At 33.3% G+C, this 53,229-nt stretch carries 53 protein-coding genes, 1 tRNA gene and 1 pseudogene; 24 read left to right on the forward strand and 31 right to left on the reverse strand.

Translation table 11 applies throughout. The features are described 5' to 3' along the window. The 4 genes from ACOYLT_RS00480 to ACOYLT_RS00495 form a co-directional block, all read right to left on the reverse strand. The coding region (locus ACOYLT_RS00480) for a DUF4301 family protein (protein WP_422851871.1) at positions 1-200 on the reverse strand (200 nt) is incomplete at its 3' end. Then, positions 179-784, reverse strand: a complete 606-nt coding sequence (pnuC, locus tag ACOYLT_RS00485) for a nicotinamide riboside transporter PnuC (RefSeq protein ID WP_422851872.1) — start codon at positions 782-784, stop codon at positions 179-181. The genes ACOYLT_RS00480 and pnuC, both read right to left, overlap by 22 nt. After that, entirely contained in the window at positions 784-1,497 is a 714-nt protein-coding gene (locus ACOYLT_RS00490) for a geranylgeranylglyceryl/heptaprenylglyceryl phosphate synthase (protein WP_422851873.1), read from the reverse strand. The genes pnuC and ACOYLT_RS00490 overlap by 1 nt, the downstream gene beginning before the upstream one ends. Further along, positions 1,497-2,252, reverse strand: a complete 756-nt coding sequence (locus tag ACOYLT_RS00495; protein ID WP_422851874.1) for a 4'-phosphopantetheinyl transferase family protein — start codon at positions 2,250-2,252, stop codon at positions 1,497-1,499. Before ACOYLT_RS00495 ends, ACOYLT_RS00490 begins: the two co-directional genes overlap by 1 nt. 138 nt (positions 2,253-2,390) lie before the next feature. Between ACOYLT_RS00495 and ahcY the strand changes: the two genes are divergently transcribed. Next, entirely contained in the window at positions 2,391-3,707 is a 1,317-nt protein-coding gene (ahcY, locus tag ACOYLT_RS00500; RefSeq protein WP_422851875.1) for an adenosylhomocysteinase, read from the forward strand. Positions 3,708-4,007: 300 nt separating this feature from the next. Here ahcY and rpmA read toward each other — a convergent pair whose 3' ends face one another. Together rpmA and rplU are read right to left on the reverse strand one after the other, a co-directional pair. Further along, positions 4,008-4,268 (reverse strand): 50S ribosomal protein L27, encoded by a 261-nt coding sequence (gene rpmA / locus ACOYLT_RS00505; protein ID WP_133532615.1) that lies wholly within the window; start codon positions 4,266-4,268, stop codon positions 4,008-4,010. Positions 4,269-4,286: 18 nt separating this feature from the next. Then, positions 4,287-4,748, reverse strand: coding sequence for a 50S ribosomal protein L21 (rplU, locus tag ACOYLT_RS00510; protein ID WP_422851876.1), 462 nt, complete (start codon positions 4,746-4,748; stop codon positions 4,287-4,289). A 227-nt stretch (positions 4,749-4,975) separates the two neighbouring features. On the opposite strand from rplU, the gene ACOYLT_RS00515 reads away from it, so the two are divergent. Further along, positions 4,976-6,331: a M16 family metallopeptidase gene (locus ACOYLT_RS00515; protein WP_422851877.1), complete on the forward strand. Its 1,356-nt coding sequence runs from the start codon at positions 4,976-4,978 to the stop codon at positions 6,329-6,331. 10 nt (positions 6,332-6,341) lie between these two features. Beyond that, positions 6,342-8,396, forward strand: a complete 2,055-nt coding sequence (locus ACOYLT_RS00520) for a M16 family metallopeptidase (protein WP_422851878.1) — start codon at positions 6,342-6,344, stop codon at positions 8,394-8,396. A gap of 48 nt (positions 8,397-8,444) precedes the next feature. Here ACOYLT_RS00520 and ACOYLT_RS00525 read toward each other — a convergent pair whose 3' ends face one another. After that, positions 8,445-9,311 carry a DMT family transporter gene (locus ACOYLT_RS00525; RefSeq protein ID WP_422851879.1) on the reverse strand — a complete coding sequence of 289 codons (867 nt, stop codon included), beginning with the start codon at positions 9,309-9,311 and terminating at the stop codon, positions 8,445-8,447. A 106-nt stretch (positions 9,312-9,417) separates the two neighbouring features. Between ACOYLT_RS00525 and ACOYLT_RS00530 the strand changes: the two genes are divergently transcribed. Then, entirely contained in the window at positions 9,418-9,783 is a 366-nt protein-coding gene (locus tag ACOYLT_RS00530; RefSeq protein ID WP_422851880.1) for a heavy-metal-associated domain-containing protein, read from the forward strand. Positions 9,784-9,830: 47 nt separating this feature from the next. Here the strand turns inward: ACOYLT_RS00530 and gldD are convergent, their stop codons facing one another. Genes gldD through mutY form a run of 4 tightly spaced genes read right to left on the reverse strand, consistent with a single transcriptional unit; the run spans position 9,831 to position 13,246 of the window. Continuing rightward, on the reverse strand, positions 9,831-10,394 hold the full coding sequence (gldD, locus tag ACOYLT_RS00535; protein WP_422851881.1) for a gliding motility lipoprotein GldD: 564 nt from the start codon (positions 10,392-10,394) through the stop codon (positions 9,831-9,833). Positions 10,395-10,401: 7 nt separating this feature from the next. Beyond that, positions 10,402-11,697 (reverse strand): gliding motility-associated protein GldE, encoded by a 1,296-nt coding sequence (locus ACOYLT_RS00540; protein ID WP_422851921.1) that lies wholly within the window; start codon positions 11,695-11,697, stop codon positions 10,402-10,404. 25 nt (positions 11,698-11,722) lie between these two features. Further along, positions 11,723-12,160 (reverse strand): single-stranded DNA-binding protein, encoded by a 438-nt coding sequence (locus ACOYLT_RS00545; protein ID WP_422851882.1) that lies wholly within the window; start codon positions 12,158-12,160, stop codon positions 11,723-11,725. A gap of 45 nt (positions 12,161-12,205) precedes the next feature. Next, positions 12,206-13,246: an A/G-specific adenine glycosylase gene (mutY, locus tag ACOYLT_RS00550; protein ID WP_422851883.1), complete on the reverse strand. Its 1,041-nt coding sequence runs from the start codon at positions 13,244-13,246 to the stop codon at positions 12,206-12,208. A gap of 133 nt (positions 13,247-13,379) precedes the next feature. On the opposite strand from mutY, the gene ACOYLT_RS00555 reads away from it, so the two are divergent. Together ACOYLT_RS00555 and ACOYLT_RS00560 are read left to right on the forward strand one after the other, a co-directional pair. Then, positions 13,380-13,673 carry an HU family DNA-binding protein gene (locus tag ACOYLT_RS00555; RefSeq protein WP_422851884.1) on the forward strand — a complete coding sequence of 98 codons (294 nt, stop codon included), beginning with the start codon at positions 13,380-13,382 and terminating at the stop codon, positions 13,671-13,673. Between the two features lie 372 nt (positions 13,674-14,045). Then, positions 14,046-15,590, forward strand: a complete 1,545-nt coding sequence (locus tag ACOYLT_RS00560) for an Rne/Rng family ribonuclease (protein WP_422851885.1) — start codon at positions 14,046-14,048, stop codon at positions 15,588-15,590. 80 nt (positions 15,591-15,670) lie between these two features. Here ACOYLT_RS00560 and ACOYLT_RS00565 read toward each other — a convergent pair whose 3' ends face one another. Continuing rightward, positions 15,671-16,114, reverse strand: a complete 444-nt coding sequence (locus ACOYLT_RS00565) for a nucleoside deaminase (RefSeq protein ID WP_422851886.1) — start codon at positions 16,112-16,114, stop codon at positions 15,671-15,673. Between the two features lie 37 nt (positions 16,115-16,151). Here ACOYLT_RS00565 and ACOYLT_RS00570 point away from each other — a divergent pair, with 37 nt between their 5' ends. Beyond that, the gene (locus ACOYLT_RS00570; protein WP_422851887.1) at positions 16,152-17,948 is read left to right on the forward strand and encodes a 1-deoxy-D-xylulose-5-phosphate synthase; all 1,797 of its coding nucleotides are present in this window, start codon (positions 16,152-16,154) and stop codon (positions 17,946-17,948) included. Here ACOYLT_RS00570 and ACOYLT_RS00575 read toward each other — a convergent pair. The 8 genes from ACOYLT_RS00575 to ACOYLT_RS00610 form a co-directional block, all read right to left on the reverse strand. Further along, complete coding sequence (locus ACOYLT_RS00575; protein WP_422851888.1) at positions 17,945-19,279, reverse strand: deoxyguanosinetriphosphate triphosphohydrolase; 1,335 nt, start codon at positions 19,277-19,279, stop codon at positions 17,945-17,947. The two genes, ACOYLT_RS00570 and ACOYLT_RS00575, sit on opposite strands and share 4 nt — an antisense overlap. A gap of 182 nt (positions 19,280-19,461) precedes the next feature. Beyond that, positions 19,462-19,977: an RDD family protein gene (locus ACOYLT_RS00580; RefSeq protein ID WP_422851889.1), complete on the reverse strand. Its 516-nt coding sequence runs from the start codon at positions 19,975-19,977 to the stop codon at positions 19,462-19,464. A gap of 8 nt (positions 19,978-19,985) precedes the next feature. Beyond that, positions 19,986-20,207 (reverse strand): hypothetical protein, encoded by a 222-nt coding sequence (locus tag ACOYLT_RS00585; protein ID WP_422851890.1) that lies wholly within the window; start codon positions 20,205-20,207, stop codon positions 19,986-19,988. Between the two features lie 98 nt (positions 20,208-20,305). Continuing rightward, positions 20,306-22,738 (reverse strand): ribonucleoside-diphosphate reductase subunit alpha, encoded by a 2,433-nt coding sequence (locus tag ACOYLT_RS00590; RefSeq protein WP_422851891.1) that lies wholly within the window; start codon positions 22,736-22,738, stop codon positions 20,306-20,308. Between the two features lie 123 nt (positions 22,739-22,861). After that, positions 22,862-23,839 (reverse strand): ribonucleotide-diphosphate reductase subunit beta, encoded by a 978-nt coding sequence (locus tag ACOYLT_RS00595; protein WP_422851892.1) that lies wholly within the window; start codon positions 23,837-23,839, stop codon positions 22,862-22,864. A gap of 319 nt (positions 23,840-24,158) precedes the next feature. Continuing rightward, positions 24,159-27,557, reverse strand: a complete 3,399-nt coding sequence (locus ACOYLT_RS00600; RefSeq protein ID WP_422851893.1) for a hypothetical protein — start codon at positions 27,555-27,557, stop codon at positions 24,159-24,161. 42 nt (positions 27,558-27,599) lie between these two features. Further along, positions 27,600-28,853, reverse strand: a complete 1,254-nt coding sequence (locus ACOYLT_RS00605; RefSeq protein ID WP_422851894.1) for an aspartate kinase — start codon at positions 28,851-28,853, stop codon at positions 27,600-27,602. Between the two features lie 76 nt (positions 28,854-28,929). Then, the gene (locus ACOYLT_RS00610; RefSeq protein WP_422851895.1) at positions 28,930-29,403 is read right to left on the reverse strand and encodes a GNAT family N-acetyltransferase; all 474 of its coding nucleotides are present in this window, start codon (positions 29,401-29,403) and stop codon (positions 28,930-28,932) included. A 107-nt stretch (positions 29,404-29,510) separates the two neighbouring features. On the opposite strand from ACOYLT_RS00610, the gene fbp reads away from it, so the two are divergent. After that, entirely contained in the window at positions 29,511-30,518 is a 1,008-nt protein-coding gene (gene fbp, locus ACOYLT_RS00615; protein WP_422851896.1) for a class 1 fructose-bisphosphatase, read from the forward strand. 23 nt (positions 30,519-30,541) lie between these two features. On the opposite strand, the gene ACOYLT_RS00620 is transcribed toward fbp, so the two are convergent. Then, complete coding sequence (locus ACOYLT_RS00620; RefSeq protein WP_422851897.1) at positions 30,542-30,973, reverse strand: TerB family tellurite resistance protein; 432 nt, start codon at positions 30,971-30,973, stop codon at positions 30,542-30,544. A 121-nt stretch (positions 30,974-31,094) separates the two neighbouring features. On the opposite strand from ACOYLT_RS00620, the gene ACOYLT_RS00625 reads away from it, so the two are divergent. Genes ACOYLT_RS00625 through ACOYLT_RS00640 form a run of 4 tightly spaced genes read left to right on the forward strand, consistent with a single transcriptional unit; the run spans position 31,095 to position 33,796 of the window. After that, the gene (locus ACOYLT_RS00625; protein WP_422851898.1) at positions 31,095-31,688 is read left to right on the forward strand and encodes a HupE/UreJ family protein; all 594 of its coding nucleotides are present in this window, start codon (positions 31,095-31,097) and stop codon (positions 31,686-31,688) included. After that, positions 31,669-31,821, forward strand: a complete 153-nt coding sequence (locus ACOYLT_RS00630; protein WP_422851899.1) for a hypothetical protein — start codon at positions 31,669-31,671, stop codon at positions 31,819-31,821. The genes ACOYLT_RS00625 and ACOYLT_RS00630 overlap by 20 nt, the downstream gene beginning before the upstream one ends. Beyond that, the gene (locus ACOYLT_RS00635; protein WP_422851900.1) at positions 31,799-32,227 is read left to right on the forward strand and encodes a deoxycytidylate deaminase; all 429 of its coding nucleotides are present in this window, start codon (positions 31,799-31,801) and stop codon (positions 32,225-32,227) included. The genes ACOYLT_RS00630 and ACOYLT_RS00635 overlap by 23 nt, the downstream gene beginning before the upstream one ends. Then, complete coding sequence (locus ACOYLT_RS00640; protein ID WP_422851901.1) at positions 32,228-33,796, forward strand: S41 family peptidase; 1,569 nt, start codon at positions 32,228-32,230, stop codon at positions 33,794-33,796. Positions 33,797-33,798: 2 nt separating this feature from the next. On the opposite strand, the gene ACOYLT_RS00645 is transcribed toward ACOYLT_RS00640, so the two are convergent. Then, positions 33,799-34,407, reverse strand: a complete 609-nt coding sequence (locus ACOYLT_RS00645) for an FAD-dependent oxidoreductase (protein WP_422851902.1) — start codon at positions 34,405-34,407, stop codon at positions 33,799-33,801. A gap of 3 nt (positions 34,408-34,410) precedes the next feature. Further along, positions 34,411-34,608 (reverse strand): hypothetical protein, encoded by a 198-nt coding sequence (locus tag ACOYLT_RS00650; protein WP_422851903.1) that lies wholly within the window; start codon positions 34,606-34,608, stop codon positions 34,411-34,413. Positions 34,609-34,742: 134 nt separating this feature from the next. Here ACOYLT_RS00650 and ACOYLT_RS00655 point away from each other — a divergent pair, with 134 nt between their 5' ends. After that, a complete protein-coding gene (locus ACOYLT_RS00655; protein ID WP_422851904.1) occupies positions 34,743-35,315 on the forward strand; it encodes a DUF3109 family protein in 573 nt (190 codons plus the stop codon). Positions 35,316-35,482: 167 nt separating this feature from the next. Here ACOYLT_RS00655 and ACOYLT_RS00660 read toward each other — a convergent pair. Next, positions 35,483-35,556 (reverse strand) — tRNA-Ala (locus ACOYLT_RS00660). 169 nt (positions 35,557-35,725) lie between these two features. On the opposite strand from ACOYLT_RS00660, the gene ACOYLT_RS00665 reads away from it, so the two are divergent. Both ACOYLT_RS00665 and ACOYLT_RS00670 read left to right on the forward strand, forming a co-directional pair. Beyond that, positions 35,726-37,447 (forward strand): Omp28-related outer membrane protein, encoded by a 1,722-nt coding sequence (locus ACOYLT_RS00665; protein ID WP_422851905.1) that lies wholly within the window; start codon positions 35,726-35,728, stop codon positions 37,445-37,447. Between the two features lie 56 nt (positions 37,448-37,503). Next, entirely contained in the window at positions 37,504-38,238 is a 735-nt protein-coding gene (locus ACOYLT_RS00670) for a T9SS type A sorting domain-containing protein (RefSeq protein ID WP_422851906.1), read from the forward strand. 48 nt (positions 38,239-38,286) lie between these two features. Here ACOYLT_RS00670 and ACOYLT_RS00675 read toward each other — a convergent pair whose 3' ends face one another. From ACOYLT_RS00675 to ACOYLT_RS00690, 4 genes are all read right to left on the reverse strand, one after another. Continuing rightward, positions 38,287-38,970, reverse strand: a complete 684-nt coding sequence (locus tag ACOYLT_RS00675; protein ID WP_422851907.1) for a hypothetical protein — start codon at positions 38,968-38,970, stop codon at positions 38,287-38,289. Between the two features lie 72 nt (positions 38,971-39,042). After that, on the reverse strand, positions 39,043-39,357 hold the full coding sequence (locus ACOYLT_RS00680; RefSeq protein ID WP_422851908.1) for a hypothetical protein: 315 nt from the start codon (positions 39,355-39,357) through the stop codon (positions 39,043-39,045). A gap of 11 nt (positions 39,358-39,368) precedes the next feature. Beyond that, on the reverse strand, positions 39,369-41,045 hold the full coding sequence (locus ACOYLT_RS00685) for a DUF6029 family protein (RefSeq protein WP_422851909.1): 1,677 nt from the start codon (positions 41,043-41,045) through the stop codon (positions 39,369-39,371). Continuing rightward, a complete protein-coding gene (locus ACOYLT_RS00690; protein WP_422851910.1) occupies positions 41,046-41,525 on the reverse strand; it encodes a peroxiredoxin family protein in 480 nt (159 codons plus the stop codon). Between the two features lie 100 nt (positions 41,526-41,625). Here ACOYLT_RS00690 and ACOYLT_RS00695 point away from each other — a divergent pair, with 100 nt between their 5' ends. The 4 genes from ACOYLT_RS00695 to ACOYLT_RS00710 all read left to right on the forward strand — a co-directional run bounded on the left by ACOYLT_RS00695 (position 41,626) and on the right by ACOYLT_RS00710 (position 44,542). Further along, complete coding sequence (locus tag ACOYLT_RS00695) at positions 41,626-42,456, forward strand: Omp28-related outer membrane protein (RefSeq protein ID WP_422851911.1); 831 nt, start codon at positions 41,626-41,628, stop codon at positions 42,454-42,456. An 84-nt stretch (positions 42,457-42,540) separates the two neighbouring features. Beyond that, positions 42,541-43,302 carry an enoyl-CoA hydratase/isomerase family protein gene (locus tag ACOYLT_RS00700; protein WP_422851912.1) on the forward strand — a complete coding sequence of 254 codons (762 nt, stop codon included), beginning with the start codon at positions 42,541-42,543 and terminating at the stop codon, positions 43,300-43,302. A gap of 25 nt (positions 43,303-43,327) precedes the next feature. Continuing rightward, a complete protein-coding gene (locus tag ACOYLT_RS00705) occupies positions 43,328-43,780 on the forward strand; it encodes a 6-pyruvoyl trahydropterin synthase family protein (protein ID WP_422851913.1) in 453 nt (150 codons plus the stop codon). A 9-nt stretch (positions 43,781-43,789) separates the two neighbouring features. Continuing rightward, positions 43,790-44,542, forward strand: coding sequence for a UDP-2,3-diacylglucosamine diphosphatase (locus ACOYLT_RS00710; RefSeq protein WP_422851914.1), 753 nt, complete (start codon positions 43,790-43,792; stop codon positions 44,540-44,542). Here the strand turns inward: ACOYLT_RS00710 and recJ are convergent, their stop codons facing one another. The 3 genes from recJ to ACOYLT_RS00725 form a co-directional block, all read right to left on the reverse strand. Continuing rightward, on the reverse strand, positions 44,543-46,231 hold the full coding sequence (recJ, locus tag ACOYLT_RS00715; protein WP_422851922.1) for a single-stranded-DNA-specific exonuclease RecJ: 1,689 nt from the start codon (positions 46,229-46,231) through the stop codon (positions 44,543-44,545). It abuts the gene before it with no gap. Positions 46,232-46,455: 224 nt separating this feature from the next. Continuing rightward, complete coding sequence (gene rsmI / locus ACOYLT_RS00720) at positions 46,456-47,166, reverse strand: 16S rRNA (cytidine(1402)-2'-O)-methyltransferase (RefSeq protein WP_422851915.1); 711 nt, start codon at positions 47,164-47,166, stop codon at positions 46,456-46,458. Between the two features lie 22 nt (positions 47,167-47,188). Beyond that, positions 47,189-48,052: a hypothetical protein gene (locus ACOYLT_RS00725; protein WP_422851916.1), complete on the reverse strand. Its 864-nt coding sequence runs from the start codon at positions 48,050-48,052 to the stop codon at positions 47,189-47,191. A gap of 196 nt (positions 48,053-48,248) precedes the next feature. Here ACOYLT_RS00725 and ACOYLT_RS00730 point away from each other — a divergent pair, with 196 nt between their 5' ends. From ACOYLT_RS00730 to ACOYLT_RS00750, 5 genes and pseudogenes are all read left to right on the forward strand, one after another. After that, entirely contained in the window at positions 48,249-48,869 is a 621-nt protein-coding gene (locus ACOYLT_RS00730) for a thymidine kinase (RefSeq protein ID WP_422851917.1), read from the forward strand. 12 nt (positions 48,870-48,881) lie between these two features. Then, positions 48,882-51,326, forward strand: coding sequence for a bifunctional UDP-N-acetylmuramoyl-tripeptide:D-alanyl-D-alanine ligase/alanine racemase (locus ACOYLT_RS00735; protein WP_422851918.1), 2,445 nt, complete (start codon positions 48,882-48,884; stop codon positions 51,324-51,326). A gap of 63 nt (positions 51,327-51,389) precedes the next feature. After that, positions 51,390-51,761, forward strand: a complete 372-nt coding sequence (gene mscL / locus ACOYLT_RS00740) for a large conductance mechanosensitive channel protein MscL (RefSeq protein ID WP_422851919.1) — start codon at positions 51,390-51,392, stop codon at positions 51,759-51,761. Between the two features lie 172 nt (positions 51,762-51,933). After that, positions 51,934-52,923: an aspartate-semialdehyde dehydrogenase gene (locus tag ACOYLT_RS00745; RefSeq protein ID WP_422851920.1), complete on the forward strand. Its 990-nt coding sequence runs from the start codon at positions 51,934-51,936 to the stop codon at positions 52,921-52,923. A gap of 106 nt (positions 52,924-53,029) precedes the next feature. Continuing rightward, positions 53,030-53,229 (forward strand): annotated as a pseudogene (locus tag ACOYLT_RS00750) (hypothetical protein); the annotation flags it as partial.

Here is a 53,229-nt window from a genome sequence, read left to right on the forward strand (position 1 = left end):
AATTCTGCCATAGATAATTTTACAATACCATCATTTAAAGTAGCTGGTTTTTCCAAATTGACTTTGGGAATTCCTTCCTCAAAAATGGAAAGTTCATTGGCGATTTTTGACAACGAAATGCCGTGAGCTTTAATTTGCTCAAAATCAGATTCTGTGAAACCTTTCTCTTTTAATATATCTATTGCAATTTTTTCTTCCATTCTAAGTAGCCATAAATGGCAATAATTGTAAAAATTAAATACTGAATACTCGTAAACGAATACCCTTTAAAAAAATACATTGGTATTGAAATGATATCACCTACTATCCATAAAATCCAATTCTCTATTTTTCGTCTTGCCATTAGCCACATTCCAACGAAAAAAATTCCTGTGACTACAGTATCAACATACGATGTCCAATGGGTAAATTTATCAAAAAATGTGTAAACCATCACTACAAATAGAATTGTTAACAGAAAAATGATGAATGACCATTTCTTTTCTGAGAATGTCATTCTTGAAATGGGATATTCTACTACATTATCTTTCTTACGTGTCCAGTGATACCAACCATAAATACTCATGACTACATAATAAAAGTTAATCAACATATCACCGAGTAATGTCCATTTCCAAAGCAAATAAACATAAATAGCTGTATTGATAATACCTGTTGGAAAAACCAAAATATTATCTTTTTTGGCAAACCAAACGCTCAATAACCCGAAAATAATCGCGGTAATTTCCAAGACAATTTCATAGGTAGGATAGCTTCTATATTGAGAAAACAGGAATTCAAGCATTAGTCAAAAAAGTTTATGTCATTTTCAAACGCAGTTCCAATGACTACTAGGTCTGCACCAGCACTAAAAGCTTCTTCTATTGCTTTTTTGGAACGAATTCCACCGCCAACAATCAAAGGAATTGAAATTCTTTTTGAAACAGAAGAAATCATTTCCAAAGGAATAGCTTTTTGTGCTCCGCTTCCCGCTTCGAGGTAAATTAGTTTATTGCCAATCATTTCTCCTGCTTTGGCCGTTTGGGAAACGTAATCGTCATTATTTCTATCTAAAGGTTTGGTTTTACTAACTCTTTCTACAGCTGTTTGGCCACCACTTTCAATCAGAATATAACCTGTGGAAATAATTTCTAAATTTGTTTTTTCTAAAATTGATACGGCTTCAATTTGATGTTCAATTAAATAATCAGGATTTCTTCCCGAGAGTAATTGTAGAAATAAAATACCATCGGCTTCAGCAGAGATTTGGGCAGAATGACCAGGAAAAAGTAAAATTGGCAAACTTGTTTTACTTTTTATTGCAATTATTAATTCATTTAAATTGTTGCCTTCAAAAGAACTTCCTCCTACCAAAATGTGAGTTGCAGGCGATTTATTTATTTTTGAAACTAGTTCAGGTATTTTATCCAAATCCAATTTATCTGGATCCAGTAGTATGGCTAAAAGCTTTATAAGCTGAAATTTTGCACTAAGAATATTGTTATAGATATCTTTCATTACTTCTTTTCACCCGAGGCTGAGCCGAACGGAACGGAGTTAAACGCACATACAAAAACATAATTTTCTATACAATCGAAAACTGCATCAAAGTATTCAACTTTTGCATTAAATCTTAACTCAACAGTGCATTTTTTATTATCTAAACTAAAATCTTGCTCAAAAATATGATCTTTAAAACTAATGCCTATTTCGTTTTTTATTTTAAATACAGCTTCCTTAATGCCCCAAATAACAGTTGCTTTAATAAGTTGATTTTCCTCAGAAAGATTTTCCAAATGAAAAATATCCATAAAGCGTGGCGCAATTTTTAAGGTTTTGGTTTTTAGCATTTCTATGTCAATTCCTATAATCTCATCACTAATAGTAATAACCGAAAAATTATGGGAATGTGAAATAGAGATGTGTTTTGGGCTAGATGATGGAAGTTGGAAGATGGGAGATGGAAGATGGATATCACTTCCTACTTCCTGCTTACCACTCCCTACTTCCCGCTTCCCGCTTCCCGCATCTCTCAAATGTGGTTTTCCAAAATTATCATAATACAAATCAAAGTCGCTATACCCAGCTTCTATCAATAGTCTTCTCACACTCAAAAAACCTTTTTTATGACTTTCTGATTTCATGCCTCCTAGTCTTGCAAGCGAAACATCTCTTAATACCACACTTCGAAATAATTCATCAAAAGTCTCCGTAATTTTCCAGAGAAAAACTTGAGTATAACTATTTAAAGAAATGGTTTTGAATAACGGCATGGGTAAATTAAAATTATCTGTTTGTATTTCAGAAAATTAAGTGACTAAACAATTCACAAAAAAACAAAAAACCTTTTTTTAATTCTTTTCTATTATGTAGCTTTGCATCGAAATTAAAAAAACAAATATACATAATAGATGAGTACACAAACATTACCATTTGTAGCTTATAAAGTTAAAGATATTAACTTGGCAGCTTGGGGAAGAAAAGAAATTGAATTAGCAGAAGCTGAAATGCCAGGATTAATGGCGCTTCGTGAAGAATTTGGCACTACCCAACCTTTAAAAGGAGCTCGTATTGCAGGATGTCTTCACATGACAATCCAAACGGCTGTTTTGATTGAAACATTAATTGCGCTTGGAGCGGAGGTTACTTGGTCATCTTGTAATATTTTTTCTACTCAAGATCAAGCTGCTGCTGCTATTGCCGCTGCTGGTATTCAAGTATATGCTTGGAAAGGTTTAGACGAAGAATCTTTTGATTGGTGTATAGAGCAAACTTTATTCTTTGGCGAAGATAGAAAACCATTGAACATGATATTAGATGATGGTGGCGATTTAACCAATATGGTTTTTGACCGTTACCCAGAATTAATTCCTGGCATAAAAGGTTTATCTGAAGAAACTACTACTGGTGTTCACCGTTTATACGAAAGAATGAAAAACGGCACTTTATTCATGCCAGCAATCAATGTGAACGACTCAGTTACTAAATCGAAATTTGATAACAAATATGGTTGTAAAGAATCAGCAGTTGATGCTGTTCGTAGAGCAACAGATATTATGTTAGCTGGAAAAAGAGTTATTGTTTGTGGATATGGTGATGTTGGTAAAGGAACTGCTGCTTCTTTCCGTGGCGCCGGTTCTATTGTAACCGTTACTGAAATTGATCCAATCTGTGCTTTACAAGCTGCTATGGACGGTTTTGAAGTTAAAAAATTAAATACCGTTATCGCTACAGCTGATATTATCATTACCACTACTGGAAATAAAGATATCGTTTTGGGTTCTCACTTTGAGCAAATGAAAGACAAAACTATCGTTTGTAACATTGGTCACTTTGACAACGAAATTGATATGGCTTGGTTAAACAAAAACCACGGAGCTTCTAAAGTAGAAATCAAACCACAAGTAGATAAATATACTATCGCAGGAAAAGACATCCTTATCTTAGCTGAAGGTCGTTTAGTAAACTTAGGTTGTGCTACAGGTCATCCAAGTTTTGTAATGAGTAACTCATTTACTAACCAAACATTGGCGCAATTAGAATTGTGGAATAACAGCGCGGCATACAAAAACGAAGTTTATATGTTACCTAAACATTTAGATGAAAAAGTAGCGATGTTACACTTAGCAAAATTAGGTGTTGAATTAGAAACCTTACGCACAGACCAGGCTGATTATATTGGTGTTGACGTTAAAGGGCCATTCAAGCCAGAGTATTACAGATACTAACAAAAGAACCAAGTGTACTAAACACAAAGTAGGAAGTTTATTATAAAATCCCTTGTCTTTAAACTGAATTTAGTTCACTTTAAATGCAAGGGGTTTTCATATAGAAATAATCCCATTCTCAATAGCGCTGAATATAATGAAAATCTTCGAAGAAGTATTGTTGGGAAACAGGGATGGACTCTAAAAAATAACAGGGTTACTAGCTAAATAAAATAATTAGAATCTGAAACAAGTTCAGATTAAAAGCAAAAAACCAGTTCATTACAATGAACTGGTTTTATATGATAATTAGAGTTGTTCTTATGCTTCGAATGGAAGGATAGAAACAAAAGATTTGTTTTCTCCTTTTTTCTGAAATTTCACAATTCCATCAACTTTTGCATGTAAGGTATGATCTTTACCCATGTAAACGTTTTCTCCTGGATTGTGTTTAGAACCTCTTTGTCTAACGATGATATTTCCAGCTATGGCTGCTTGACCACCATAAATCTTTACGCCTAAACGTTTGGATTCTGATTCTCTACCATTCTTAGAACTACCGACACCTTTCTTGTGAGCCATGACGTATAATTTTAAATATTAAATGTTATCTTCAGTTGCAGTAGCATCAGTTTTCTTTACTTTAGTAGTTTTTGGCGCTTTTGGCGCTGCTACTTTTACTGCTTTTTCTGCTTTTTCTACTTTAGGTTCTGCTGTTACTTTCTCTGCTTTAACCGCTTTTTTTGAACTGGTTGCGCTAATACCTTCAATCAGAATTTGAGTGAAAGATTGTCTGTGCCCATTTCTTTTCTTGTAACCTTTTCTTCTTTTCTTTTTGAAAACGATTACTTTGTCTCCTTTTAAGTGTTGTAACACTTTGGCTTCTACTGAAGCACCTTCTATAGCTGGGGCGCCTAAAGTAATGTTTCCATTATCGTCTAATAAAAGAACTTTGTCAAAAGAAACTTTTGAACCTTCTTCATTAGCCAAACGGTGAACATAAACCTTTAAGTCTTTGCTTACTTTAAATTGTTGCCCTGCTATCTCTACGATTGCGTACATAACAATGATGTTTAATTAATTTTTTAAGTGTGCAAATATACTACTATTTGTTTTACACGCAACACTTTCCTAAAAAAAGTTTGTAACTACTTTTTAAGAAATTTAAAAATGTGGAAGATATTTTTTTCAATTCTTACAAATTCAAAGAAAAAAAAGTACTTTTGATGTAACAAATCAAATGGTTGGACTACTAACCTACGTAATCAACGAAAAAAATTTAATTTTTTATGAAAAAATCACTAATCGCTTTAAGTTCAATGCTTATGCTTGGAGGAATGGCTCATGCCCAAAAGGTAGCTTTTGAGGAATATGATTTGCCAAACGGGTTGCACGTTATTTTACACAACGATCCGTCTGCGCCAGTTGTAATTACCTCAGTAATGTATCATGTAGGTTCAAAAGACGAAAACCCAGAAAGAACAGGTTTTGCTCACTTTTTTGAACATTTATTATTCGAAGGAACAGAAAACATCAAAAGAGGTGAATGGATGAAAACAGTAACTTCCAATGGAGGAACTAATAATGCCAATACCTCTGAAGATAGGACTTATTATTTCGAAGTTTTCCCATCAAACAATACCGAATTAGGTTTATGGATGGAGTCAGAACGTTTAATGCATCCTGTAATTAACCAAATTGGCGTAGATACCCAAAACGAAGTTGTAAAAGAAGAAAAAAGACTTCGTGTAGACAATCAGCCTTATGGTCAATTGATTGCTGAGGTAAAGAAAAACATGTTCAAAGTGCACCCATACCGTTGGGCAACTATTGGCTCTATGGCTCACTTAGACGCATCAAAACTTGAAGAATTTCAAGCTTTCAACAAAAAATTCTATTCGCCTAACAATGCTGTTTTGGTAGTAGCCGGGCAAATTGACGTAGCTCAAACCAAAGCTTGGATTGAAAAATATTTTGGTCCAATTCCAAGGGGAGTAGAATTGAAAAAAGAAACTTTTGTTGAAGCACCAATTACAGAAACTATTCATGCTTCTTTTGAAGATTCAAACATCCAAAAACCAATGGTGGTTGCTGCCTACAGAACCCCATCAATGAAAACTCGTGACGCTAGAATTTTAGATATGATTTCTACTTATTTAAGTGAAGGAAAAAGTTCAAAATTGTATAAAAAAATTGTTGACGATAAAAAAATGGCCCTACAAATTGGCGCATTCAACTATAGTCAAGAAGATTACGGTCAATATATTCTTTATGGAATGCCACAAGGCGAAAACACTTCAGTTGATTTAATAAGAGAAATTGATGAAGAAATTGTGAAATTACAAACAGATTTGATTTCTGAGAAAGATTTTCAAAAATTACAAAACATCAATGAAAACAACTATGTTGACAACAATGCAAGTGTTGAAGGTGTTGCAGAAAATTTGGCGACATACTATTTATTGTATGGCGATGTAAATCTAATCAATACTGAAATTGACATGTATCGTTCTATCACTCGTGAAGAAATTAGAGCTGTGGCAAAAAAATTCTTAAATCCTAATCAACGTTTAATCCTTGATTACGTTGCTGCAAAAGACAAAGCTGACTCGAACGAAGGTGAACAGGCGAAGCAAAACAAATAAACTTAAGAAAATGAAAAAATCAATTATAATAGTATCAAGCTTGTTTTTAACTTTTATTATGCAAGCACAAGACAGAACTCAGCCGAAACCTGGTCCAGCACCATCAATAAACATAAAAAAACCAGAAATTTTTTCGTTGCCAAACGGATTAAAAGTTTTAGTAGTTGAAAACCATAAACTTCCTAGGGTTTCATTTAATTTAAGTATAGACAATACTCCCTATGCTGAAGGAGATAAAAAAGGTGTTGATGATTTAACAAGTAGCTTAATCGGAAACGGTTCAACAAAAACATCTAAAGATGCTTTCAATGAAGAAATCGATTTTCTAGGAGCAAACATAAACTTCTTTTCGTCTGGCGCATATGCAAGCGGATTGTCAAAATATGCTTCAAGAATCCTGGAATTAATGGCAGAAGGTGCTTTGTCGCCAAACTTTACTCAAGAAGAATTTGATAAAGAAAAAGATAAATTAATCGAAGGCTTAAAAACGCAAGAAAAAAGTGTTACAGCGGTAGCAGGAAGAGTTGAAAACGTTTTAGCTTATGGTAAAAGTCATCCTTCTGGTGAATACCTTTCAGAAGAAACCATTAATAATGTTTCTTTAGCAGACGTAAAAAACAACTACAGAACTTATTTTGTTCCTGAGCATGCTTATTTAGTAGTAGTAGGAGATGTAAAAATCAAAGAAGTGAAAAAAACAGTTGAAAAACTATTTGGATCATGGGTAAAAGCAACAGCTCCAAGATTAACATATACTAATCCTAGCAATGTTCAATACACACAAATCAACTTTGTGGATATGCCTAATGCGGTTCAATCTGAAATTTCATTGATTAATACGGTAAACTTAAAAATGTCTGACCCAGATTTCTTCCCAGTTATCCTAGCAAATCAAGTATTTGGAGGAGATTTCAACAGTTACCTAAACATGAATCTAAGAGAAAAACACGGTTGGACCTATGGCGCACGTTCTAGTGTAGGGTTTAACAAAAATGTTTATAGTATGTTTAAAGCCAATTCTCAAGTAAGAAATGCCGTTACTGACAGTTCCGTTGTAGAAGCTCTAAAAGAACTGAAAAAAATAAGAACTGAAAAGGTTACGGATGAAATGCTAAACAGTGTAAAAGCGGGATACATTGGACGTTTTGTGATGCAAGTTGAAAAACCTGCCACTGTAGCTCGTTATGCTTTAAACATAGAGACAGAAGGTTTACCAGCAGATTTTTATGAAAACTATATCAAAAACATCAATGCTGTTACGGCGGATGATGTTATGAGGGTAGCTAATAAATATATGTTAGCTGATAATTTAAGAATTGTCATTACTGGCAAGGGATCAGAAGTAATTACTGCATTAGAAAATCTAAAAATCCCGATGTTCTATTTCGATAAATTTGGTAATCCTACTGAAAAACCGGCAATGAAAAAACCAGTTCCTGCGGGAGTTACTGTTAAAACTGTAATTGATGGTTATGTTAAAGCTATCGGAGGTGACAAAGCAATTAAAACAGTAAAATCAATCTCTTTTAATGGTACTACCAAAATTCCACAAGCACCAATGCCTTTGTCTTATTCTTTAAAAACAGACTCGAAAGGAAGAATGGCACTAGAATTATCAATGGCTGGAATGGGTTCTTTGATGAAACAAGTAGTGAATGGTAATACTGCTTATGTGTCACAACAAGGCCAAAAGAAAGTTCTTGAAGGAGAGGAATTAGCAAAAGCAAAAGAGAATGCTGTACTATTCAATGAAACGTTGTTAGCAACAAAACCTGGGGTAACAGTTACAGGAGTTGAACCAATGAATGGTGGCGATGCTTATACTGTTTTGGATGGTGATACTACCTATTTCTTTGACGTAAAAACTGGTTTTAAAACTGCAGAGTCAACAACAGATGAAAAAGGAGGTGAAAAAATGACAAGCGTTACTTATTTCAATGATTATAGAGATGTAAAAGGAGTGAAAGTTCCTTTCAACACTATTATGAATGTTGGAATTGAATTAGATATCAAAGTTGATGATGTGAAAATTAATGACGGCATTTCAGATGCTGATTTTGAATAGCCGATACATTTTTCAATAAATTAAAAGTCCCGAATACTCGGGACTTTTTTATTTTTTGTTTGCTAAATAAACGCCTATCAAAATTATAAATGCACCAAAAAACTGTAATGATGTAAGCATCTCATTATCCAAAATCCCCCACAGGAAAGCCACCACAGGAATCAAATAAGTTACCGAAGTAGCGAAAACAGGAGTAGAAATTTGTATCAGTTTATAAAAAAACACATTGGCAATACCAGTACCGATAATACCCAAAATGGCTACAAAAATCATCGCGTGTTGCACTTCTTCTACTTGAACCACCGAAAAGAAATCGGTAAAAGACAATACAATTAAAGCAGGAAACAACATCACTAAAAAGTTCCCAACGGTTATGGTCAATGGTTTTAAATCGGATAAATATTTTTTGATAAAGTTCACATTCATCGCATAACAGACAGAAGCAATCAAGACCAAAATGGTATACCAGTAATTCTGATTCGGGTTGTGAATGGCACCGTTGAAAATCAACAACATTGTACCGATAAGCCCTACGATTACGCCAAAAATTTGCGTCCGCTTAAAATCCAAACCAAAAACAATCGCGCCAAGAATTAGCGTATTCAGGGGGGTTAAAGAATTGAGAATTGAACTCACCGTACTGTTGATCTCTGTTTGAGCAATCGCAAAAAGGTAAGCCGGTATAAAAGTCCCGAATAAAGAAGTCAAGGCGATGTATTTCCATTTGTGCAGCGGAATGGTCAATATGTTTTTAAAACCAACTGTCAAAAGAAACAAGGCACAAAAAATAATTCGAAGTGAACCCAACTGAAATGGGTTTAAACCTATCAATCCTTTTTTTATTAAAATGAATGAACTTCCCCATATCAAGGCAAGAACAAAAAGAATTAACCATTTTAACTGATGTGATTTCATAGTTGTGTTTTTCGAGTTCAAATTTTGTAATTATTTTAAGAATAATATCTTAAATTTTTAATTATTTTTGTTTGAATAAAAACCATTGATTAATAAATATATCACAATGAATTTTTTAAAATCTTTATTGACCTTAACTCTCGTGTCTGGTCTATTTTTTAGTTGCAAAGAGAAAGCATCAAAACTTATAAAAGAAACAAAAACAGAACAAAAAGTAGGAACCGTTGCTGCAAAACCGCAAACAGCGAGTTTCAAAATTGAAGGAATGACATGCGCGATTGGGTGTGCTAAAACCATAGAAACCAAATTATCAAAAATGAATGGTATTCAAAAAGCTGCTGTTGATTTTGACAAAAAAGAAGCTATCGTTAATTTTGATGCTGCTGTTCTTTCCTCAAAAGATATAGTAGATGCAGTTCAAACTACTGGCGATGGTGAAACGTATAAAGTTTTAGAAGTTAAGGTTAATTAAAAATAAAATATACTAAACTAAAAAAGGAACTCAATGAGCTCCTTTTTTTATTTCCATTTAATCGTTTCCAACAAACGCTGCATATCATTTTTGACATAGTCCGCTGCGGGCATAATCGAATCATAATTTGGTTTTGCATAAAAATAAATAGAACCTGTTACAAAGTGTTTAATGCTGTCTGTAGCATAAAAAAGCGAATTCGTCGCAGCATTTCCATCAATGCGGTAAAACATTCCGTATACCTTTTTATCACTATTTATATAAGGCTGTTCCAAAATATCATCGGCTTTTATAACGTGTTTATAGGTTAGTGTTTGAGCATCTTTCAACAAATCATTCAGATTGTTATCTACCGTTTTATAGTTAAGGTAAATAGTTGCCTTCATTTTTGGATATTTAATTGAAAAATCACAATTTTTATCTTGTGTGATTATGGCATCTTCATTCATATCAAATTCAAACGGACAATCATTACTAAAGTGCGCATATGTGGCAACTGGATAATCTAAGCGCAACTGACTTGCTGGTTTTGGTAGCACATCATTTTTGCAACTATTAGTAAAAATCAAAATCATTCCAAAATAGCATAAACCAATTATTTTTTTTATCATGCTGTAATTATTCTAATGTTACTTTTAATTGTTTTATCCTTTTCTTATCCACCACTTCAATGGTGAAATATACATTTGAAAAATGAATTTTTTGTCCTTTTTTGGGAAAGTTACCTAATATTTCTAAAATAAATCCTGCTAAGGTTTCAGCTTCCCCTTTTCTATTTTCAAAAGCTTCCTCATCAACATCTATAATTCTATAGAAATCTTTTAAGTTAATTTTTCCTTCAAAAAGGAAATTTTTATCATCTATTTGCGAAAAATTTAAATTTTCATCATCAAATTCATCCGAGATATCACCCACAATTTCTTCAATTACATCTTCTAAAGAAACTAATCCTGATGTTCCGCCATATTCGTCAACAACGACTGCTAAGTGACTTTTCATACGTTGAAAATCTTTTAGTAAATCATCAAGTTTTTTATTCTCGGGAACAAAAAATGGTTCTCTCATCAATTTATTCCAATCGAATTCTTTTTTATTGATATGAGGAATTAAATCTTTCACGAATAAAATTCCTTCTATATGATCAATATTTTCTTTATAAATAGGAATTCTTGAATATCCTTTATCAATAATCTTTGGGCAAATCTCAGCAAATGTTTCATCAATTTCAATAGCAAAAACATCTATTCTTGGACTCATAACTTGCTTTGTGTCAGTATTCCCGAAAGAAACAATGCCTTCTAAAATTTTTTGTTCATCAAACGTTGTGTCTTCCGAAGATGTTAATTCTAAAGCTTGTGATAATTGGTCAACCGATATACTTGTTTTTTGTTTTCCTAGTTTTTCATGCAAAAAAACAGTAACAGCTCGCATTGGCAAACTTATGGGAGATAATAGTTTATCCAAAATAGTCAAAGGTTGTGCAATAAATTTTGAAAATTTCATGTTGTTCCTACTAGCATAAACTTTGGGTAAAACTTCACCAAACAACAATATCAAAAAGGTTATTAGTATGACTTCTACAATAAATTTTATTATTGGAGATTGTATGGAAGCGAAAATTTCATTGCCTACATATGAAAAAATGATTACCGCGCCAATATGACTGAAATTATTGGCAACTAATATCGTGGCTAATAATTTTTTTGGTCGTTGTATTAGTTTTGAAATTAGATTAGCTTTTGAGGCATCTTCTTCTGAAAGAATTTTTAAATCATTTTGGGTTAGTGAAAACAGTGCTATTTCCGCAGCAGAAACCATAGCAGAGGAAAATAAGAAAAAAACAATAGCTATACTTCCAAAAAGTAAGTTTGTATCTAAATTAGCTAATAAAGTTAAACTGGGCTCAGAGTCCAATAGTGTCATGGTTAATTAAACAATATCAAAAAGGCAAGTCGTTTTCTGGTCTAGCCGAGTTAGATTCTTCAAAATTAGTGTTTTTTGTGTCTAAATTTTGGGGAGATTTTACTCCGTCAATCTCTTTTTTTGTTGTCAGAAAAGTAAACTCGGTAACTTGAATTTCAGTGGTATATTTTGTTGTTCCATCTTCAGCTTGCCATTGACGTGATTTTATTCTGCCTTCTACAAATATTTTATCTCCTTTGGATAAATATTTTTCACAAATTTCGGCAGCTTTATTTCTTAACACCAAATTGTGCCATTCTGTAGAAGTAATTTTTTCGTTTGTTTGCTTATTAATATAAACTTCATTGGTAGCCAAAGGAAAGCGGCCAATGCAATTTCCTCCTTCAAAATAATGCATCTTCACCTCATCTCCAAGATGACCTATTAGCATTACTTTATTTAATGTACCGTTCATTTTTTATTTAAATGTTTACCTCAAATTTAGTGCTTTTTTTGAAAACTAAAACCATTCTTTTTCAATAAAATTATAAATTACAATAGGATAGGGTAATTCCGAAGCTGATTTACAGTCAATTCCATTTTCAATAGTGCCGTTAACTTTAATTTTCCAAAATTTGATGTATAAATGTTGGTGTGACAATTTGTGAATCAAAGTTTCCGAATTCCATAACTCTAAAGTGTCAATTGTATTGTTTACAAAGTTTTGGTTTTGAATTAATTCTAAAAGATTTTGTATTTTATCATCTTTTTCTGTTTCAAGTAATGGGAACTCATATAGATTGTGCCAAATGCCTTTTTCGGTTCGTTTCCTTACGATTGTTTTATTTGTAGAATCTGAAAAAACCAAATAATTAAAAAAACGGTGCCTCACTTTTAATTTTTTCAATTTTACTGGCAGCTGTGTCACTTTTTTGTTTTTTAAAGCCAAACAACTCTTGTTAAAAATACAATTGCCACAATCCGGATTTTTTGGAACGCACTGTAAAGCTCCAAATTCCATTATGGCTTGATTGAAAATATTGGCTTTTCCTGTGGGCAACAATTCGTTTGCTAGTTGAGTAAATTCTTTTTTTGCTACAGACGAAGCAATATCAGTCTCAATATCAAAATAACGAGCCAAAACTCGAAAGACATTACCATCAACTACGGGGACATCTTCATTGTAAGCAAAAGAAGCTATTGCTGCAGCAGTATATTCGCCGATGCCTTTTAGTTTTACTAATTCAATATACGTTTTTGGAAATTCACCATTGAATTCAGAAGCTATTTTTTTTGCCGTTTGATGTAAGTTTCTTGCGCGAGAATAATATCCTAATCCTTGCCAAAGTTTTAATACTTCTTCTTCAGTCGCATTTGCTAGGTCAAAAACGTCAGGAAAGGCATTTGTAAAACGTAAAAAATAAGGGAGCCCTTGCGCTACTCTTGTTTGTTGGAGCATTATTTCGGAGAGCCAAATAGTATATGGATTACTATTATTTCGCCATGGTAAATCACGTTTATTTTGTAAATACCATTGAATTAGAGAGTTGGAAAATTTCATAGCTGAATTAATGTTTGCAAAAATAAATCTTTATGTGATTAAATTTTAATAGATTATGCTTGAAATATTGTTTTTTAAATTCATATATTTGCAACCTCAAAAAATTACACATAATATTTAAATACGAAAGAAAATGACGAAAGCAGATATCGTAGCAAAGATTTCAGAAAAATTAGGTCTTGAAAAAGGAGATATTCAAGCAACTGTTGAAGCGTTTATGGAAGAAGTGAAAAATTCTTTAGAAACTGGAGACAATGTTTATTTACGAGGTTTTGGTAGTTTTATTATAAAAACAAGAGCTGAAAAAACGGGAAGAAACATATCTAAAAATACAACTATCAAGATTCCGGCACACAATATTCCGGCATTCAAACCTGCTAAAGTATTCGTTGAATCAGTTAAAACAAATACTGAAATAGCAGTATAAAACTTATTTATTAATCACAAAAAATTAACTTATGCCAAGTGGTAAAAAAAGAAAAAGACATAAGGTAGCTACTCACAAACGCAAAAAGAGAGCGAGAGCTAACCGACACAAAAAGAAAAAGTAGTTCTAAACTACTTTTCTTTTTTTAAAAAGTTCATTGAAATCGAAAATTAGTAATCAGTGGTAGTAAATAGTAATCCTTTTTACTGCAAACTAAAAACTGAATACTACTATTTCACCGGGTAATACAATACCTGTTTAAATTGTTTAATCCATCCTTGTAAAGTTGATGATTGATAGTTTATAGTTAATGGATTTTTCCAACAACCAACAACCGACAATCAACAACTAACATGGATAAAAATTTACAACATGAATAAAGAATTAATCATCCGTAGTGGTGAAGATGCTGTAGATTTTGCCTTATTAAAAGATGGAAAACTAATTGAATTACATAAACAAGAAGAAACAAGCAACTTCCAAGTAGGCGATATTTTTATTGCCAAAATCAGAAAACCAGTTGCAGGCTTGAATGCTGCTTTTGTAAATGTTGGCTATGAAAAAGATGCCTTTTTACATTATCATGATTTAGGCCCTAATTTAGCTTCTTATTTAAAATTCATAAAACTTGTAAGCGCAGGTAAACTAAAAGATTTTTCCCTAAAAAACTTTCAGTTTGAAAAAGAGATTGATAAAGACGGAAGTATATCTGATATACTTAGTGCTAATCAGTCATTATTAGTTCAAGTAGTCAAAGAACCTATTTCTACTAAAGGTCCAAGAATAAGCTCAGAGCTTTCATTCGCAGGACGTTTTGTGGTTTTAGTCCCTTTTTCGGATAGAGTATCTATTTCTCAAAAAATAGAATCGAAACAAGAGAAGGACAGACTAAAAAAACTAGTACAATCTATCAGACCAAAAAGTTTTGGTGTTATTGTGAGAACAGTAGCCGAAGGCAAAAGCATAGCAGAATTAGAAAAAGATTTGCAGAACTTAATGAATAGATGGACTGCAATGAGTAAAAAATTACCAACAGCTCATCATCCGTCAAAGATACTAGGAGAGATGAATAAAGCTTCCTCTATTTTGAGGGATGTATTCAACGATACTTTCACGAGTATTCAGATAGATAATGAAGAGTTGTACCAAGAAACAAAGGACTATTTAGCCGAAATAGCTCCTGAGAAACAAAAAATAGTTAAGCTTTACCAATCTAAAGACACTCCGTTGTTTGAGAAATATCATATCGAACGACAAATTAAGACTTCTTTTGGGCGAACTGTATCAATGAGCAAAGGTGCTTATTTGATTATAGAGCACACTGAAGCTCTTCACGTCATTGATGTGAATAGCGGTAATCGTTCTAACAAAGCGACCAATCAGGAAGACACTGCCATGGAGGTTAATATGATTGCTGCTGCGGAGATTGCAAGACAATTGCGTCTTCGTGACATGGGCGGAATCATTGTAGTGGATTTTATTGATTTACAAAATCCAGATAACCGTCAGGAGTTGTTCAACTTTTTGAGAGAAGAGATGAGCGATGATAAAGCAAAACACAAGATTTTACCTCCGAGTAAATTTGGCTTAGTCCAAATTACTAGACAAAGGGTAAGACCTGAAGTAAATATTGAAACAAGAGAAGAAAATCCTAATAACTTGATGAGCGATGTTGATGCTCCTATTCAGATTATAGATAAGATTTCTTTTTCGCTTGAAAAGATTATAAAAGACCACAAGAGTGTGAAATTAAATGTTCATCCTTTTGTAGCCGCATACCTTAAAAAAGGTTTTCCATCATTACGCTCAAAATGGTTTTTTGAGCATAAAAAATGGGTAAAAATCATACCACGTGACGCTTACACGTATCTTGAATACCGTTTCTTCGATGAAGAAGGAAAGGAAATTAAGGAATAAATAAAAAACCGCCTTTCGTGAGATTGGCGGTTTTTTTATTTATCGCTATTTTAGCATATGAATAGTGTGTCAAGAATAACTTATCCTCGTTTTGAAGCAAAAAAACGAACCAACAAGTCACTACATTCTTGCGCTAGTACACCTTTCATTACTTCGGTTTTTGGATGAAGTTTTGTTCCAAGAGCTTCAAAACCTCTTTGATCATCGGAAGCACCAAAAACTATTTTGGAGATTTGGCACCAATATAATGCTCCGGCACACATCTGACATGGTTCTAAAGTAACATATAAAGTAAATCCTTTTAAATATTTTCCACCTATGAAATTAGCTGCCGAAGTGATAGCCTGCATTTCGGCATGAGCGGTAACATCGGTGAGCATTTCGGTGAGGTTATGACTACGGGCAATGATTTTATTATCAATGACAATAAGCGCGCCAACAGGAATTTCGCCTTTATCGAAAGCTACTTCGGCCTCTTGTAAAGCTTTCTTCATGAAATATTCGTCAGTGAAAGGGTTTTCCATAAAACAAAAATACAATTTCAATTCGTACATTTGCCTTATGTCTAAAAAATTGCTTGACCATATTACTAATCCTACTGATTTGCGAAAATTGGATGTTGCTCAATTGCCACAATTGGCCAAAGAATTACGCGACTTTATTATCGATATTGTTTCGGTAAAAGAAGGACATCTTGGTGCCAGTCTTGGTGTAGTTGAATTAACTATTGCTTTGCATTATGTTTTTGATACGCCCAATGATTTGTTGGTTTGGGATGTAGGACATCAAGCATATGGACATAAAATATTGACTGACCGCAGAAAAAAATTTGCTTCCAATAGACAATTAGGTGGTATTTCGGGTTTTCCTAGACGAAGTGAAAGTGTTTATGATACTTTTGGTGTTGGGCATTCCTCTACCTCTATTTCAGCGGCTTTGGGCATGGCAATTGCTTCGCATTTGAAAGGTGATAATAAATATCATATAGCAGTAATAGGTGATGCTTCTATTGCTAGCGGAATGGCGTTTGAAGGTTTAAATCATGCCGGAGTTACTGATGCTAATTTGTTGGTTATTCTTAATGATAATGCTATTGGGATTGACCCGAGTGTGGGTGCTTTGAAAAATTATTTGACAGCTGTCAAAGAAGGGAAAAACCCAAAGCAGAATAATATGATTAAATCCTTAAACTTTGATTATTCTGGTCCAATTGACGGGCATGATTTGCCAACATTAATCAAAGAATTAGAGCGATTAAAAAAAGTAAAAGGGCCCAAGTTTTTACACATTATCACCACCAAAGGCAAAGGCTTACAACAAGCCGAAGATGACCAAGTGAAATACCATGCTCCAGGAAAATTTGACGCTTCAACTGGAGAAATACTGAAAAAATCAGAGGAAAATTTACCGCCGAAATTTCAGGATGTTTTTGGATTGACGTTAGTAGAATTAGCTAGAAATAATTCGAAAATCATTGGGATAACTCCTGCTATGCCTAGCGGAAGTTCTATGAAGTTTATGATGGATACTTTTCCTGAACGCGCTTTTGATGTGGGTATTGCTGAACAACACGCCGTGACACTTTCCGCAGGAATGGCTACGCAAGGGATGGTGGTTTTTTGCAACATTTATTCTACTTTCTTACAACGCGCTTATGACCAAGTAATCCACGATGTAGCCTTGCAAAATTTGCCTGTGATTTTCTGTTTGGATCGAGCGGGTTTGGTGGGCGAAGATGGCGCCACGCATCACGGCGTATTTGATTTGGCCTATTTGCGATGCATTCCAAATATGATTATTTATGCTCCGAAAGATGAACTTGATTTACAAAATATTTTATACACCGCATCTTTGGGATTAAAACATCCGAGTGTTATACGCTATCCAAGAGGAAGAGGAAAAAATACTGAATGGAAATTCCCAACTGATTTTCAGAAGATAGAAATAGGAAAAGCTTTAAAACTTAAAAAAGGTAAAAAAGTAGCCATACTTTCTACAGGAACTATAGCCAATAATGTTACCGCCGCATTGGCGGAAATAGAAGATGATGGTCATTTTGCCCATTATCATTTTGGTTTTGTAAAACCTTTAGATGACAAGAAATTGCACAAAATTTGTAATAAATTCTCCACCATTATTACTGTAGAAGATGGTGTTACTACTGGCGGTTTTGGTAGTGCTGTTTTAGAATTTGCTGCTAAAAATGATTACGTCAATGAAATCTTTCTATGTGGTGTGCCTGATTATTTTATTGAACACGGTACGATTGACGAGTTACAGCAATTCTGCAATATTGATGTTGATGGGTTGCGATTACTATTCACAGGATTGCTTGAGGAAGAAGAGGAAGAAGATTAAGCCGTTACAATTTTATTCAACTGAACCGCTTTTCCATCGGTCAGCATAGAGATGAAATGACAAATGTGCAATAATCTGTCGTAAAGATTTTCTTTTTCAAGATGGTGTTTTTCGGGCAAGATTTTCAAAAGTAATTTGTCATAATTCGTTGCTTTCCCTTCGTAATTGTTGTTGTATGCCGTAATGAATTTATCCAATAAATTATTGATGATTTGGTAACCCGAAAGTTCTTTTTCGATAACTTCTCGACTTTGGTAAATGTTCTTTATGCTCAGCTTGATGATGTCGTCCATTTGGGCTTTATATTTGCACTTATCCGTTAAGGCAAAATGGAATTTTCCTTGTAGAATAGCTTCTTCGTTTTCGATAAATACACGAACCGAATCGTTGATAAGGTTTCCAATTGCCAATGCTCGCAAGTAACTGATGCGGTCTTCTTTGGTAGTAAGGGTTTGGTATTTGGCAGTATCAATAGTGTCTTTTACCAATTTGATTAAATATTCCAAAGCAAAATCTTCTGAAACTAAACCCAGGTTTATACCATCTTCAAAATCAATTATCGTATAGCAAATATCATCAGCTGCTTCGACTAAAAAAGCCAGCGGATGGCGTTCGTAACCTATATCATCACCTGTTTTATTGGAAATCATTCCCAATTCTTCGGCTACTTCTTTGAAGAAGTTTTTATCTGATTGGAAGAAACCATATTTTTTATCGGCTATGTTTTTGGTTGGTTTCTTTGGTAAACTTTCTTTGGGATATTTAGTAAAAGCGCCAAGCGTTGCATAAGACAAACGCAAACTTCCTTCAATACCTGGACGAGAACTAGTTAAAACCGAAAACCCATTGGCATTGCCTTCAAAATCGATTAAATCTTGCCATTGTTTTGGGGTCAATTGGTCTTTGAATTGTTGCCCTTTACCAATAGAAAAATATTCGCCAATAGCTTTTTCTCCTGAATGCCCAAAAGGTGGATTTCCTATATCGTGAGCCAAAGCTGCAGCTGCTACGATAGCTCCAAAATCATTCATGTGATACCCATGAATTGCTGCCAGATGCGGGTATTTTTCTATTATTTTTTTTCCCACTAATCTACCTATGGAACGACCAACAACCGAAACTTCCAAACTGTGAGTTAGCCTTGTGTGCACAAAATCAGTTTTAGACAATGGAATAACTTGAGTTTTATCTTGTAAACTACGAAAAGCAGACGAAAAGATAATTCTGTCGTAATCGACTTCAAAACCTAGACGTGTATCGTCTTGTTCTATGCGGAGCCTTTTGCTAGTGTCGCCTTGGCGTTTTAGAGATAAAAGTTGTTCCCAGGTCATATTGAATTAAGATTTAGGAATTGAAGAATTAGGATATATAAATCAAAGATACATTTTTAAATTACTATTTTCGTGCAAATACTACAGACAACGCTTAACCTCTTTGTTTAGGCAAAATATACGCGCTTTTTTTGGCTACTTTTGGCACAAATTCTTCCTTATCCGAAGTAATTCTGAGGAGTTCAATTACCACTATTATCATTTTCATCTTGTGCTGCAGAATAAAATAACCGTTTCTTTTCTGCTAATAAGTTTTTGTTCACTACATAAGTTTTTGAAATGGTATCGTGCCAACCTCTTCCTGAAATGCCTAAAAATGAAAAAGCATTAAATGGAATTAAGCGACATAAGGAACGAATTAAAATGGTTTCGTGGCTAGGTTTTTCGCCATTTTCATCCACTACTATGGTTTGGGTGAAATATTTGCCAACCGTTCTTGCTGTAAATATTTCACAAATATTGTAATACAATAAAGCAATGCTTGTTGTAATGGTATATTGCAAAATAGTATTGGTTCCTAAATTATTTATAAAGGCCTTTTCTCCCGTAGCTTCTATATTGGCAGCTATCAAAACTAGCAAAATAAAAAACAGCAAGAGTTCCAGTAGTGTATCAATCAATAAATTCAAAAAGCGTTGACTGAGTGAAGCATAAATGTCTTGAGAAACATAAAATTGTCTTTTACTATTATCTTGCATAGTCGCTATTACTCCTTTAGGTTAGCCAAAAAGAAATTTCTCGATTTCTTTGGATATTGATTGTAACTTCTGTCGCTTGGATTTGCAATTACCGACTTGATATTGATTTCATCTCCGAGTTTAAAACCAGCTTCAGTGTATTTATAATCCAATAAATATTCACCACAAAAATAGTTGCCATTTTGGTCTTTTTCTATGGTGCCTGTGTACACTCCTTTTTCTTTTGACATGATGCTTTTATTTATGTTCTCAAAAGTAGTTAAAATGAAAACAGCCATCAAGTGATAGCTGTATTTCTTTATTTTAAATTATTTACTCTATTTTCAAATTAAGAACCACACATTTCACAATCATCTCCGCCAGTTCCTGCAGCGTTTCTTGCTCTTTCTACCATTGCGGCAAAATCTTCCGCGGTCATTTCACCGTTTTCTACAGGAGCTACAACTTCTACTGCAACTGCTGCTGGTTTATCTATTATGGCTGGTTCTGCTTTTTTATCGTTGTTCAGCGTGAATTTGATAGCATCAACAGCTGCTTTAGTTCTTAAGTAATACATTCCTGTTTTCAAGCCGCTTTTCCATGCGTAGAAATGCATCGAAGTCAATTTAGCATAATTGGCATCTTGCATAAATAAGTTCAACGATTGTGATTGGTCAATGAAATAACCTCTGTGGCGCGACATATCAATAATATCTTTCATAGACATTTCCCAAACAGTTTTGTATAGTTCTTTTAAATCATCCGGAATATTCAAACCTTGAACCGAACCATTGTCTCTCATTAATTCTTGTTTCAATTCTTCTGTCCACAAACCAAGATTTACTAAGTCTTCTAATAAGTGTTTGTTAACCACAATAAACTCTCCAGATAATACACGACGGGTGTATATGTTAGAAGTATAAGGTTCGAAAGCTTCGTTATTACCTAAAATCTGAGAAGTTGAAGCGGTTGGCATTGGCGCTACTAATAACGAGTTTCTCACTCCATGTTTTACCACTTGCTTTCTTAATGAAGCCCAATCCCATCTTCCTGATAATTCCTCATCTTTGATGTTCCAAAGGTTGTGTTGAAATAATCCTTCTGAAATTGGCGAACCTTTAAAGCTTGAATAGGGCCCTTCTTCTTTTGCCATTTCCATAGAAGCGGTAACAGCAGCAAAGTATAAAGTTTCGAATATTTCTTGGTTTAGTTGTTTAGCTTCATCACTGGTAAATGGCATTCTTAATAAGATGAAAGCATCGGCTAAACCTTGTACACCCAATCCAACTGGACGATGACGCATATTAGAGTTTTCGGCTTCTTTTACTGGATAGTAATTTCTATCGATTACTTTATTTAAGTTTCGTGTAACTCGCTTAGTCACATTGAATAACAATTCGTGGTTGAATTGTCCGTTATCAATAAACATAGGTAAGGAAATTGAAGCCAAATTACAAACTGCAATTTCATCTTCAGAAGTATACTCCATAATTTCTGTACACAAGTTTGACGAACGAATAGTTCCCAAATTCTTTTGATTTGATTTTCTATTCGCTGCATCTTTATACAACATGTATGGTGTTCCCGTTTCGATTTGTGATTCTAAGATTTTCTCCCAAAGTTCACGAGCTCTGACCGTCTTTCTTCCTTTTCCTTGTGCTTCGTAAGAAGTATATAATGCTTCAAATTCGTCTCCGTAAACATCATATAAACCAGGACATTCGTTAGGACACATTAAAGTCCAATGTATGTCTTGCTCTACGCGCTTCATAAATAAATCGGATGTCCACATTGCGAAGAATAGGTCACGTGCACGCATTTCTTCTTTACCAGTATTCTTTTTTAAATCTAAGAATTCAAAAATATCAGCATGCCAAGTTTCCAAATAAATAGCGAAACTTCCTTTACGTTTTCCACCACCTTGATCTACATAACGTGCTGTATCATTGAATACACGCAACATGGGAACAATCCCATTAGAAGTACCGTTTGTACCACGAATATAAGATCCTGTTGCGCGCACATTGTGAATTGACAAGCCAATTCCACCTGCCGATTGTGAGATTTTAGCAGTTGATTTTAGTGTATCATAAATTCCATCAATGCTATCATCTTTCATAGATAACAAGAAACAGGATGACATTTGTGGTTTTGGAGTTCCAGCATTGAATAAGGTTGGCGTAGCATGTGTAAAGAATTTTTTCGACATTAAGTCATAGGTCTCAATAACAGCATCTAAATCGTTCAAGTGAATTCCTACAGCAACACGCATCAACATATGTTGCGGACGCTCCACGATTTTACCATTTATTTTAAGCAAATACGAACGCTCTAAAGTTTTAAAACCGAAGTAATCGTAATTGAAATCACGATTATATATGATATGAGAGTTTAAAAACGCAGCGTTTTCTTGAATTACGTTATGTACTTCTTCTGAAAGTAAAGGAGCTTTTTGATTGGTTCTAGGATTTACATAAAAGTACATTTCGCTCATCGTTTCTGAGAACGATTTGTTGGTGTTTTTATGTAAATTTGAAATTGCAATTCTTGCCGCTAACTGAGCATAATCAGGATGTGCAATAGTCATGGAAGCGGCTGTTTCTGCAGCTAGATTATCTAATTCTGACGTAGTAACACCATCATACAATCCCTCAATTACTCTCATTGCCACTTTTACAGCATCTACCAAATCGTTTAAACCATAGCATAGTTTTTTAATTCTATCCGTGATTTTGTCGAACATTACTGGCTCTTTGTGGCCGTCTCTTTTTACTACGTACATAATTTTTGTTTTTTGTGAAATAGAAAATCCCTTCCCTATTTCGGTTTATTTGTAATTTATGCTAAACTTGTTTCGGCATCTATTTTATTGTATGATTTTAAAAGAATTTGAAAAGAATTCAAATTAAAAATCAGCGTCGAAAGTAATTTTACTTGCTTCCGAATCGGTGTTCATTACACCTGCTTTTTGGTATTCTGCCACGCGTTTTTCAAAGAAATTAGTTTTACCTTGTAATGAAATCATATCCATAAAATCAAACGGATTACTAGAATTATACATACGTTTGCATCCTAATTCTACTAGTAATCTATCGGCAACAAATTCTAAATACTGTGTCATCAAAGTAGCATTCATTCCTATCAAACTCACAGGTAATGATTCAGTTATAAACTCTCTTTCGATATTTAGAGCATCAGTAATTATTTCGGTAATTCTGGCTTTGGACACTTTATTCACCAAATGGTGGTTATGCAAATGCACAGCAAAGTCGCAGTGAACGCCTTCGTCGCGAGAGATTAACTCATTTGAGAATGTTAATCCTGGCATTAAACCTCGTTTTTTCAACCAGTAAATAGAACAGAATGCTCCAGAGAAAAAGATGCCTTCTACGGCTGCAAAAGCAATTAATCTTTCGGCAAAGGAATCAGATGATATCCATTTCAAAGCCCACTCTGCTTTTTTCTTGATAGCAGGAAAAACTTCTAAAGCATTAAATAATTGTGCTTTCTCTGCTTCGTCTTTTACATAGGTATCAATTAATAACGAATACGTTTCGCTATGAATATTTTCCATCATGATTTGAAATCCATAAAAGAATTTTGCTTCCGGATATTGCACTTCATTGACAAAGTTTTCTGCTAAATTTTCGTTTACGATACCATCAGAAGCAGCAAAAAATGCCAAAATATGCTTGATGAAATATTTTTCATCGTCATTTAGCTTATTTTCCCAATCAGACAAATCTTGGTGCAAATCAATTTCTTCAGCTGTCCAAAAACTAGCTTCCATTTTTTTATACCATTCCCAAATATCTTGGTGTTTGATAGGAAAAATCACGAAGCGATCTTTGTTTTCTTTTAAAATTGGTTCGATAGTTGCCATATTGAATTTGTTTTGAATTTTGAGTCGATTTTTACTTAAATCTGTATTTTACAAAGATTGTTAAACGAAATGTAATAAGAAAGTTAAACTTATTCACAATCAGCTCTAGTTTTTAACAAATTAAGGCTTTTGGCGTGAGTTTGATTTATTTTTTAATTTACTGTAAATCAATATTTTAAAAAAATTAAAAATTAAAAAAAGCCCGAAAAATAAGGAGGTTAAGAATTTACTGATGCTAAAAAATTCCCTTTTTTAATATTCTGAAAATAGATTTTTTATACCTAAAAAAACACCGTTTTGACCTAAAAATTAATTTAAATTAAAAATAAGCTCTCAATTGAATATTGCCAGTATGAATAGTTTGACTAGTATCTGTTTTTCTTCCTTGATAATTAATATTGATGTCTAAAAAACCGGTTAATTTTTTTTGTAACAACAATCGCCAAGTCATGTTTTTTCCTGGTTGTAATCCTTCTAGCATCTGAAAAGCAACTGGAGATTGAGCATCGCCATTAAATTTGATTTGATATAATGAAAATTCTCCATTCATAGTAAACTCCTTTTCACTGGCATAAGAAAATGATGTTCCAAATCGATTTTGAACCAATTTTTCTGAATCACCAATTAGATTTTCTTTGTTTTTAAATTCGTAAAAAATATCCCAACTCGCATTTTTATTAAACAAATAAGCAATCTTGGGATTGATTTGATTACTTCTTACCTCAAAATTCTTGCTGCTGTAGTTTTCAGAAAGCAAATCAGACTTCGCTAATTCTGTTGCAAAAGAAAAGAGCCAGGTTTTTTTTAATAGATGTGTATATTGTAACTGTAGTTTTCTGTTAACACTTTCCTGTGAGCCTACTGATAGCAGATTCTTAAGTTGATTACCGATGATTGTAAAGGTTACCGAATGCTGCTGCTTTCCTCGGTTATAAAACAAACTATTCCTAAAATTTGTATTCAATCCTAATAAGTTTTCGTCATTTTTTAAAAAAGGATTTAAATCAAAATTATCTCCTTCACGCCTAATTTTTCTTTCTATCAAAAAAGACGTTTGGTTATAAAAATGGGATAAGACTTTTTTCAATCCCACTTGATTTTGCCATTGCGAAGGATTTAAAGTCAAGGATTGAGAGAATTTATTTTGATGTGATTTTATAAAAATTTGGTTGGGCAAAAACACGCGGATATACTTAGCTTGATCTGGAAATGGCGCTACTTCAAACTCTTGCAATTCCTGAATTCCGTTGCCATTGTAATCATTCCAAGTATATACTCCTTGTCCGGGTTGTACTTCAAGATAAGTTAATTCCTGTTGCGCAATAGTTCCAGAAGTGGTTTCATAAGCCGAAGTGACTTGAATAAACTGTTTGAAATATTGATCATTATACAACAATCTTGAGTTTAGTGAAGGTTCATTGTTTCTGCTATTGTCTTCATATTTTAAATTTCTATAGTTGATAAATAATGACAAATCGCTTTTCTTGGTTTGCAATAATTTTGATTTTAAATAATACGATTGTGAGGTATTTACTTTTTGCAAAAATCCGTTTTGTAGACTATCATTTACACGCTGTAAATAACCAAGTTCTACAAAAACCTTTGTACTATCGCCACGACCAACAAAAGCTCCATATTCTGTAAATCTTTGGCTCAAAGCCGATAATTGATTGGTAGTAACTAATCTTTCTTTGTTGTTTTCTAAACGCAAACTACTTCCAATCCAATTTTTTTTGAAATGATATCGTGCTTGAGATTGGTTTCTAATAAAGGTAGAAGAGGCATAACTCCCTTGACTTTTTAAAAGACTCGTATTTTGAATAATATTAAAATTATTAAGGGCAAAAAAAGCATTTATAAGATGACGATTCCCAGAAAAGTTATTGGAAAAATCTAATTTTTCAAATTGGTATGTCAATTTTCCTTTTTGAGGTAATATAAAATCCAAACCGTTTATCAATAAACTTTGATTGCCAGAAAAAGTGGTTAAATTCCAATCGCGATTGAACTCAATATTGAATAATCGCTCAATGGTTTTGAAATTTTCTTGCACATATTGATAATTTCCAAAGGCATCTATTTGCCATTTTTTAGTAAGTAACCTTTTTTTGTAATTTAACTTACCTGCAGTACCTTTATTGTTGTTGTCGTCTATGGAAGAAAATAAATTTTGGTCATTATTACTTATCCCTATTTCAAAGTCAAAAGTGGTTTTTTCACTCGGATTGTATTTCCCTAAAACGGTCGCAATTTGAATTTTGGTTGGCGCAACTAATCTTGTCATGGGTTCATAATTCCCTTGAGGAATGCCTAATACGGGTTCAACATATTGATAAATTTTTCCTATTGCTGAGGAATTTACCAGTATATAATTCCCAAGATTATTGCCTACTAATGTGAATTTAACGTTGTATAACTCATCTGTAGAAACATTAGAATATTCAAAAGCAGTTACTCCGTTAACTACAATTTTTTTATACAAAATTTTATTTTCAGAATAGGTATCTAAGTAAGCCGATGGTGCGTTCATTAAGTTGATATTATCTCCTGCATTACTTAAAATAGCGGCTTGTTCCGAAGTTAAATTTTGTTGCAAAGGTTGGTTTTTTAGATCATTTTCAGAATATAAATAACCGCCAAGACTCCATGTTTTTGACTCGTGATTGGCCCCGGCATAAGTCACAAATCGAGTATAATTCCTGTCGGAATATTGATATTCTATAACAATTCGCATTTCCGATGTAATGGGAAAAAGAGAAGTAAACGTTATTTCACCAGCATTATAATCAATACTATAGTCATTATTTTCACCTCTTTTTTTCAAAATCCCATTTACATAAACTCGCTCAGAGCCTGAAATCACCAAGACATACAATTCACCATTATTGCCACGCAATTTATAGGGCCCTTGATTTCCTTCTTGTCCTGTAAAAGAGCTTTTGGCATATTGACCTCGAACCAAAGCTCCCGCTGCAAAAATATCTGTTTTATTATCATCCCCGCCAAAAGTAAAATGCGTAGAAAGCCCTTGTACTTTTTTGTTGAAATTCAGAAATCGAGACTGTCTATTTTCAATAAATAAATCGCCAGCACGAATGTTCCATTTATCGGTAAAAAGTTCCATGAAAATTTGATCAAATTCATCCAGTTTTTGCGAATACCCTCCGTCTTGCAGAGGAATATTACTATCTTGAATTGAGGCTCGAAGTGAAACTTTATCCGATATTTTTCCGGTGATTTGTAAATCAAGATTAGATGAAACAGAAGTGTTTTGATTGTTTCCAATGGTGACGCCTCGTGTAATGCTTCCCGAAGTATTCAAGCCATCAAAAGGCACAAATTTTTTAACCGAACGATTTATTTTATAAAGATTTCCGGTTTCGTTGACAACCACTCTGTCTTGATCGTAAATGCTGTAGGTTTTGGTTAAATATTCAGGATATTTAAAATAACGTATCGTTAAACTATCTTTTGAAAAAAATTCGGTTTTTAAAACTAGTTTTCCTGTTTTGAAATCAACTTTATAGTGACTAGTGTCTACTTCTTTTCCGTCTAGCGTTTGTAGTTTAAAAAAACTTGGACTGATGCTTACATTTTCAATCTTGATAGTGTCTTTGGTAACAGCAACCTTTTTAGTTTGATACAACGATTTGATTTCCTGAGCTGAAAGCTTAGAAAAGAAAACGAGGAACAACAATAAAAAAAGTTTTTTTAGCATACATATTATAAACGTAAAAATGCTGTTTTGAGTATAGTTTTGCTATTCTTTAGTCACAATTTGCATGGTTTCTCTTGAAATTTGTTTTACTAAAACCGTCTTGTCTTTTTCCACAGTTTTAGCTGCTTTTTCATCAAAATGTCTAATGGTGTATAGCGACACATTTTCGTTGTAAGACACCTTGAATTTTTTGGATAAGATAGTTTTCAATTCATTAAAATTGCCAAATTTATCTTCCACACAAACCGAAAAACTGATGGCTGAATTTTGAATTAAACTTGTTTTGATTTTATATTGATGTAGTAATGAAAATATTTCGCTGATATTTTCTTCCATGATGAAAGAAAAATCAATAGAGGATAACGATAGTAATAATTGTCCTTTTTTAACAATAAAGCAAGGCGTTTGCGGCTCTAAATCTTTCCCTTTTGAAACACTTGTTCCAGGTAATAAGGGATTAATAAACGATTTTACGAAAAGTGGAATCTCTTTTTTCTGAAGTGGCTGCAGTGTTTTTGGATGAATTACAGATGCACCATAAAACGCAAGTTCTATAGCTTCGCGATAAGAAATTTGGTTTAACAAAATGGCATTTTCAAAAAATCTTGGGTCGGCATTCATCACGCCAGGAACATCTTTCCAAATGGTTACACTTTCGGCATTCAAGCAATAAGCAAAAATTGCCGCTGTGTAATCTGAACCTTCACGACCTAATGTTGTGGTAAAGTTATTTTCATCTGAACCCAAAAATCCTTGGGTAATATTGAGTGATTTTTTCTTTACCCCTTTTGAAATGAATTGCTGCGTTTTTTCCCAATCGACATCGGCATCACGATAATTGTTATCTGTTTTGATAAAATTTCGAACATCAATCCAATTGTTTTTTAAACCTGCATAATTGAAATAATGGCTAACAATAGTTGTAGATATAATCTCTCCATAACAAACTACTTGGTCATAAACAAAATTGTAATTGGGTGATTTATTACTGCGTAAAAAATATTCTAAGTCGGCAAAATGGCTATTGACAGCATAAAACACATCGTTTTCTTCATCATCAAATAAATCCAATAAAATTTGATTATGGTACTTTCTAACATCTTGAAGTGAAGAATGCAACTCATTTGATTTATCAAAATAATTTTTGATAACCAATTCAAGTGCGTTAGTAGTTTTTCCCATCGCAGAAATCACCAAAAGGGTTTCTTGATGGCCTACTTTCTCTAACACACTAAACACATTTTTTATTCCATCGGCATCTTTCACAGAAGCGCCACCAAATTTAAATATTCTCATATTTCTCGTTTTAGAAGAAAGAGCCAAGAGGCATGACTTTTAGTTATTTTGATCTTAAAGAAAAGCTATCTTGCTTCTATTGTTTATTTAAAAATTTATTTATTCCTTTTTCATCCATCTGTGCTAAACGCCAATCATCTAAAACTTTTGCGCCCGATTTTTTATAGAAATCTATAGCTGGGGTATTCCAATCTAAAACTGCCCATTCTATGCGGCGAACATTATCTCTTTTGCCTTGAGCTATAATCTCAGAATATAATGCAAAACCAATACCTGAGCCACGCATTTTTTCTTTTACAATTAAATCCTCCAAGTGAATGGTTTTTCCTTTCCAAGTAGAATACCTATAATAATACAAAGCAATACCAACAATTTCGTCATCAACCTCTGCAACAAAAGTATAAAATAAAGGGTTTTTGCCAAAACCATCACGTTCTAAATCAGCATTGGTAACCTCAACAGCATAGGGTTCTTTTTCAAAAGTAGCCAATTCTTGTATGAGTTCAAGAACTGCTTTCATATCTTTTTTTTCTCCTTTTCGGATGTGCATTTTTTAAAAATTTGAAACAAAAATACAATTTATAATTTCTTGGTGAAATACATTTTTTCTTTCACAAATTTATCGATATTTGCACACACAATCACAACCATTTCGTAATGGAAGAACGCAACAAAACCTTAGGTGAATTTATCATCGAAAATCAAAATGCTTTTCAATATTCTTCTGGAGAATTATCTCGAATTATCAACTCTATAAGATTAGCCGCAAAAGTAGTAAATTACAAAGTAAACAAAGCCGGTTTAGTCGATATTGTTGGTGCTGTTGGAGAACAAAATATCCAAGGCGAAGACCAACAAAAACTAGATGTATATGCCAATGAAATTTTTATTCAAACACTTATCAATCGAGAAATTGTTTGTGGAATTGGTTCAGAAGAAAATGATAATTTTATAACTGTTTCTGGTTCGGATAAAAGCAATAATAATAAATATATTGTATTAATGGATCCTTTAGATGGTTCTAGTAATATTGATGTTAATGTTTCTGTTGGAACTATTTTTTCGGTTTACAGAAGAATTACACCAGTTGGCACTCCAGTAACATTGGAAGATTTTTTGCAACCAGGGATTAATCAAGTAGCTGCGGGTTATGTAATTTATGGAACCTCAACAATGCTTGTATATACAACAGGTCACGGCGTGAATGGTTTTACATTAAATCCAGCTATTGGGACATTTTATTTATCTCATCCAAACATGCAATTTTCTAAAGATGGAAAAATCTATTCTATCAACGAAGGGAATTATGTTCACTTCCCTCAAGGGGTAAAAGATTATTTGAAATATTGTCAATTAGAAGAAGAAGACAGACCTTATACTTCAAGATATATTGGAAGTTTAGTCTCTGACATTCATAGAAATATGATTAAAGGCGGGATTTATATTTATCCAACAAGTTCCAAATCACCTAATGGAAAACTACGTTTATTGTATGAATGTAACCCAATGGCATTCATCACAGAACAAGCTGGAGGAAAAGCAACAGATGGTTTTGGCAGAATTATGGAAATTCAACCCACAGAATTACATCAACGAGTTCCTTTTTTCTGTGGAAGTTATAATATGGTGAAAAAAGCTGAAGAATTTATGGCTCAGTATTGCTGATAAAAATCCCATTAATAGATTTTTTATTTATTCATGTGCGTCATTTCGTAAACGAAAGTGTCTAAATCAACATTTATTACTAAAAGTGAAAAGGCTTTGTCAACAATATAATTTACATTACCTGGAGTAAAACCTAATGCTAAAGCAAACTTAGCTAGTATATTTTTTTGTTTTGGCCCCAATATATGATCCGCATATACCATTCTCGATAAATCATATAATCGCTCTAAACGTTGTGAATATAAATAGGGAGGATTGATAGGATACTTAGAGGGATTTTCTAAAATTTCTTCATATTCTGCAGAAGAAATTTCAAGACGTACAGCTAGTTTATCCAAAAAACCTTTTTCTTCTTTTGTCATATCACCATCTGCAGTAGCTACGCGAACAATTGCTGAAAAATGTCCTTTATTTCTACTTTTAAACTCGTTATCAAATAAATCTGAAATTGACATGGTTGGAATATTTTTATTACTACAAATATAGGTCACTTTCGCTTTTTTAAAAATCAATTTAACACCTTTTTAGATTTTCAATCAAAAATTCGTAAGTTTACATAACAAAATTTATTAACTGATGTCAGATTTCTGGATATACTTCAATATCGGATTAAAACATGTACTTAATGTTTATGCTTATGATCATGTTTTATTTCTATTAGCCTTAACTGTTCCTTATGAATTTAAAAATTGGAAACAAATTCTAATCTTAGTTTCATTTTTTACATTAGGTCATACTTTGGCTTTATTTCTTTCTGTTTTTAATGTTATTGCTATCAAAGCCAATATTGTTGAATTTTTGATTCCAATAACCATCCTTGTGACAGCCCTATATAACATTATTTTTTCAGGAAAATCTAGCAAAAAAAACTCCAACACTTTCATAGGAATTATTACAGTTTTCTTCGGAATTGTTCATGGATTAGGGTTTTCAAATTATTTTAATAGTATTATTCCAGGAAAAGCTACAGATAAATTATTACCGCTTTTCGAATTTGCTCTAGGCATAGAAATAGCACAAATTTTTGTTGTCATTCTTTCTTTGCTCTTGGCATATATAATACAAACACTCTTCAAATTCTCTAAACGTGACTGGACATTAACCGTTTCAGCTTTTATCGTTGGAGTGGTAATTCCAATCCTACTTCAAAATGAAATTTGGCACAGATAATTATTTTGAAGCGAATGGTTTAGGTATATTTGCCAACCTTTTTCCTGCTGTTTGTTACGCATGGCGTTTCCTTCCATCAGGGCTAAACGAAACTCCTTTTGATTTTTTTTATGAAAGAAGCAAAACAGAATAAATACGACAAAGCCTATTTGAGAATTGCTTCCGAATGGAGCAAATTGTCTTATTGCAAACGCAAACAAGTTGGCGCCATCATTGTTCGTGACCAAATGATAATTTCCGACGGTTATAACGGAACCCCTTCTGGTTTTGAAAATTGTTGCGAAGACGAAGAAGGATTAACACAATGGTATGTACTTCATGCAGAAGCCAACGCAATTTCTAAGGTGGCTCGTTCCACTCAAACTTGTGAAAATGCAACCTTGTATATCACTCTTTCTCCCTGTAAAGAATGTAGTAAACTCATTCACCAATCAGGCATTAAACGAGTGGTTTTTCAGCGTGGATATCGCGACACTTCTGGATTAGATTTTTTAGTCAAAGCAGGTATTGAAGTTCATCAACTCGAAGATTTAGAATAGATGAATACTAAGGATAAATATTTGCCCTTATTATTGTTCTCTTGTGTTGGCTTAGGAATAACAATTGGGGGTTTAATTAATTTTCCAAAAGCCACTCTTTCAAAACAAAACTCAAGTAAAGTCAAAATCGACAAATTAATCGATTTTATCAATAACGAATATGTTGATGATGTCAACTCGGATTCTATTGTAGATGTAACGGTCAATACTATTTTAGGAAAACTTGATCCTCATTCTGTTTATATTCCACCAAACGAACAATCCTCTGAAGCCGAGTTGATGAAAGGTGATTTTGTGGGTATTGGTATAAACTTTTATATGTACAAAGATACAGTTACTGTTGTAAAACCATTAGAAAATGGTCCGGCAGCGAAAGCAGGAATTCTTGCTGGTGACCGAGTTTTATTTGCGGATAAAACAAAACTTTTTGGACGAAAGCTACCAACAGATAGTTTATATAACAAACTAAAAGGCGAAGAAGGTTCTAATGTTCTACTCACTATTTATAGAAAAAGCACTAACAAGAAACTAAAAATTCTTGTTGAAAGAGACGTAGTTCCTATAAAAAGTGTAGATGCTTATCTCATGTTGAATTCAACCACCGGTTATATAAAAATCAATCGTTTTGCAGAGAGTACTTATGATGAATTCCTTTTGGGATTAGGGCAAGTAAAAAAACAAGGTGCCAAAACTTTAATTATTGATTTGCGAGACAACGGTGGCGGATATTTAGAGAAAGCTGTTGCAATTGCAGACGAACTATTAAAAGATAAAGAACTTATAGTCTTCACTAAAAATAAAAAAGCAATTATCAATAAAACTTTTGCCACTGAAGAAGGGATATTTGAAAACGGAAAAGTTTATGTGTTGATTGATGAAAACTCAGCTTCAGCTAGTGAGATTTTAGCTGGTGCTATTCAAGATAATGACAGAGGAATAATAGTTGGCCGTCGTTCTTTTGGGAAAGGATTAGTGCAACGCGAAATAGATTTTGAAGATGGTTCCGCAGTTCGATTGACAACAGCAAGATATTATACGCCAAGCGGTCGTTCTATTCAAAAACCTTATGTAAAAGGTGAAGCTGAAGCCTATAGTAATGACGTTGAATCCCGTTTTGAAAGTGGTGAATTATATATCAAAGGGAAAATGAAAATTGCTGATTCTCTAAAATTTAAAACCAAAAAAGGAAGAACAGTTTATGGTGGCGGTGGAATTGTTCCCGATATTTTTGTGCCGCTTGAAGTAAAAAAAGGAGACGAAAGTTTGGCCTACATTTTAAATTCTGGTGTAATAGGACATTTTGTTTTTGAACTATTAGACAGCAACCGAAATAATTTTAAAGGATTGAAATACGAACAGTTTTTTGCCAAAATGCAAAAAGACGATAGCTTTATTCTAAAATTAGAAAGCTACCTGAAAGACGCTGGTTTTGAAATGAAATTGGAAAATAATAAACAATTGGTTAAAAAGTATATCACAGCAGAATTTGCTCGACAATTATTTAGTGAAAATCAATATTTTCAAATCATTTTGAAAGATGATCCAATGCTTAAAGTGATAGTGAAATAAGACTATTTTCTAATGCTATCATGCACTTGCACATGAACCCCATTATTCCAAAGTGTTAGTACATCAGTCGCCACAGCACCACCACTCCCGGCAGCAATAGCCAATTGGCTTCTCCAACCTGCTAGAGTTCCAGTAACATATATGCCTTCGGCAACTTTGTGGTCATTATTTTTTAATTGAATTCTGTTTTTCTCTGGAATTACTTTTTGGTGAGGGACTACAAATTCTTCTAATCCTTGAATGGTAAAAGGATTTCCTGCACCAATACTGAGGACAACTATTTTTGCTTGATAGCTATTTTTATTAGTACTAACCATAAAATTTCCTGCTGTACCATCAATTTTTATAACTTTTTCATCGGGAATTTGAATAACATGTGGATACAATTGCTCCAATTGATCAACACTTTCTGTCAACAAATCGGCACCTAATTTCCCACGAGGTATTCCATAGGCATTGTTAAAAAGAGCATCCCGAAGAGAAGATGCTTTTTGATGCGTGATGATTCCAATTTTTTTATCGGAAACGAAAGACATTTTATGCGCTGAACCTAAAACCAAAGCACAAGACATGCCCGAAACTCCACCACCAATAATTAAAACATCAAACATGAATTATTCTTTAAGTTTTTCTTCGATTTTTTTTGACATTCTAAAAATCAAAAGAATTAAAACCGCACAAAAAGAAGCAGCCACTCCAATAAGAGCAATCATACTATTGCCTTCGAGAGGTTTATTAAAATCAATTAGAAAAACATTGACAAGTATTAACAAAATCGCAAGTAAAATAAGAATAGAAGTAAAAATTTTCATCAGCAAAGTTTAAAAATCAAAAATACAAATTTTAAGTTTATTTATATAACCTTTAACATTAGCCACAAAATAAATTAACAGGAGTTGAACTAAAATGCGTTTTAAGATTTTACCTTTGCCCAAATTATATTTATATGTTTCAATTAGGGAAAACCATAGTTTCTGAAGATATACTCGAAAAAGATTTTGTGTGTAATCTTTCGGCTTGTCATGGTGCTTGCTGCGTTGATGGCGATGCTGGCGCTCCATTGACTAAAGATGAAACTAAAATTTTGGAGGAAATTTATCCCAAAGTAAAACCCTTTTTGCGCAAAGAAGGTATTGAAGCTATTGAAAGATTAGGCACTTGGGTTGTTGGAACCGATCAAGATTTAGAAACCCCATTGATAGACAATAAAGATTGCGCTTATGTTATATTTGACGGAAAAACAGCGCTTTGTGGTATTGAACAAGCCTACAACCAAGGAATTATCGATTGGAAAAAACCTGTTTCTTGTCATTTATATCCTATTCGCGTAAAAGAATTTTCAGAGTTTGCTGCTGTTAATTATGACCGTTGGGATATCTGTAATCCTGCATGTTCATTGGGAAAAGAATTGGAAGTTCCCGTTTATAAATTTGTGAAAGAAGCATTAATTCGAAAATTCGGTGAAGATTGGTATATGGAATTAGAAAAAGTTGCCGAAGATTTAAAAAAGGAGAAGTAATTTAGAGAGTACTTTTTTTATTATTTACTTATTATTATGTTTTACTATCATTTATTGAATTATTTATTTTCCTCGAAAATTTTTATAAAACGTGACATTACCATTAAATCGTGTATTAAAAATAATTGAAAATAAATCTCAAATTCAATAAAACACCACTAATTATGTGGAGAAGATGGGACTCGAACCCACGACTTCTTGCCTGCCAGGCAAGCACTCTAACCAGCTGAGCTACATCCCCAAAACTTTTCAAAGATAAAAAAAATAACAATTATTTTATAAAAAAATTTATTGATTAAAAATTAACTTTTATATAAAAAAATCAACTAAAATATTTGTTTTTTTTTAGAAAAAAATTACTATTATTGTAATTCAAAATTTAACTTTAATTCTCTAAAAATAAATAACCAATGAAAAAAAAATTACTCCTATTATTATTTTTTACAGCTTTTAGCACCTATGCACAAACAATTGTAAGCACTACACCACAAAAAAAGAAAGTAATATTAGAAGAGTTTACAGGAATTAATTGTCAGTATTGTCCTTTAGGTCATGCTGTTGCTAATAGCATAAAAAACGCAAATCCTTCTGATGTTTTCATAATTAACATACACGTAGGTGCATTTTCAACTCCTGGTTCAGGACAACCTGATTTTAGAACAACATTTGGAACGGCTATTGATAATCAATCAGGATCAATGAGTAGTTATCCATCAGCTACAGTTAACCGAACTGCCTTTACTGGTTTATCTCTAAATGGCACTACTACAGGAACTGCAATGGGCAGAAACAATTGGACCAATGCAGCTAACCAAACCCGTAATCAAAATTCTTATGTAAACGTAGCAACTTCTGCTTCTATTAATGTTAATACAAGACTTTTAACCGTATTTGTTGAAGCATATTACACAGGAGCTAGCCCAGTTACCTCAAACAGTTTAAATGTGGCCTTATTACAAAACAACACATTAGGACCACAATCTAGTGGTGGTTTGGGTGACAATTACCCTCATCAACATAGATTAGTTCATTTGCTAACTTCGCAATGGGGAGAAGCTTATACTACAACTGCTGCTGGCACTCTTGTTACGAGAACCTATACTTATACTATACCAGCAGCTTACAGATCTATTCCTGCTGAATTAGGAAATTTTGAAATTGTAGCATTTGTTGCAGAAGGACGACAGAAAATTATCTCTGGTAACGGAACAGTTCCTACTTATACTGGTTTAGCTACAAATGATGCTAAAATAAAAGAGGTAATGGAAATTGCCGAACAATGTGTAACTTCTTTACAACCTAAAGTAGAAATTCAAAATAATGGCCAATCTAATCTAACTAACTTGCCTATTACTTATGTTATAAATGGTGGAACTCCTCAAGTTTTCAATTGGACAGGTAATTTATCTTCATTTGATAAAACCACAGTAACACTACCTTCTGTAGCTTATAGTTTACAAGCAAATAACAATTTAAATGTTTCAATACCTGCTGATGATAATGCAACAAATAATTCTGGTGCTATAACTTTCGTAAAAGCGCCTGAAACTACAACTTCAAATCTAACTATACAAATTACATTAGATCAATACGGTTCAGAAACTTCATGGACGCTAGATAACTCAGCAGGAGAAACTGTTGCTTCAAGTCCGGCTTATGATGACTCTGCTGCCTCTGGTGAATATCCGCAATCTGACATCAATATCGATGTGCCAAATGATTGTTATACATTCACAATTTTAGATTCTTATGGTGATGGCATAGCTGGCTCTTATGGAATTGGCTCGTATAGTATTCTTTCTAATGACGTAGTTATCTCTGGTGTTGAAGGTGGTGAGTTTGGATCATCTGATGTAAGATCTTTTAGCGTAGCTAATCCTTTAAATACAAGTGAATTTTCTAGAAACTCCATTTCTATTTTCCCAAATCCATCAAATGGAATTGTTACTATAAATACAGAAAATACTCTAAATATAACTATTTCTGACATTACTGGTAAAGTTGTGTTTTCTAAAAACAATGTTACTAATAATGAAACCATCAACTTATCAAATCTTCAAACTGGCGTTTATTTAGCTAAAATGGTTACTGAAACTGGAGTTGAAGAAACTAAAAAAATAATATTAAAATAATCCAACTTAGCCATGATTTTTTTAAAGGATGGCTATTTTTTTTAAAAAATTAAACTATGAAAAAAATATTAATATTAGCGTTTTTTATAAGTCAGTTTTCTTTTGCGCAAGAAATTACTATGACTAGACCATCTGATGGTTCTCCGATAGTAAATGGTACTGTATTGGCCAGTAATGTTAGCGGTGAGGCAAGTGAGATTAAATTTAAAGTTAAAAACACTGGAACAACAACTACAAATGTTTGGGCAAGATGTCAAAGTTTAATTAACAATGATGGTTCCAATTTTCAATTTTGTTTTGGTCAAGATTGTTTTGCAGAAGTTTCTCAAGGTGGAGTTTACCCTAGTGTCGCACTTACTCTAGCTCCAAATGCTGCTAATGGTAATTTTGATCATTTTTTGAATAATAACACAGGGAGCGAAACTTTTACTATGGACTTTGTTTTTAAATTTTTTCAAACAAATCAAGCAACACAAGGAGGAGCAGAAGTTGGGAACTCTATAACTGTAACTTATAGATTTGACCCAAATTTATCCATTGATGATGTAAACCAATTACAAAACACTGGCGTTATTATTAAATCAACAATTGTAAATAACGAATTAACTCTAGATGTTCTTAAAGCTTCTGTAATGAGTATTTATGATTTGAATGGTAAAATTGTAGTTAATTCAAATTTGGATTATGGAATTCAAAGCATTGATGTTTCCAATTTAAGTTCAGGAATTTATTTAGTTAATTTTACAAATTCTGAAGGAAAATCATCAAACAAAAAGATTGTCAAAAAATAATTTCATTTTTTAGTGTAATATAAGGTTCACCAAAAAGTGAACCTTTTTTTATAACGAATTTATCCAAGTTTCAATTAATTGTACCGCTTCTTTATGCTTTTTTGTTCTTAATACGGGCGGCATTATATACATTAAATCGTTTTCTGTACTCATTCTATAATGTAAAATAGATAGATTTACATTACCTGGTGTAACTGTTACGTTGTTATAACCTTCTAAATAATGCGCCGCATGAGCACTAACTCCCATTTTCACTGTATTTATAGTTTTGTCAAACGCAAAACGCAAGTTGTGTGAAGATGCTTCTCCACCGTTTTCGTGACAATGAGCGCAATTCGCATCGAAATAAGACCTTACTCTTAAATCAAGTGATTTAGAAGTATCATTAAAGTCAACCGTTGAATTAATCAGATCGGGTAAATTATTTTCTAAATAACCAAACTCAATTAGCTTGCTCAATTGATTTTTTGAACCATCAGCATAATTAAAATTATAGTTAATGTTTTGAGGTTTAATACCTAACGGATTAATGATTTGATTATTAAAAGTAGAGTGGCATCGCAAACATTCAAAATCAACTTCTGGTGTTCTGTAATTTACCGTTTGGACATCATTGTTAGCGTCTTTCCAGCTTACATCTCTAGCCGTACTTTGAGTAGTAAGTAAGGCGTCTTTTTGATCATCATTCCATATATAGTTTGCAAAAATCCATCCTGTAGACTTTCTAATCATTATTCGGGTCTCAATAATTTTAGTAGTATTATTGGGTTGCACATTTTTATAATAAAAATTTTTGATTAGTGCTTAACCTACAGGTAATTCAAGAACATTGCCATCGCCATTAAAAGTTGCTTTTACACCATTTGGCATCCAAACAAAGCGGTTTTTTAGGGCATAATCTGAAAAGAGTTCACTGTTAGGTTTGTATGGAATAACACCATAAGAAGGTTTCTGTTCTTTTAAGTTTCCTTTAAAAAATTGGTAATCCGAAAGCTTCGGATATGGCACTTGTGCTAAATCTAATACAACAGGTGAGTCTTTTATTTCAGTATACTCTTCTTGATTACACGAAAGAAAAGAATAAAAAAATAATACTAATATAATTTTGAACCTTTTCATTTCTTCTTTTTTTAGAACGATGTGTTTAGCGACAAAGATACACCTGAACTTTCTGGAACATTTCTACAAACTCCACCAACGCAAACTAAACCGCCACGTTGTCTACCATAACTTAGTGCGATTCGAGTAGTTTTTTTTCTGAAAGCACCACCAAAATTATAGTAGTGATTTCTTTGATACTCCAAATCGTTACCATAGTTATATAAATCCGTAACATAAATAGAATACTTAGAATTAGCATTAAACTCAGCGGTTGAACAGGCCCAATTTTTCTTGTCATAATCGGCCCACATATGTTCTCCAACTAAGCGTAAAGATTTTGTTGCCGTAAATTTATAGGTAGCTTCAGCCGCTAAAACGTTGGTATGAATAACACCATCTGTTCCTTCAACCATTTTTTTATTATAATATTGATTGATGTAACTAAAAGCAGATTGCCATTTGTTATTCCACTTTTTAGTAATTTCTAAACTAAAGTCAGTATAGTATCTTTTACCAAAACTGAAGAAATCAGTATCATAATCTTGCGGATTAAAAATATAAAATGTGCCACTCAAAGCATTCCAGTTTGAAGCATTAAAAGCAATTTTCATTCCGTTTTTTCCGCCTAATGCCGTTCCTTTTTTAACATCATAAAAAATATCTATTTGACCCCCTATTTCGCCTGCTTTAACCAAATCTTGGTCGGCTAAAAACACACTTGGTTGTGCCTGATAAACATAAATATTGGCTAAATTATAATGTTGTTGTTTGGTTAAACTCGGAATGAAATTCATTATTTTGTCATTAAAATTATTCCCTTTAGCGCCTCTTTCCGAAAAGAAACTCATGTTTTCTAGTCTTCTAAAAGTAGCATCTATTCCAAATCCTTTTTTTGAATAGCCTGTATTAATTAACAATGCACTCCCTGGCTTAACCAATCTGTTATTTACTTGATTGTTTACCTGAACTACGGCATCTTTTGATTTGTAATTCATTTCAGTCGAAGCGTAAAAAGAATTGTGGGTAAAGTTTATCCTTCCGGCAAAAGCATTGGTCAAATTATTAAATTTTTGATCCGAGAGATCAACTTTTTCATCTCTTCCGACATAGCTAAAACCTAAAGTCAAATCAGAAGTCTGAAACTTGAAAAGCTCTTTTAATTCAAATTCTATGTCCTGTCCGTAAATTTGACTGTCAGCCACATCATAACCTGTTCTTTGTTGTCCGTAAACTGATTTTAAGGTGATGAATTTTAAAGGTTTGAAGATTAATCTTCCACCACGTAAAGCATTATTAATCCCTAGAGCTCTGTCTTCCCAACTTCTTAATAATAATCCGCTTCCAAATTGTTCATAAAAATAACCTGCTGTAATATCAATTTTTTGGGTTTTATATTGAATAAAATAGGTTGCAACATTCGTTCCGTTGTATTCGGGATTCATGTTTAACAAAGCATTTTGTTCATAGCTTTCTCCCTGAATTCCAAATGACCAATTTTTATATTTATAGTTTAAATATAAATAATTATTTGACCTAATTGGTTCATCTGGATGAGCCGTTGGGTTATTAAACTCATCCTTGAGCCCTTTATCGTTCAAATACCATTGGGCATTTGATTCGAATCCTCCAGAGAAAACCGCATTAGTTTGTGAAAACGACAGAAGATAAAATAATAAAAAGGGAATAAAACAAACTACCTTTTTCATCTAAATAAGTAATTTTAATTTTTTAAGCAATTCCAATTCATTTCCAGGTACATATCCGTTTTGAACATGAACAATCTTATTGTTTTTAACCACTATAGTATAAGGAACATTTACTATGGATAGTGCTCTTTTTAGGTCTTGATTAGAATCTAAGAGTATGGTAAAATCCCATTCTTTTCCACTGGTTAAAGGTTTTACCCTTTTTTGTGTTCTGGAATCATCTATGGAGATGGCCAAAACTTCAAAATTAACCTCCTTTTTCCAATCATTTTGTAAGTCATTTATCTCATCTAACTCATTGATACATGGCGTGCACCAAGTGGCCCAAAAAGACAAAACATACAATTTGTCTTGCTCTGAAAAATCTTTGGCCAAGGATATTTTTTTTCCTTCTAAATTGGCAAGGGTTACATCGGGTAAATTACTTTGCGCCTTTAAATTAAATACTATGAAAAATGCGCAAGTGATAAATTTAATCATGGTTTGGAAGTTATATTTGACAAATAAATGAATAATGTTATAGAATATGAAATTTTTTTTATTTTTTTGCAATATAATTTTGATTTTTAATTAAATAATTATGAAAAAATCTTTCTACTTAAGTTTATTCTTCCTTTCGGCACTTTTAACTTCCTGTGGTGATACCACAATAGTTGAAAATATCCCGGACGGAAACGTAGACACTCCTCCAATTTCAGGCTATTTTAAAAAAAGAGTTTTAATTGAAGATTACACCGGAACATGGTGCGGAAACTGCACAAGAGTAGCTCATGCCATTGATGAAGTTAAAGAACAAACTGACAAAGCTGTAACCGTTGCTATTCACAATGGTAATGACCCATATCATTTTGCTGGAATTGCACCTTTAAAAAATTTAATTTTACCTAATAGTCCACTTGCTTTACCGGTATCGAGATTAAACCGAATGATTGTATGGACGTTTCCAGAACCAACAAATATTCAAGAAGCTATAAATCTTTCAGGAAACAATTCTGGTATAGGGATTGCTATGAATTCTTCGATTGAAAACGGCAATATTAATCTTGCTGTAAATGTTAAGTTTGCCTTAAACTACACTAATTTAAAACTAGTAGTGTATCTACTTGAAGATAAACTTTTATATTTCCAACGAAACTATACTACTTATTATGATAATGTTAACCCAATTACAAATTATGTCCATAATCATGTTTTAAGAGCATCTATGACTGATATTCTTGGGGAAACTATTTCAGGAAATACTTCTGCTGGAAGTTCTTTTACAAAAAACTTTACGATTCCGGTTCCGTCAAATATTGCAAATGCAGCCAATATTAATTTTGTGGCTTTCTTGGTAGGAGAAGATAATGTAGCTATAAATTCTAGAGCTGCTGAAGCCAACGAGGCACAAGAGTTTGAAGAAAATCCATAAAAATTCATGATAAAATAAATAAATTTAAGGTTGCTCAAAAGGCAACCTTTTATTTTTATGTAAATTTGTTTAAACTTTTTTAAAATGACTGACACTTCAAATGGTAATATCATTGTTGAGATTCAAAACAAAATTGCCTCGGTAACTTTTAGCCATCCGGCAAGCAATTCTTTTCCTAGTGATTTACTTCAAAGATTAACAGACGAGTTAAACGCCTTGAGTTGTGATAATGATGTCAATGTAGTAATTCTGCAAAGCGAAGGCAAAACTTTTTGTGCTGGAGCTTCTTTTGACGAATTACTTTCTATTTCTGATTTTGAAACTGGAAAACATTTTTTTTCTGGCTTTGCTAGCGTAATTAATGCCATGCGCAAATGCTCTAAAATCATTATTGGGAAAATTCAAGGAAAAGCGGTTGGTGGTGGGGTTGGTTTAGCTTCGGCTTGTGATTTTACTTTTGCTTATCAAGATGCTGCCATCAAACTTTCTGAACTTGCAATAGGTATTGGCCCATTTGTTATTGAACCCGTAGTGTCTAGAAAAATAGGAAAAACAGCTATGACTTATTTATCATTGCAACCCAACACATGGCAAACTGCAGACTGGGCTGTTGCTAAAGGATTGTATGCAGATGTTTTCGATAGTTACGCCGAATTGGATGAAGCCACTTTGTCTTTTGCCAAAAAATTAGCAACTTATAATCCAGAAGCTTTGATGGAAATGAAAAAAGTTTTTTGGGAAGGAACAACACATTGGGATGAATTACTATATGAAAGAGCGGCGATTTCTGGAAAACTAGTGCTTTCTGATTTTACTAAAAATGCCTTGAGTCAATTTAAAAAGTAATTATCTTTGCTTCAAATTCTCCAACATGAGTAACATTAGAATAACTAAACAATTTTCTTTCGAAACCGGACATGCGCTTTATGGCTACGATGGTAAATGTAAAAATGTTCACGGACACAGTTATAAATTATCGGTTACGGTTATTGGAAAGCCTATTAACGATACTTCTAACGTGAAATATGGTATGGTGATTGACTTTTCTGATTTGAAGAAAATTGTAAGAGAAGAAATTGTAGACCTATTTGATCATGCCACAGTTTTCAACCAAAACACTCCGCATGTTGAATTGGCAAAAGAACTTTCCAATCGCGGTCATCATGTAATTTTAGTAGATTATCAACCCACAAGTGAAAATATGGTAATTGATTTTGCCCAAAAAATAAAAAATCGTTTGCCTGCTGATATTCAATTACATTCTTTAAAATTGCAAGAAACCGAAACTTCGTTTGCCGAATGGTATGCTTCGGATAATTTATAATTCAAATTCATGCAAATTTCACCTAACAAAAAAATATATTTTGCTTCCGACCAACACTTTGGAGCACCATCTGCTGAGGAGAGTTTCCCTCGTGAACAAAAATTTGTTGCTTGGCTTGATGAAGTGAAAAAAGATGCCGAATGTATTTTTCTTCTTGGCGATTTATTTGATTTTTGGTTTGAATATAAAACAGTAGTTCCCAAAGGTTTTGTTAGAGTTTTAGGTAAATTAGCTGAAATTCGTGATAGTGGCATTCCTATTTATTTCTTCGTGGGCAATCATGATTTGTGGATGCACGATTATTTTGAAAAAGAATTGAATATCCCTGTTTTTCATGACAATCAAGAATATAGTTTTAACGAAAAGACCTTCTTAATTGGTCATGGTGATGGAAAAGGTCCAGGTGACAGTGGGTACAAACGCATGAAAAAAGTATTTGTGCATCCTGTATCTAAATGGATTTTTCGCTGGTTGCATCCTGATTTGGGCGTGAAGTTGGCACAATATTTATCCGTAAAAAATAAACTGATTTCAGGTGATGCTGATGTGAAATTCCTAGGCGAAGAGAATGAATGGTTAGTCCTTTATTCCAAACGAAAACTCGAAACCAAACATTACAATTACCTCATCTTTGGTCACCGTCATCTACCGATGAAGTTATCCGTTGGCGAAAACTCGCAATACGTTAACCTTGGTGATTGGATTAACTATTTTACCTATGGCGTTTTTGATGGGGAAAGTTTTGAGTTGAAGGAGTATTAATTACCTCAAATCCTTCAATCGCAACTGCAAGGTCACATTGCCATTAAATTCATTTTCATCGATACAATACACAGCGTCAAAAGGATTTTGGTTTTTAACTAATTCCAATTTATTACCAAGATTAAAACCAATAGTGCCAAACCCTACACTTCCATTTTGTTTTACAAAGAGTTTCAAATGTTCTTCATTTTGGCCAATTCCTTTAGCAAAACCTGTATCTTTTATCCCCATGGTCAAGAAAACTGGTGTCATATTTTGGGGTCCAAAAGGCTCAAATTGATTCAATAACCGAACTAATTTTTCATTGATATCCGTCAGGTTTATTTCTGCATCAATCGCTATTTCGGGTAATAACAAATCGGGGTGAATGGTTTGTTCTACAGTTCTTTCAAAAGCTTCTTTGAAAGCCGCATAATTTTCTTCCTTTAATGTCATTCCAGCAGCATACATGTGTCCGCCGAATTGTTCGAGATGTTCTGCACAAGCTTCCAAAGCATTATATACATCAAAATCTTTTACCGATCTTGCCGAAGCTGCGAGTTTATCACCACTTTTGGTAAAAACAATCGTTGGCCGATAATAAGTTTCTGTCAATCGAGAAGCTACAATACCTATAACGCCTTTATGCCAATTTTCACTGTAAACAACAGTAGTAAATTTTTGTTGTTCTTCATTTTCAATAATTTGAGAAAGTGCTTCGTGAGTTATTTGTTTGTCTAAATCTTTGCGGTCACTGTTATATTGTTCTATTTCGGAGGCAAATTGTTCGGCTTGGTCAAGATCATATTCCGTTAAAAGCGCTACGGCTTCGTTGCCATGTTTTATTCTTCCTGCAGCGTTAATTCTGGGTGCAATGATAAAAACTACATCGGTAATAGTCAGTGTTTTTTTCTTCACATTTTGGATTAATGCTTTTATTCCGGGTCTGGGATTGGAGTTGATGACTTCTAATCCAAATTTAGCCAAAACACGATTTTCGCCAGTAATTGGGACAATATCGGCAGCAATAGCGGTAGCCACCAAATCCAAATAAATGAGTAAGTCATCTATGGTTTGATTTCTATTTTGTGCCATTGCCTGAACGAGTTTAAAACCCACTCCACAGCCACAAAGTTCATTATACGGATAGCTACAATCTTCTCTTTTTGGGTCTAAAACCGCAACAGCATTGGGCAATTCATCTCCTGGGCGATGGTGATCGCAAATGATAAAATCAATGTTTCGTTCATTGGCATAAGCAATATGGTCAATTGATTTTATGCCACAATCCAGAGCAATAATTAGCGTAAATTCATTGTCATCAGCAAAATCAATTCCTTTATACGAAATGCCATAACCTTCGTCGTATCTATCAGGAATGTAAGTAGCAACATTGGGATAAAAACTTTTCAAATAACTTGACATCAAAGAAACAGCAGTGGTTCCATCGACATCATAATCGCCAAAAACTAAAATATTTTCACCATTTGCAATGGCATTTTCAATACGATCAACGGCTTTGTCCATATCTTTCATCAAATAGGGATCATGCAAATCGGCTAAACTCGGACGGAAAAATTGTCGCGCTTGGTCATAGTTTTCAATACCACGTTGCACCAAAAGAGTAGCAATGAGTTCATTCACCTTAAGTTGTGAAGCTAGAACTTTTACTTTTTCTGAAGATGGTTTTGGTTTTAGAGTCCAGCGCATGGTTGATTTCAAATTTCGAATTATAAAATTGAAAGTTAAAAGTAAGAAAATAAGATGGAATATTTTTCAAAATATATGAGTAACAAAAAATATTTTTAGGATAGCAAAATCTAATAAATAAATGATATTACAGCCAAAGAATTTGACAGTTCGTAGAAAGCATTCCATAGATAATTTTGGTTTTCGGATTTGGGAAAAAGCAGAAGAGAAAAGTTTTTTGAAACTTATGCTTCTCTTACTTCATGTTTTTTGCTTCTTGCCTCTAAAACTTTTCCCCCAACCACTACTACTATTTCTCCCTTTGGTGGTTTGGTTTCGAAATAGGTTAGTACTTCTTTTGCAGTTCCTCGTTTAGTCTCTTCGTGTAGTTTGGATATTTCTCTGGAAACAGAAACAGGTCTATCTTCTCCAAAATATTGCGCAAATTCGGCTAAAGTTTTTACTAATTTATGCGGCGAAACATAGAAAATCATGGTTCTAGTTTCTTCGGCTAATGCAAAATAACGAGTTTGTCTTCCTTTCTTTTCGGGTAAAAAGCCTTCAAATATAAATCGGTCGTTGGGTAAACCGCTATTCACTAACGCCGGAACAAAAGCGGTCGCGCCTGGCAAACAATCTACTTCAATATTATTTTCTACACAAGCTCGAGTGAGTAAAAATCCAGGGTCAGAGATGGCTGGGGTTCCTGCATCGCTTATTAAAGCAATGGTTTCGCCACCTTTCAATCGGGTGATTAAATTTTCAATCGTTTTGTGTTCGTTATGCATGTGATGGCTGTGCATGTGGGTTGAAATCTCGTAATGTTTCAACAATTTGCCACTAGTGCGTGTGTCTTCAGCCAAAATTAAATCAGCCTCTTTCAAAACTTTTATTGCTCTAAAAGTCATGTCATCCAAATTACCGATTGGTGTCGGAACAATATAAAGTTTAGCCATGGATACCAATTTATTTCAGTATTTATTGGAATTTTTTCTCTACTACTTCCATAAAACGTTCCGCAAAATCTTCTTCGCCTTGCCAGTTGTTATAATCGGGTTTTACCATTTCATCGATGAAGTTTTTGGCTTCTTCAAAACTATCAAACGTATTTAATTGGGATAGAACGCGATTAAAATCTTCGTTACTTTCGCCAAAAAGATTGTTTACAAAAGCAATTCTATCGTTCAATCCAATTTCTACTGATTTTGAAAAATTAGTATTTTGGGAAGTTGGTTTTGCTTCTTCTTCTTGGGTTTCACTTAAATCTGAAAATAAAGACACTTCATTTGGTTTTACAAAAATTGGGTCACTATAATTTTCTCCTAAAAATTCTTCTAAAACTGCTTTTTTGGTTTCTACTGACTCCATTTCCTCCGTCAGTTCATTATCGCTTGTATCCTCTTCCTCATGTGTTTCAAAATCTACTTCTAACTCAAAAATAGGCTTGAAAACTGGTTCTTCTTCATCAATTTCTGGTTCATTTTCCTTATTTTCTTCCACAATTATTTCCTCCTCTATAGCTTCCTCTTCCATAATTACTTCAGATATTTCTTCAATTTCTTCTGAAATACTATTTTCCTCAGTAACAGTCTCTTCTTTTACTTCAAGAATTAGTTCGTCTAAGCTATCACTTTCTATGGATTGCTTTATTTTTTCCTCTATAACAGCTTCAGATACATCATCTTTTATAGATTCAAAATTATCTTGATAAAATTTTAATACCGCTATCGTTTCGTATAATTTTTGGGTTTCTTTATACAATTGATCAACCTCCGATTTATTTTTCAATTTTAAAACTCGGTGTGCAATGCTAATTAATTCGGATTCTAATCTTTTTTTCATGTTCTTGAAATTATTTGGAATACTATCGTTAACTTTAAATTTCCTTCCTTACATTTTATTTACCCCATGGAAGAAGTAACCTTAATTAAAAATTTTCTACATTTGAAACGATGTAAAAATAGAAAAATTTTATATCGATTTGTTATTGTTACAAAGTAATAAAAACTATTCATTTTTAGCGCAAGAAAAATACAAAATGTTTCTCGAAAATACAGTAAATCATAAAGAACAATTTGGTTGGATTGAAGTCATATGTGGCTCAATGTTTTCGGGAAAAACCGAAGAGCTAATACGCAGATTAAAAAGAGCGCAATTTGCCAAACAAAAAGTGGAAATTTTCAAACCCGCTGTAGATACACGTTATGATGATGAAATGGTAGTTTCACATAATAAAAACGAAATCCGCTCTAGTCCTGTTCCTGCAGCAGCAAATATTAGAATCCTAGCACAAGGATGTGATGTTATTGGTATTGACGAAGCTCAGTTTTTTGACGATGAAATTGTCTCGGTTTGTAATGATTTAGCCAATTCAGGAATTAGAGTGATTGTTGCCGGACTTGATATGGACTTTAAAGGAAATCCTTTTGGACCAATGCCCGCACTCATGGCAACTGCAGAATATGTGACTAAAGTTCACGCGGTTTGTACAAGAACAGGAAACCTAGCTCATTATAGTTTCAGAAAAAATGATAATGATAAATTGGTCATGTTAGGTGAAACTGAAGAATACGAACCTTTAAGTCGTGCAGCCTATTACAAAGCTATGCGCGAAAATATGGAAGTAAAAGATGCCGAACATTTATCTAAAGGAGAATAATTAACTTATACTTTGACACAAACTATCCGAAATATAATTCCCATCATTAAAGCCAACTGGATTGGTAAAAATGATGTGGCAGTAATTGACACCATTTCTATTGATAGTCGTTCATTGCAAAATGGTGAAAACACCTTGTTTTTTGCACTAACGGGTCCTAACCACGATGGCCATTTGTATCTAGAAGAGCTGATTTCTAAAGGGGTTCAATACTTTGTAGTTTCTCAAATACCAAATGCTGTAGCGCAAAAAGCTAATTTTTTAGTGGTGGAAAATACATTGGATGCCTTACAAAAATTTGCGAGTTATTATCGTAGTCTGTTTGAATTTCCTATTATCGGGATTACAGGAAGTAACGGAAAAACTATTATTAAAGAATGGTTAAATTTTCTTTTAAGCCCTGATTATAATATTATTCGAAGTCCAAAAAGTTATAACTCACAAGTTGGTGTGCCGCTTTCTATTTTAGGCATCAACGAGAAACACAATCTTGGCATTTTTGAAGCTGGAATTTCCACGATACATGAAATGGAAAAATTGCAAAGAATAATTCAACCAACGATAGGTATTTTGACCAATATTGGTTCTGCCCACGATGAAGGATTTTCAAGTGTTGCCGAAAAAATAAAAGAAAAATTAAAACTCTTTTCTACGGTAAATGTTTTGATTTTAAACAAAAACAAAACAATTATTGCTTTTATAAATCCAAAAATAAAAACCTTTAGCTGGTGTTCTGATGACAAAAGCGCAGATGTCTTTATTACTAAAAAAAATATCGGGGAGCTAACAGAATTACATGTAACTTATAAAGAAGATACTTTCCCGATACTAATTCCTTTTCAAGACCAAGCTTCAGTGGAAAATGCGATACATTGTATGATGGTGATGCTCTATTTTGGTTATGCCAAAAAAGTAATCCAAGCTCGTATGGCGCAGTTGTATCCAATAGAAATGCGTTTGAAATTGAAAAACGGAATTTACAATTGTACTATTATTGATGATAGTTATAGTTCCGATTTTCAATCTTTGAAAATAGCTTTAGACTTCTTGGAACATCAAAAACAACACAAAAAGAAAACCATTATTCTATCCGATATTTTTCAAAGTGGTTTAAGTAATGACGAACTCTACTCACAAGTTTCACAACTGATTATTTCTAATAAAATTACACGTGTAATTGGTATAGGCGAAACCATTTCTGAGTATAAAAACAAGTTCATCAATTGTAAAACATTCAAAAATGTGGATGATTTTACTACTGTATTTGATACTTTAAATTTCGAAAACGAAACCATCCTTATTAAAGGCGCACGCGATTTTCATTTTGAAGAGATCGTTTCTTTGCTCGAAGAAAAAACACACGAAACTGTATTAGAAATAAACCTCAACGCTATCAGTCATAACCTTAATTTTTACAAATCAAAACTAGCCCAAGAAACCAAAATGATGGTAATGGTTAAAGCTTTTGGATATGGTAATGGCGGTTTTGAAATTGCTAAATTATTAGAACATCACAAAGTAGATTATCTTGGTGTGGCTTTTGCCGATGAAGGAATTTCGTTAAAAAGTGCCGGGATATTAGTGCCTATAATGGTTTTAAATCCTGAAACAACCAGTTTTTCTGCTATAATTCAGCATCATTTAGAACCCGAAATTTATTCTATAAAAGGATTAAAAGCCTTTCTAAAAATTGCCGAACAAAAAAAACTAAAACATTTTCCGATACATATCAAAATAGATACAGGAATGCATCGTTTGGGTTTTGAGGCAGAGAATCTATCCGAATTAATTCAAATAGTAAAAGGAAACGAAACAATTCAAATCAAAAGCATTTTATCGCATATGGCAACTAGCGATGATTTGAATCACGATACTTTTTCTAAATCTCAGATTGCTTTGTTTGAAAAATTATCGTCTCAATTGCAAAACGAATTAAATATAAAACCTATTCGTCATATTTTGAACACCTCAGGAATTGCAAATTATCCCGAAGCACAATATGATATGGTACGTTTAGGAATAGGTTTATATGGCATTTCTAATGATGAAGAGGAGCAAAAAGAATTAGAAAATGTGGGTACTTTAAAATCTGTAATATCCCAAATTAGAACTATTAATACTGGGGAAAGTGTTGGCTACGGTAGACGATTTGTGGCAGAAAAAACCACAAAAATAGCTACCATTCCTATTGGCTATGCCGATGGAATTAGCAGGAGTTGGGGTCAAGGAGTTGGATACGTTTTAATTAATAACAAACCAGCCGAGATTATAGGCAGCATATGCATGGATATGCTAATGGTTGATATCACCCATATTGATTGCAAGGAAGGAAATGCAGTCATCATTTTTGGTGAAAATCCAACTGTTAATTTTATGGCAAAGCAGCTAAATACCATTTCCTATGAAATTTTGACTAGTATATCACAACGAGTTAAAAGAGTTTTCTTTAGGGAATAATTTTGGTTTATTGTTAAAATTAACTAACTTAATGCTGTTTATTAACCAAATAAAACAAAATTAATGGGAATGATTTCAGAATTTAAAGACTTTATAGCAAAAGGTAATGCCATGGATTTGGCTGTTGGAGTTATCATTGGAGCTTCATTTGGCGCAATCGTAAATTCATTAGTGGCTGACGTTATTACACCCGCTTTATTAAACCCCGCTTTAAAAGCGGCACAAGTTGAAAATTTAGCAGATCTAAAAACAGGAGGCGGAATTCTTTATGGAAAATTCATGGCAGCTGTGATAAGTTTTCTAATTATTGCATTTGTTATCTTCGTTATGGTTAAAGTTATAAATAGCCTGAAGACAAAAAAAGATGCTGCTGTTCCGGCAACTCCAACTCAAGAAGAATTGCTTACTCAAATCAGAGATTTACTTAAAAAATAATACTACTATATTATATATTCTAATTTATTCTGAATTTATTTTACATAATTGGGCTAGTTTTTCTTAAAAAAGCATTACCACAGCACTATCTTTTTCTTTCTTCTTCCTTCTTTTTTCTTTTTTCTACATACTTTTGTATTTCAAAAAATTATAAATCGATAAAAATAAATATATGAAAGTTGCTGTTGTTGGCGCTACCGGAATGGTTGGTGAAGTAATGCTTCAAGTTTTGGCCGAAAGAAATTTTCCGTTAACGGAATTAATTCCTGTTGCTTCAGAAAAATCTGTGGGAAAGGAAATTGAATTCAAAGGGAAAAAGTATAAAGTTGTAGGTATGCAAACTGCTGTTGATAGGAAAGCTCATATTGCTTTGTTTTCAGCAGGTGGAGAAACTTCTTTAGTTTGGGCACCAAAATTTGCAGCCGCAGGAACAACCGTAATCGACAATTCCTCTGCTTGGAGAATGGATCCAACTAAAAAATTAATCGTTCCCGAAATCAATGCTTCCGAATTAACGGCATCCGATAAAATTATTGCTAATCCAAATTGTTCAACTATTCAAATGGTAATGGTTTTAGCACCATTGCACAAAAAATACAATATCAAACGTGTCATTGTTTCTACGTATCAATCCATCACCGGAACTGGCGTAAAAGCAGTGCAACAATTGGAAAATGAATATGCAGACATACAAGGTGAAATGGCTTATAAATACCAAATTCACAGAAATGCCATTCCACAATGCGACAGTTTTGAAGAAAACGGATATACTAAAGAGGAAATGAAATTGGTACGTGAAACTCAAAAAATAATTGGTGATAAAACCATCGCTGTTACAGCAACAGCAATACGAATTCCAGTCGTTGGTGGCCATAGTGAAGCTGTGAATGTAGAATTCTCCCATGATTTTGAGGTGAATGAAGTTCGGAACATTTTACACCATACTGGTGGTGTTACAGTTCAAGACAATACCGACACCTACACGTATCCAATGCCATTGTATGCACAAGGTAAAGATGATGTATTTGTGGGTAGAATTCGCCGTGATGAAAGTCAAGCCAACTCATTAAACATGTGGATTGTATCCGATAATTTAAGAAAAGGTGCGGCAACAAATACCATTCAAATTGCGGAATATTTGGTAGCTAATAATTTAGTATAGACTCCCGCATTCGCGAGAGTGATAAAAAAAGTCCGTCCGATTTACAAATCCTAAATTTTGTTAAAATTGGTCGGATTTTCTTTTTTAAATAACTACATTTACACAAATGAAAAGAAAACTACTTTTAACCAATGCTTTGATGGGATTGATGATATTGTTCGCAATAGTCTTTCAATCGATTCACTCTTTTGAGCATTTGGTAAAGCAGTTTTCTGAAAAAAAATGTCAACACGTTTACCACAACCACAAAACCGAAGTTACTCACGGTCATGATGGTTTAGAAAAATGTTTTGTTTGTGAATTTGC

This window comes from Flavobacterium sp., assembly GCF_049318185.1.
GTDB lineage: Bacteria > Bacteroidota > Bacteroidia > Flavobacteriales > Flavobacteriaceae > Flavobacterium.

What these genes read in the sequence shown, in the direction of transcription:
- ACOYLT_RS00515 (WP_422851877.1), top strand. Translation starts at nt 4,976, where the DNA reads ATGAAAAAATCACTAATCGCTTTAAGTTCAATGCTTATGCTTGGAGGA.
- ACOYLT_RS00665 (WP_422851905.1), top strand. Translation starts at nt 35,726, where the DNA reads ATGAAAAAAAAATTACTCCTATTATTATTTTTTACAGCTTTTAGCACC.
- ACOYLT_RS00710 (WP_422851914.1), top strand. Translation starts at nt 43,790, where the DNA reads ATGCAAATTTCACCTAACAAAAAAATATATTTTGCTTCCGACCAACAC.
- ACOYLT_RS00685 (WP_422851909.1), bottom strand. Translation starts at nt 41,045, where the DNA reads ATGAAAAAGGTAGTTTGTTTTATTCCCTTTTTATTATTTTATCTTCTG.
- ACOYLT_RS00600 (WP_422851893.1), bottom strand. Translation starts at nt 27,557, where the DNA reads ATGCTAAAAAAACTTTTTTTATTGTTGTTCCTCGTTTTCTTTTCTAAG.
- ACOYLT_RS00595 (WP_422851892.1), bottom strand. Translation starts at nt 23,839, where the DNA reads ATGGCAACTATCGAACCAATTTTAAAAGAAAACAAAGATCGCTTCGTG.
- ACOYLT_RS00605 (WP_422851894.1), bottom strand. Translation starts at nt 28,853, where the DNA reads ATGAGAATATTTAAATTTGGTGGCGCTTCTGTGAAAGATGCCGATGGA.
- ACOYLT_RS00690 (WP_422851910.1), bottom strand. Translation starts at nt 41,525, where the DNA reads ATGATTAAATTTATCACTTGCGCATTTTTCATAGTATTTAATTTAAAG.
- ACOYLT_RS00560 (WP_422851885.1), top strand. Translation starts at nt 14,046, where the DNA reads ATGAATAAAGAATTAATCATCCGTAGTGGTGAAGATGCTGTAGATTTT.
- ACOYLT_RS00630 (WP_422851899.1), top strand. Translation starts at nt 31,669, where the DNA reads ATGAAATTTGGCACAGATAATTATTTTGAAGCGAATGGTTTAGGTATA.
- ACOYLT_RS00590 (WP_422851891.1), bottom strand. Translation starts at nt 22,738, where the DNA reads ATGTACGTAGTAAAAAGAGACGGCCACAAAGAGCCAGTAATGTTCGAC.
- ACOYLT_RS00530 (WP_422851880.1), top strand. Translation starts at nt 9,418, where the DNA reads ATGAATTTTTTAAAATCTTTATTGACCTTAACTCTCGTGTCTGGTCTA.
- ACOYLT_RS00620 (WP_422851897.1), bottom strand. Translation starts at nt 30,973, where the DNA reads ATGTCAATTTCAGATTTATTTGATAACGAGTTTAAAAGTAGAAATAAA.
- ACOYLT_RS00745 (WP_422851920.1), top strand. Translation starts at nt 51,934, where the DNA reads ATGAAAGTTGCTGTTGTTGGCGCTACCGGAATGGTTGGTGAAGTAATG.
- ACOYLT_RS00700 (WP_422851912.1), top strand. Translation starts at nt 42,541, where the DNA reads ATGACTGACACTTCAAATGGTAATATCATTGTTGAGATTCAAAACAAA.
- ACOYLT_RS00670 (WP_422851906.1), top strand. Translation starts at nt 37,504, where the DNA reads ATGAAAAAAATATTAATATTAGCGTTTTTTATAAGTCAGTTTTCTTTT.
- ACOYLT_RS00520 (WP_422851878.1), top strand. Translation starts at nt 6,342, where the DNA reads ATGAAAAAATCAATTATAATAGTATCAAGCTTGTTTTTAACTTTTATT.
- ACOYLT_RS00705 (WP_422851913.1), top strand. Translation starts at nt 43,328, where the DNA reads ATGAGTAACATTAGAATAACTAAACAATTTTCTTTCGAAACCGGACAT.
- ACOYLT_RS00730 (WP_422851917.1), top strand. Translation starts at nt 48,249, where the DNA reads ATGTTTCTCGAAAATACAGTAAATCATAAAGAACAATTTGGTTGGATT.
- pnuC (WP_422851872.1), bottom strand. Translation starts at nt 784, where the DNA reads ATGCTTGAATTCCTGTTTTCTCAATATAGAAGCTATCCTACCTATGAA.
- rpmA (WP_133532615.1), bottom strand. Translation starts at nt 4,268, where the DNA reads ATGGCTCACAAGAAAGGTGTCGGTAGTTCTAAGAATGGTAGAGAATCA.
- ACOYLT_RS00575 (WP_422851888.1), bottom strand. Translation starts at nt 19,279, where the DNA reads ATGACCTGGGAACAACTTTTATCTCTAAAACGCCAAGGCGACACTAGC.
- mutY (WP_422851883.1), bottom strand. Translation starts at nt 13,246, where the DNA reads ATGAAATTTTCCAACTCTCTAATTCAATGGTATTTACAAAATAAACGT.
- fbp (WP_422851896.1), top strand. Translation starts at nt 29,511, where the DNA reads ATGGAAGAACGCAACAAAACCTTAGGTGAATTTATCATCGAAAATCAA.
- mscL (WP_422851919.1), top strand. Translation starts at nt 51,390, where the DNA reads ATGGGAATGATTTCAGAATTTAAAGACTTTATAGCAAAAGGTAATGCC.
- rplU (WP_422851876.1), bottom strand. Translation starts at nt 4,748, where the DNA reads ATGTACGCAATCGTAGAGATAGCAGGGCAACAATTTAAAGTAAGCAAA.
- ACOYLT_RS00645 (WP_422851902.1), bottom strand. Translation starts at nt 34,407, where the DNA reads ATGTTTGATGTTTTAATTATTGGTGGTGGAGTTTCGGGCATGTCTTGT.
- ACOYLT_RS00490 (WP_422851873.1), bottom strand. Translation starts at nt 1,497, where the DNA reads ATGAAAGATATCTATAACAATATTCTTAGTGCAAAATTTCAGCTTATA.
- ACOYLT_RS00625 (WP_422851898.1), top strand. Translation starts at nt 31,095, where the DNA reads ATGTCAGATTTCTGGATATACTTCAATATCGGATTAAAACATGTACTT.
- ACOYLT_RS00610 (WP_422851895.1), bottom strand. Translation starts at nt 29,403, where the DNA reads ATGCACATCCGAAAAGGAGAAAAAAAAGATATGAAAGCAGTTCTTGAA.
- gldD (WP_422851881.1), bottom strand. Translation starts at nt 10,394, where the DNA reads ATGATAAAAAAAATAATTGGTTTATGCTATTTTGGAATGATTTTGATT.
- ACOYLT_RS00545 (WP_422851882.1), bottom strand. Translation starts at nt 12,160, where the DNA reads ATGAACGGTACATTAAATAAAGTAATGCTAATAGGTCATCTTGGAGAT.
- ahcY (WP_422851875.1), top strand. Translation starts at nt 2,391, where the DNA reads ATGAGTACACAAACATTACCATTTGTAGCTTATAAAGTTAAAGATATT.
- ACOYLT_RS00695 (WP_422851911.1), top strand. Translation starts at nt 41,626, where the DNA reads ATGAAAAAATCTTTCTACTTAAGTTTATTCTTCCTTTCGGCACTTTTA.
- ACOYLT_RS00640 (WP_422851901.1), top strand. Translation starts at nt 32,228, where the DNA reads ATGAATACTAAGGATAAATATTTGCCCTTATTATTGTTCTCTTGTGTT.
- ACOYLT_RS00570 (WP_422851887.1), top strand. Translation starts at nt 16,152, where the DNA reads ATGTCTAAAAAATTGCTTGACCATATTACTAATCCTACTGATTTGCGA.
- ACOYLT_RS00580 (WP_422851889.1), bottom strand. Translation starts at nt 19,977, where the DNA reads ATGCAAGATAATAGTAAAAGACAATTTTATGTTTCTCAAGACATTTAT.
- ACOYLT_RS00585 (WP_422851890.1), bottom strand. Translation starts at nt 20,207, where the DNA reads ATGTCAAAAGAAAAAGGAGTGTACACAGGCACCATAGAAAAAGACCAA.
- ACOYLT_RS00675 (WP_422851907.1), bottom strand. Translation starts at nt 38,970, where the DNA reads ATGATTAGAAAGTCTACAGGATGGATTTTTGCAAACTATATATGGAAT.
- ACOYLT_RS00495 (WP_422851874.1), bottom strand. Translation starts at nt 2,252, where the DNA reads ATGCCGTTATTCAAAACCATTTCTTTAAATAGTTATACTCAAGTTTTT.
- ACOYLT_RS00680 (WP_422851908.1), bottom strand. Translation starts at nt 39,357, where the DNA reads ATGAAAAGGTTCAAAATTATATTAGTATTATTTTTTTATTCTTTTCTT.
- ACOYLT_RS00525 (WP_422851879.1), bottom strand. Translation starts at nt 9,311, where the DNA reads ATGAAATCACATCAGTTAAAATGGTTAATTCTTTTTGTTCTTGCCTTG.
- ACOYLT_RS00565 (WP_422851886.1), bottom strand. Translation starts at nt 16,114, where the DNA reads ATGGAAAACCCTTTCACTGACGAATATTTCATGAAGAAAGCTTTACAA.
- ACOYLT_RS00650 (WP_422851903.1), bottom strand. Translation starts at nt 34,608, where the DNA reads ATGAAAATTTTTACTTCTATTCTTATTTTACTTGCGATTTTGTTAATA.
- rsmI (WP_422851915.1), bottom strand. Translation starts at nt 47,166, where the DNA reads ATGGCTAAACTTTATATTGTTCCGACACCAATCGGTAATTTGGATGAC.
- ACOYLT_RS00655 (WP_422851904.1), top strand. Translation starts at nt 34,743, where the DNA reads ATGTTTCAATTAGGGAAAACCATAGTTTCTGAAGATATACTCGAAAAA.
- ACOYLT_RS00635 (WP_422851900.1), top strand. Translation starts at nt 31,799, where the DNA reads ATGAAAGAAGCAAAACAGAATAAATACGACAAAGCCTATTTGAGAATT.
- recJ (WP_422851922.1), bottom strand. Translation starts at nt 46,231, where the DNA reads ATGCGCTGGACTCTAAAACCAAAACCATCTTCAGAAAAAGTAAAAGTT.
- ACOYLT_RS00725 (WP_422851916.1), bottom strand. Translation starts at nt 48,052, where the DNA reads ATGAAAAAAAGATTAGAATCCGAATTAATTAGCATTGCACACCGAGTT.
- ACOYLT_RS00555 (WP_422851884.1), top strand. Translation starts at nt 13,380, where the DNA reads ATGACGAAAGCAGATATCGTAGCAAAGATTTCAGAAAAATTAGGTCTT.